Here is a 57,671-nt window from a genome sequence, read left to right as displayed (position 1 = left end):
TACACCGTTGGAAACGAACAGGATTACCATTTTAAAGTTTTGTTCCTTATTTTGAAAAAACTAGGCTTTGACTGGTCTGAAAATCTATTTCATTTGTCTTATGGAATGGTGGATTTGCCTTCTGGAAAAATGAAATCTCGTGAAGGAACTGTAGTTGATGCTGATGATTTGATGCAAGAAATGACGGATACTGCTCAGAAAATATCGGAAGAATTAGGGAAATTAGATGGTTATTCAGAAGAAGAAAAAGCTAAATTGTTTAAGACTATTGGTCTTGGTGCTTTGAAATATTATATTCTAAAAGTAGATCCTAAAAAGCGTATTTTGTTTAATCCTGAAGAATCAGTTGATTTTGCTGGAAATACAGGGCCGTTTATTCAATATACTTATGCCCGAATTCAATCGATTATAAGAAAAGCTGATTTTGATTTTTCGAATGTTTCTAAAATTGAAACTTTACACGAAAAAGAAAAAGAATTGCTAAAACAATTGGAGTTGTTTCCAGAAGTAATTCAAAATGCGGCTCATAATCACAGTCCGGCATTATTAGCTAATTATACTTATGATTTGGTAAAAGAATACAATTCATTCTATCAGGCGGTGCCAATTCTTGGTGAAGCCGATTTAGAAATAAAAATATTCAGAGTACAATTGTCTAAAAAAGTAGCCGATACTATTGCTGCTTCTTTTAGTTTGTTAGGAATTAATGTTCCTGAGAGAATGTAAAATAAATAGGATTACAGTAATGAAAAACGGCCTCTATCTGAGACCGTTTTTTTGTTTTTATCTTATTTAGAGAATAATTATTAAAAAACTAATCATTGATGTTTCAATATTCTAATGAACTAATTGCCTAATTATCTATTTAGTTTATCTTTGCACTTCAATAAAATAAAAAATCATGTTCGATAATTTAAGCGAAAAATTAGATAAAGCTTTTCATATACTAAAAGGTCACGGTAAAATTACCGAAGTAAACGTTGCTGATACCTTAAAAGAAGTTCGTAGAGCATTACTTGATGCCGATGTGAATTTTAAAATTGCCAAAGATTTTACCGCAAGAGTAAAAGATAAAGCAATAGGTCAGGACGTATTAACTACTTTACAGCCAGGACAATTATTGGTGAAGTTGGTTAAAGACGAGTTGACTGAATTAATGGGAGGTGACGTAGCAGGAATCAATTTGCAAGGAACACCTTCTGTGATTTTGATGTCAGGTTTACAAGGTTCTGGAAAGACTACTTTTTCTGGGAAATTGGCTAATTATCTTCAAACAAAAAAGAATAAAAAAGTACTTTTAGTAGCTTGTGATATTTACCGTCCTGCAGCAATCCAACAATTGTATGTTGTTGGAGATTCGATAGCTGTTGAAGTATATTCAGAGCCAGAGAATAAAAATCCGGTTGAAATTGCACAAAATGCGATCAAGCATGCTAAGGCAAACGGATTTAATGTTGTTATTGTCGATACCGCTGGTCGTTTGGCAGTAGACAAGGAAATGATGGACGAAATTGCTCGTGTTCACGCTGCGATTAAGCCACAGGAAACCTTATTCGTTGTGGATTCGATGACAGGACAAGATGCTGTAAATACAGCAAAAGCGTTCAACGATATCTTGAATTTTGACGGTGTTATCTTGACTAAATTAGATGGTGATACCCGTGGTGGAGCTGCATTGTCTATTAAATCGGTTGTCAATAAACCAATTAAATTTGTAGGTACTGGTGAAAAAATGGATGCAATTGATGTTTTCTATCCTGTTCGTATGGCAGAACGTATCCTTGGAATGGGAGACGTTGTTTCTTTGGTAGAAAGAGCACAAGAGCAATTTGACGAAGAAGAAGCCAGAAAGTTACAAAAGAAGATTGCGAAGAATGAATTCGGTTTTGATGATTTCTTAACTCAGATTCAACAAGTAAAGAAAATGGGTAATATGAAGGATTTGGTTGGAATGATACCAGGAGCTTCAAAAGCCATGAAAGATGTAGAAATTGAAGACGATGCTTTCAAACATATTGAAGCTATTATTCATTCGATGACTCCAATAGAAAGAAAAAAACCAGCTTTGATTGATGTAAAAAGAAAAGCAAGAATTGCTAAAGGTTCTGGAACCAAGATTGAGCAAGTGAATCAGTTGATGAAGCAATTTGACCAAATGAGCAAAATGATGAAAATGATGCAAGGTCCAGGTGGAAAAAACCTGATGAAAATGATGGGCGGTATGAAAGGGATGCCTGGTGGAATGCCGGGAATGAAATAAAAAAAAGTGTTCAGCCTGCCTGTCGGCAGACAGGTGTTCAGTTTTTTAGTATTCAGATTTTAGACATTATAAAAAATAAAAAAGTATTCAGTTTTAAGTTTTAGCCTTTAGAACTTAAACTTTAAAAAAAATAACGATGCAAATATTAGACGGAAAAAAAACTTCGGAAGACATTAAAAAAGAAATTGCAGCAGAAGTACAACAAATGAAATCCAATGGGGAAAAAGTACCTCATTTAGCAGCTGTCATAGTTGGTAATAATGGAGCAAGTTTAACTTATGTGGGAAGTAAAGTACGTTCTTGCGAGCAAATTGGTTTCGACTCTACTTTGGTAGCTTTGCCAGAAACCATTACTGAATCTGAGTTATTAGCTAAAATCAAAGATTTGAATGAAGATGATAATTTAGATGGTTATATCGTTCAATTGCCTTTGCCAAAACATATTGATGAGCAAAAAATCTTGATGGCTATTGATCCTGATAAAGATGTTGATGGTTTTCATCCGGCTAATTTTGGTAAAATGGCTTTGGATATGGAAACTTTTTTGCCGGCAACTCCATTTGGAATTATGGAATTGTTAGAGCGTTACAAAGTAGAAACTTCAGGAAAACATACTGTTGTAATTGGTCGTAGTCATATTGTAGGTCGTCCGATGAGTATTTTGATGAGTCGTAAAGGATATCCTGGTGATTCAACAGTAACTTTGACACACAGTCGTACCAAAAACTTGGAAGAATACACTAAAAATGCTGATATCATTATTACAGCTTTAGGAGTACCGGAATTTTTAAAAGCTGATATGGTAAAAGACGGTGTAGTGATTATTGATGTGGGTATTACTCGTGTGGATGATGCTACAAACTCAAAAGGATATGTAATTAAAGGAGATGTTGATTTTGACGGAGTAAGTAAAAAATCATCTTTTATTACTCCCGTTCCGGGAGGAGTAGGACCAATGACGATTGCGATGTTGTTGAAAAACACACTTTTAGCTAGAAAGATCAGAAGTAGAAAATAACTTTAGATACTTTTATACAATAAAACCCAAGGCAGAAGTCTTGGGTTTTGTGTTTTTATATGTAATGATGTTGTTCCATTTGTTTTGCAATTGTTTCTTCCAGATTTTTTAAAACAATAGGTTTGGTAACAAAATCATCCATACCACTAGCGATTGCTTTGGTTTTGTCTTCATCAAAAGCGCTAGCCGTTACTGCAATAATTGGAATGTTTCTCGATTTGTATTTTGCTAATGAATGGATTTCTTTTGTGGCTTCAAATCCATCCATTTCGGGCATGTGCAAGTCCATGAAAATAATGTCATAATCATTTTCATTATAAAGAGAAACGGCTTCTTTTCCATTGTTGGCAATGTCCGAAGGGATATTTAGTTTGTTTAGAAGTTTGTATAATACTTTTTGGTTGATTATATTGTCCTCAACAATTAATGCCTTAGTAATGATTGGGTCTTTTGTATTATTGATTATAGTCTGATTATTTTCTTCAATTAGAATGGCATTTGTATTGATTTTGAAAGGAATTTCAAAGCTAAAACAAGATCCGCCAGTTTCTAATGACATAATGTTCAGTTTGCTTCCTCCCATCAGTTCTACCAATTGGTTAGAAATAGTCAGACCTAATCCGGTGCCGCCATATTTTCTTGTGGTAGTTAAATCAGCCTGTTCAAAGGCTAAAAGAATTTGTTCAGTCTTATCAGCATCAATGCCTATGCCGGAATCTATAATTTTAAAATTAATGTACTGAACATCGTCTATTTGATGTAATAAATTCACTTCAAGTTTAACATCGCCTTGAGACGTGAATTTAATTGCATTGTCAATAAGATTGATCAATACTTGTTGTAATCGTAAATTATCAGCTAGGATGTTATTGATAATTTTAGGATCATAGGTAAAATGCAGTTTTATGTTTTCATCATTGATTCGGTATTCGAATAGTCGAATCAGTTTAGAGAGTTCTTTTTTAAGATGTATGGGATAGTGTTCTAATTTCATTTTGCCGGCTTCCATTTTAGAATGGTCCAGGATCATATTTACAATGCCTAAAAGATGATTAGCGCTATGTTCAGCAATTTCAATATGTTCTGTTTGTTCGCTATTTAAGCTGCTTGTTTTAAGCATGTTCAACATTCCAATAACGCCGTTAAGAGGAGAGCGAATCTCATGACTCATGTTGGCGAGAAATTGTGTTTTGAAAGTTGCTGTTTTATTAGCCTGTTCTGTTTTCTTTTCTAAGAAAATAATGTTTTCAGATAGCTTTTCTTTTAATATTCCGTAACTTTTTAACAGAAAATCAACTTCCCTGATGGAGGAGTCATGATTTAAATTGGATACAGGTTCTTTAAAATTAGATTTTATATAGTTTGAAATATCTAACGAAAGCAATTGGATGTCTTTTGTGAAATATTTAGAAATGTAAATACACAATAGTAAGGCGATTAATGCCATCAGTAAGGTTTGACATAATTGTGTATAAAACAAGGTCTCTTTTAATTCATTAATCCTTTTTTTATTATGGGCTATGATTTGAACAAAGGAACTTTCGATAAATTCATTGATCAGGTTTATATTTTTATACAAGCCCTGATTTTCTGAAACGCCTAGTTGTGAACTCAATTTTACCAAAGAATCAAAATTGTTTTTGTAATCGATAAGTACTTCTTGGGTGGCAGCATCAATATTTTTTTCTTTCAAAGTTTGATGGAAGAGGCTTTCAAATTTTTTGATGGAAGTTTTGTCCGAACGCAACAGATAGTCTTTCTCGTGCCTGCGAAACTGTAGTAAAGTGATTTTGTCTAAAGAAGACTTTTCTTCGAGGAAATGGGCTTTGTCTCTCATTTTACCTTCAATTCCGTAATCTTTAAAGCCTCGAATTAATGCTATTTCTTTGAATTGGTTTACGATAGTATAGAGGTGGTCTATTTCTTTTGAAACAGCAGTCATAGTTGGATTACTACCAATATTTAATTCTTTCGACTCTTCGAATAGTAGATCGATTTCCTTTTTTTGACTTTTTAAATGTTCTATGTATAGCTTTAGGTCTTTTTGGTTGTGATGGATATAAAAGTCTTTTCCTTTGTATCCGGACAATAAAAAAGTTTGGAAATTTTTTATGTTAGAGGTGAATTCCTGTGAAATTCGATACGATTTATAGGTGAAGTTATTCAAGACATCCACTTTGCGGTCGATATACTGATAAAGCATAAACCAAACCACAATCAATGCAATCATTGATGAAAAGGATAAAAATATTTGTGTTCTGAAGTAACGAAAATTGTTGAAGAAAAATTTCAAGGCAGTTGTATTTAATGCTCTGCAAATTTATTAGGTTCATCAGCAAAACAGATTAATAGACTTCAAACAAAAGGTTAAGTTATTGTTTACTGATTGGAATTTATGCTCAGTTGGATATTTATTTATCAATTTACAGGAACAATTTTTCCAGCTATATATGGCTTTACTAGTGTTTTAAGTTTAAATAAGTAAGATTTTTTATCAAAACGCTTGTTATTTGAATAATAATTTATTTCTTTGTGTGCTACAAAACTAGTACACTAATAAAATATATTTATGATAAGTATTCAACACCTAACGTTTCAGTACAAAAAGCAGGACGCTTTGTTTACTGATTTATCTTTTGAGCAGCACAATGGAAGCATTGTAGGTTTGCTGGGGAAAAATGGTGCCGGTAAATCAACTTTTCTCAAGTTGATTACAGGCTTGCTAAAACCACAAATTGGAGAATTGAATATTAATGGTTTTAAACCCTTTGATCGATTGCCTGATTTTTTGTCAGATATCTATATGGTTTCTGAGGAGTTTTCGTTTCCTTCGATAACTATTGTATTGTATATAAAGGCAACAGCTCCTTTGTATCCCAAATTCGATTATGAAAAAATGAATAAAATCCTTCAGGAATTCGAATTAGATGCTAAAAAAAATCTAAACGGACTTTCGCACGGACAACGTAAAAAATTCCTGATTGCTTTTGCCTTATCAACTAATTGCAGTTTGCTTATTCTGGACGAACCAACAAATGGTTTGGATATTCCGTCTAAGAGTTTGTTTCGAAAAATATTGGTCAGCTCCGTTTCTGATGAACAATTGGTTTTAATTTCAACTCATCAGGTAAAAGATATCGAAACGATAATTGATACCATCGTGGTGCTTGATGAAGGGAAAATGGTTTATAACGAATCGGTTTTTAATATTAGTCAGCAACTGCAATTTAAAACTGTAATGAGTTTAGCGGGAATAGAAAACCTAATTTATCAAGAGAAATGTCTTGGTGGATACCGAATCATAACAGCAGCGGATGAACTTGAAGAAACCGAAATTGACATTGAACTGCTTTTTAACGCTATTATCAATAAAGTAACCTTAAAATCTATAAGCCATGTCGTTTAATAACCATTTTAATTTCAACCGATTTGTTCGTTTATTTCAGCAGGATTTGTTAATTAATAGAACAAAATACCTTTTAGCTATTCTTGGATTAGGATTGATAACTTATTTATTGACCTATTGGTTTCTTAGTTCGAGTAAAAGTAGCATAATGAGTTATGCCGAAAGTATCAATAATCTTTATATGGTTTGTTTTATGTTTTTTATGATGGGAGTTGGTGTGATTGTAGGGACTGCATTTCCTGATTTGACTGATAAAATTAAAACGGCAAATTATTTACTTTCTCCAGGTTCAGCATTTGAGAAATTTCTGGTGCAGTTTTTATTGAGAATAGGAATTTTTATTCCTATAGCTTTGGGGATTTTTTGGATAGCCATTCGTTTGGCTAAAGCTTCCTTAATTCCTGAAATGCTTTATGAAACTCATTTTTTTGATCCGGCTGTAGTTCCTTATTTTGAATATCGCCTTTTAGTAACCAGAGTTGATAAAGTGTGGGATATTTGGCAGATACTGTTTATGATTTTTGGTTTTTTCTCTTATGGAACTTATCTTTTTGCAGGGACAACTTACTTTAAACGCTATGCTTTGGTTAAAACCGTAGTGATTTCGGCTATTTTATTCTTTAGCTGTATTTTGTTTTCTATGTTACTATCTAATATTTTTTATACTCAAACTAAATTTTTTGATATTCGATTACAAACATTTTATGTTACGGAAAATTTAGATAGTACTGAATTTTCTTTGTTATCGATATCGTTACTTTCATGGGTATTCTTTATAGGAATGGCTTATTTTAAATTAAAAGAAAAAGAGGCTTAATATGGATTTTAAATCAACCAAAGGGATTTATCTGCAAATAGTAGACAATCTCTGTCGGCAAATTTTGGAAGGACAATTGCAATCGGGTGATCGGGTGGCTTCGGTGCGGGATTTGGCTGCCGAATTTGAAGTGAATCACAACACGGTCATGCGTGCTTATGCTAATTTGCAAGAATCCGGAATTTTTGATAACAAACGGGGCATTGGATTTTTTGTTTCCGAAAATGCTTTCGAATTAATAAAGGCCAATGAAAAAGCCAATTTTTTCAGCCAGGATTTGCCTGATTTTCTTCTTAAAGTAAAATTACTCCAACTTAACAGTGCCGATTTAAACGAATTAGTAACGGCTATTAAAAATAACGACTATGAAAATATCTAACATCATATTTATTTCTTTTTTAATTTTCCTTTTTGGAGGAATCACTTTGCTATTTATCGGTTCAAAATATTATAAGGGGATTAATGATAAGTCTAATTTTGCAATTCAAGAAAAGAAAACACCTCCTTTTTCGGTTGTAGTTGCAGAACCGGGAGCCATTTTTTATTTAAAGAATGGAAAGCAAAACAAAATAAAGCAAAGCTATAGGAAAGATGCTGTTCCCAATTTTGCTCCTTTTGTTGTTCGAAACGATACTCTTTTTATGTATTCAGTTAAAAAAGAACAGTCTAAAGAACCTTATTTAATAATTGTTCCCGAAGTTTTTTGTGTAAATGTAAAAAGTATCGTAGCTAAAGAAAACTCGGATGTTCATTTGGAGAAGTTTGAAACGGATACTTTAAGTGTTACCATGAATAAGTCCAGACTGGATTGGAGATTTGATACGGTTACTCAAGTATCCATAAAAGCTAAAGAGTCCAACATTTATCTTGAGGGAGAAAAAATAGAAAATTTAGCGGTTAAATTAGACAAAACAAAACTAAGGGCAGCTGCAAAAATAAGAATTGATAAATTGTCAGGAAGTTTAAAAAATGATTCCGGTGGTGATTTTTCTTTAAGTAATAGTGTTCATCTTGACGCAGATAAAACAAGTAATTATGTTTTTTATAATTAAATCTAGATCAAATTTTAAAAAGATTTAGTTAAAATTTGAATCTGCCAGTTTGTTTGTAATGAATGATATGTTGGAGTAATCACTCCAATCGATTGGTTGTGTTCAAAAAAAAAGGATTCCTTATCACCTTTCTACTACAATACAATTTTTTAACAAACAGTTCAGAACAGTTTTTCGTTAATTAATTCATAGGTTTGAAATATAAAACAAATCTTACGCAATAGTTAACCATTAATTAACAGTTAAAAATCAATCATCCATCAATTATGAGAAACACATTTATCTTCATTTTTCTCTTGTTATGCTGCTGCTTTTCCTCTTTTGCACAAAAAAGTATTATAATTAACGGTAAAATCGTCAAAGACAAAACAGCATCTCCTATCGAATCGGCAACGGCGTATTTGATTCATCCCAAAGATTCTTCGGTAGTAGCCTATACCATTTCGGATAAAGATGGATTATTCAAATTAGAAACCAAAGCCAGTACAGAAAATCTAATTTTTAAAGTTTCAGCAGAAGGCTATAAAGAGTTTTCTAAAGCTATCGATAAATTGACCACAAATATCGATTTGGGTGTTTTTAAACTCTTGGAATACGAAAACAAACTCAATGAAGTGGTTGTAAAAAGTACTGCTCCGCCCATTCGCGTCAAGAAAGATACGTTGGAATTTAATGCTTCTTCGTTTAAGCTGCGTCCAGATGCTAATGTCGAAGCTTTACTGAAACAATTGCCCGGAGTTACCATTGATGCCGACAAGAAAATTATGGTAAACGGTAAAGAAGTCAATCAGATATTGGTCAACGGAAAACCTTTTTTTGGTGAAGATGGTAAAGTGGCGCTTCAAAACCTTCCTTCGGAAATTATTAAAAAAGTACAGGTTTCGGATACCAAAACCAAAGAAGAAGAATTCACCAAGCAAGCTTCGAGTTCGAATAATGCCTCCATTAATTTAACGATTGAAAAAGACAAAAATAAAGGCTTTTTTGGGAAAGTGTTGGGCGGTTACGGCAGCTCAGATCGCTATGAAAGCAGTGCTTTGTTGAGTTATTTCAAGGATAAAAGACGCATCAGTTTTTTGGCTTCTTCCAATAATATCAATGCGACCGGTTTTTCTATGGATGAGGTTTTTGACAATATGGGTGGTGGAAGAAATTGGAATTCACGTGCGCCATCGATAGGAGGAGGAACCGGAATTATCAAGTCGAATATGATTGGGTTGAATTATGCCGACGAATGGTTTAAAGGCGCTAAGTCTACTGGGAATTATTATTTCACGAATTCGGATTCTGAAAATAAAAATAGAACGACCGAACTCACTTTGTTGCCAACGGGTTCTTTAGTGGCCGAATCAACTTCAAACACAAATAAGGAATTTTCCAAGCATAATGCCGATTTTAATTTGGAGTATGACATTACGCCTGCAACGAAAATCATTGTTACACCCAAACTCGAAAAAGGAACAACTACATCGACTACTGATTTTGATAAAAAAACCGTGGATGAAAACAATCAATTGATCAATACGAGTGATTCCTATAATACGAATGAAACGGATAATACCAATTTCCAAAACAACATTTCTGTTTTTACAAAAGCGAAGAAAAAGGGAAGGTATTTTACAGCTAATTTCCAAAATGAAAATTCAAAGAACGATTCCAATTCCATTATAAATTCATCGACAGTTTTCACTCAAGGAACCAGTCCGGATGATTTTCGTAATCAAAATGTGAAAGCGGTCAATCAGAGGGATAAATATTCTAACTCTATTCGATATGCAGAACCCATTACCGATTCTTTAAGTATCAATTTCAAAATCTCCTCTTATCTGGATAAAACATCTAATGACAAAAAAACTTTCGATTTTAATTCGGGTTCTGATGCTTATAACGATCGTAATGAATTGATGACTAATTTTATTTCTTCATCAACATTACAAATTGCTTCTTCGGTAGGGTTTGCAATTCGTAAAAATAAATTTGATTTAAGCGTATCGATGAATGCTTTTTTTCTTAAAACAGACTTTCATTCTTTGTATTTGAATTCCACTACTGATTTGAATAAAAACTTTGTTATTCCAGATGCAGACATCGATTTTAATTATAAATTATCAAAATCAAAAACATTTTATGGGGGGTATCATAGTGGATTTTGGATTCCTAAAGGAGATTATTTTATGCCTGTTGCCAATTTAGAAAATCCTTTGAACACTTTTATAGGAAATCCGGATATTAGACTTCAAAAAATTCACAGGGTTAATTTTGGTTTTCAAAATTATGACTTTAAATCCCGTTCCGGTTATTATGTATATTCGAATCTAGCCTATTATGACATCAACTACGTTTCATCTTCTGTATATAACGAAAATGGAAAGCAAACCACCACTTATGCCAATGTTTTTGGGACTTATGAAAGTAGTTTAGGTGCAAATTGGAATAAAACCATAAAAAAGAATGCGCATACTTTCGGTTTGAATTTTGGTTTGAATACCAATTATAATTTAGATAAAGGTTTTACCAATGGGCAATTGTATTCGGCAAAAACGCTGCGTGTTTCACCAGCTATACGATTGTCGTATGATTATGGTACATTATTGAGCATCAAACCATCTTATAATTTTGCTTACAATGATACTCGATATAAAAATAGTTCAGTAAGTGCAAGGTCAAATAAATCGCATAATTTCAATGTTGAAATGACTAACTTTTGGCCTAAGAATTGGGTTTTCGGAAATGACTTTGGTTATTCTTATAATTCTAATATTTCCGGAGGTTACAAAAAAGATTTCTACCTGTGGAATACCAGTTTGTCTTACAAATTTGCAGAGGATAAAATGACTTTCAAAGTGAAGGTGTATGATTTGCTGAATCAAAATCAGAGTACTTCCAGAACCATTACACCAACGGCTGTTGTAGATGCCGAAAATACCGTTTTAAAACGCTATGTAATGTTCTCGTTATTGTATAAATTTCAAAATTTTGCCGTGAAGAAAAAGAACTAAAAAACTATAAACAACCATTATAAACCTTTTAACCAACCAAAAAAATATGAAAAAAATCTTTATTATTCTTGTTACGCTTCTTGTAAGCTGTGGCGTTTTTTCGCAGAAAACAATTGACAAACCAAATTATGGTTCAGGAAAGTTGACTAAAAAAGAAGCTGTATCAAATATCGCAACGGTTCATTGTAAATTAAAAGGAAATGTAATTGGAGGAAATTCAACGTACCTGATGTTAGTTACTGAAAAAGACGATCCGTTTCATAGCGGTACAAAAATCCCAATCAAAGAAGGGCAGTTTGAATATAATATTGTATCTCCTTTTTCAGAAAAATATACTTTGATTTTGGGTGAAGAATTGGAGAATGGTACTTTTATACCGATTGATTTCTTTGCAGAAAATGGTTCAGTTGAGTTTGTATTGCATACTTCCCAAGAATTTGATAAAAATACAATCTCAGGAGGGAAATTGACAGACAAAATGGTTTCATTTGAAAAAGAGCAAATAAGAATTTTTGATCCAATTGTAAAACCTATTAAAGATGAAAGTCACTCTCTAATGGATACCAATAATTATTTTAGCGAAGCGGTAACTACTATTCAGGAAAAAATTAAAAATCTTAAACAAGGAGAGGAGCTTAATAAAGCTTATAGAATAAAAGAGGAATTGTTAGAGACAGACAAGGGTTATACTATCAGGGCATGGTTTCTAAAAAATAAGATGGATTCTATCAAAAAATTAAAATACAATTGGGAAGCAAAGTATATAGCCTCTAATCAGAATATTTTTTCTTATTCACTTTTATTAAATGAGGTTAGATGGTATAAACAAAACAAGAAAAATATCGATATTAATGTGGTTAACAATTTATTTTCTAGTTATTCAAAAAAGTTTCCATTACATCCTTATACCAAACAAATCGAAGATATATTGGAAGCAATAAAAACAATAAAAGTGGGAGGTATGTTTGTTGATTTTTCTGCACCAAATTTTGAAGGACAAACTATAAGTGCTTCAGATGTAGTTACGGGCAAAGTAGCTTTAATTGATTTGTGGGCTTCTTGGTGTGGACCTTGCAGAATAACGAGTAAAAGCTATATTCCAATATATGAGAAATACAAAGAAAAAGGATTAGTCATCCTTGGAGTTGCTAATGAATTTAAAAACACTAATGCTTTTGTAAAGGCCATTGAAAAAGACAAATATCCTTGGTTAAATCTAATTGAATTGGATAATAAAAACCGAATTTGGGATAAATATAATGTTTCAAATTCAGGAGGTTCAACTTTTTTGATTGATTCTAACGGTGTAATTGTAGCCATTCATCCAGATGCGGAAGAATTGGATAAAATATTATCCAAATTATTGAATTAGTATCTTCCTCTCTAAAGTAATTTCTAAAAAAAATCCGTTTTTGATAGTGTCATTTCGGAAATTAAATTAACTTTGTATTTCAAAGTACTTTAATTATGAATCAGAAGCACCAAGAAGACTTATCACACATTCGCTCTATGATGGAGCGTTCTTCAAGATTTATATCTTTAAGCGGACTCTCAGGAGTTTTTGCTGGATTGTCTGCCTTGATTGGCGGTTTGTATGCGTATCAATTGTTTGAGAAAAACGGAATTAATTATTTCGAAGGAAAAGACAAGGAGTTTTCTATGAGTTTAATTTCAGAACTCATTTTTAGTGGTGCTGTTATTTTTGCTTTTGCATTAACGTTCGGAATTTTATTTACCGTTAGAAAAAGTAAAAAATACAATTTACCTATTTGGACTTCGACAACTAAAAATATGTTATTCAATCTTGCTATTCCATTAGCAGTAGGAGGAGTTTTTTGTTTGGCGCTCTTGTATCATCAAATGTATGTTTTAATTGCACCAGCCACTTTAATGTTTTATGGTTTAGCACTTGTAAATGCTGAAAAATATACTTTTTCAGATATTAAATATCTGGGCTATTGCCAACTAATTTTGGGATGTATTTCTGTTTTTTATCTGGGTTATGGTTTGGTTTTTTGGATACTGGGCTTTGGTATTTTGCATATCTTGTACGGATTAGTAATGTTCAAAAAGTATAAATAAAACCACCAATGGGAATCATTGATAAATTAAATAAAGATTTTGAAAGTCGTGTCAGATTAGGGATTATGTCTATTCTGATGGTCAACGATTGGATAGATTTTACCGAAATGAAAACACTTTTGAATATTACTGATGGTAATTTAGCGAGTCATTCTTCTGCCTTAGAGAAGGCTGAATATATTGAAATAAAGAAAGAATTTGTGGGTAAAAAACCTAAAACCTCCTATCGAGTAACCAATAGAGGACGCGCGGCCTTTAACGAACACTTGAATAGTCTTGAAAAATTAATGAAATCGAATAACTAAAATTTTTTTGTCTAAATACTTTGAAAAGCAAAGTACTTTTAATTTTAAAACTATGAAAAAACTACATTTTATTTTAGCCAGCAGTTTGATTTTTACGCTGCTTTTTTACAACGAGGATTTGGGGCTTAATTGGTCTATTTTCGGGATAGTACAAACTACCTTAATTTGTTATTTCTTCCAAGAGAAACTTAGCAGTAGGTTACATTTGGTTTTAGTGATAACATCGGTGTTGTCCTGTTTTGCTTTTGCCTGGTACGGCGATTTTGCTTCTTTTTTCGCTATGGCTTTTTCAATTATTTTTCTCCAATTCAAAACTCAAGAACCTAATCTTAAAGTACTACAAGTATTTCCACTTGTTTTGGTAAACGGAATTGCATCATTAGGTCGAATTTTGATGTTTAGCCAATATATTCCCAAACGGAAAGTCAATAATGGCTTTGCTAAAAAGTTGATAGCCTATTTTATTATTCCAGCTGTATTTCTGGGATTGTTTTTAATTGTGTATTCTTTTGGTAGTGATCATTTTTCGTCTTTGTTTACCGATTATTACTTAGATATTGATGCCTGGCAAGCATTTGTGCTTACCGCTTTAGGATTTTATATTTCATTTACTTTTTGGAATTATTGGATACCGGAAGTTTGCTATGAAAAGAATGAATTATTAGATAATGATTTTAAAGAAGAAGCGAAAACTGAAAATCAAAATTCATTTTCGTTTTTAGATATAAATTTCGAAAGAAGAAGTGGCGAGATTACTTTACTTCTTTTAAATGCGTTGCTTTTGGTTTTTATAGTCACTTATAATTACGAACAGTTTTTTGAAGTTGTCGAAAAATCAAAATTGAGTTCAGCTACACACGAAAGGGTAAATGCTGTCATTTTTTCTATCGTTATGGCTGTTGGTGTGATTTTATTCTACTTTAAAGGGGGATTTAATTTTGATAAAAAAGCAAAAACTTTGAAACGATTATCTAAAATCTGGATTCTGTTAAATGGTGTTTTAATAGTGAGTACGATTATCAAAAATTCAGAATATGTTTCTTTTTTTGGCTTGACTTATAAACGATTGGGTGTTTATGCTTTCTTGATTTTGGCTATAATTGGTTTAGTGATTTCTTTTATAAAAATCAGCAAACAAAAAACAAATGCTTTCCTTTTCAACCAGATGCTTTGGTATTTCTATGGAACGATCTTGATTTGCAGTTATGTCAATTGGGGTAATTTGATAACTAATTATAATATTGCAGTTGGCAAAGGTGTCGATGCCGAATATTTGAGAGAGTTGAATTTTAATGAAGAGATTTATCAGGATTATTTTGGTTCAAAACCTGGAGAAGCAGAGAAATTCGATTACATAAAGCAAAGAGTGGAAGAGAAGCAACACAAAAGTTTTTTATCTAAAGCTTTGTATTATGAGTTTGTAGATGTTAATAAGTAAAAGGAAAAATCTTCATAAAAAAAAACTTTTATTTTTATGAAGATTTTTTTTACTTATTACCTTGTTTATTAAATGTCAATGTAAGATATTTGGTGCGAAAAATGTTTAAGTAAATAAACTTTAACCCCAAAGAACTATGAAAAAAATTACTATGGTACTTTTTATGACTTTAGTTGGCTACACTGGATTTTCCCAGAGAGTTGCTGATGAAGTTTTAAAAATGAATTCGAAAATTGAAGACTTGACACAAAACTCAATTACTGGGATTATTGTGGTTAAAGAAGGGAATGTTGTTAAAGGTATCAGCCCGGAAACTAAAACTGAAATCTGGAGTTTTGATGCAGATAAAACAGTAGGAAGTGTTACGGCTCTTGAAACTTTGAGTAAAGTAGATACTGATAATTTATTTGCCAGTAAACGCATATTAAATCCAATAGAAGGAACTCCTTATATTGAGGCTTTAGTTAATTACAAAACGGTATTAATTAATTCTGATGATGGGAAAGTAGTTTACAATTCGGCTAATTATAAATACACTGTTTTTAACAGCCAATTTTTATATAAGGATAATGAATATTTAGTAAAAGGAGTTGAGGATGGGAAAGTTATAGCTTCTTTAATTGACTTGAATAATGGAGCTGTTAAATGGAAAACAGTTCAGGGAGAAGCAAAAAGTATGTTTTCTTCAATGTTTACATTTAAAGCAAATCAATCTAATGAAGCAGAAGTAAGTAATAACACGATTTATTCGCTTTATTACGGAAAATTATCTGCTATTGACAGAACAAATGGTAAACTAAAATGGGTTGGAGATATTGAGTATACAAAAGTTTTTCCAACTCAAAACAATAAAAATTTAGTAGTAATTAACAGCAAAGGATTGTTGTCTGCTAAGCAATACTTGAATGTTCTTGATGCTGAAACAGGAAAATCAATTTGGGAAGATGCTATTAAAACAAAATATATTGTTTACTTAGAAGATTGGGGAACTAAACTTTTAGTAGCACATAATAGCGGATTCAATTTTTATAATTTAAAGGATGGTTCTAAAGTTTGGAAAAAAGATGCTCGAGGTGACGGATTGAAAAAAGTAATTCCAATTGATGGAGATTATTTATATGTTGCAGAAAATGAAATGATGCTTATTGATAAAGATGGGCAGAAAAAATGGAAAAGCTTTATCGAAATATCTGATAATAAAGAAGATGCTATCAATTGTTTAGAAAAAGTAGACGATAAAGTTTTATATTTAACTGCAACTTATGGTAATATGGTTGACTATAAAAGTGGAAAAAAATTATGGAGAGGAAATTTAAAATTTAATGAAAATCGTCCATTATTAAATGTTTTTGACGAAGAGAAAAATCAGTTTTTAGTTTACAATGACGAAAAACTTTTTAAATTTGATACAAAAGTAACTGACAAACCAGATGCGTTTGCGAAAGTAAATGTTAAGAAAGAAAAAGAATTAAATTCTATCGAATTGTTTTCTTGGGGAGTTGCACTTTCAGGGCCAACAGAAGTTATGGGTGTAAGTAAAGAAGGTAAAGTTTTATACCAAAGAATTTACACACAGCCAGGTGATGGTGGTAGAGCATGGGGATCAGCTCTTGCTACTGCTGGATCAATTGGTTTGGGAGTTGCTTCAGCTGCAAATGCTATTGTCGGAAGCGAATGGACGATGACAACTATAGATCCTGCTACAGGAAAAGAATCTACAAGTGTTATAAAAGCAAGAAGTGAAAGTCAATTGAGAAAATCAGCAAATCAGGCAGTTGCGTCAGCGGCTTTAGCAGATGTTTCTAAAAGATTTGGACAGCGCTATCAAGCAATGAAACAAAATCGTGATTACTCTTATATTTTTGCTAAAGATGAAGCAACCAGCAAAAAAGTATTAGTGAAAGTGAAAAAGGAAGATGGTACAGAATTAGATAAAATTATCTTTGAAAACATGCGTCCAATTTATGAAATTAACCAGGCAACACAATCGATTTATTATATCTACGAAAATGAATTAAGAATTTTCAATAAGAAAGTATAATAGTTTAAAGTTGTAATTAGCAAAAGGCGTATTGATAAATATCAATTCGCCTTTTTTATTTTAGCGAAAAAACGGGAAAACTAATAATCTCCTCTTTTCTTAAATCTAGGATCGTCTTTTTTGATGAATTCGGTTCTGCGTTTTTGAACTTCGGCTTTAGGCAAACTCGCTTCTTCAGTTTTACTCGAAGGTTCGATAAGTTCATTTAATTCTTTGATTTCAGCATCAGTCAAATCGCGGTAGCGTCCCACAGGAACATCTAGTGAAATATTAATGATACGAATACGTTTCAGGGCAGTAACTTCGTAACCTAGATATTCGCACATTCTACGAATTTGACGATTCAAACCTTGAGTAAGAATAATTTTGAAAATGTTTTTGCTAATTTGTTCTACTTTACATTTTCGGGTTACGGTATCTAAAATTGGAACACCATTTCCCATACGTTGAATAAAACGGTCGGTAATCGGTTTGTTAACCGTTACAGTATATTCTTTTTCGTGATTGTTTCTGGCACGCAATATTTTATTGACAATGTCGCCATCATTAGTCATAAAAATCAAACCTTCAGAAGCTTTGTCTAATCGGCCTATTGGGAAAATACGTTTGGGATAATTGATGTAATCCACAATATTATTGCGAACTTCCAGATTAGTGGTACACTCGATTCCAACAGGTTTGTTAAAAGCAAGATAAACGTGTTTTTCGTTTTTCTCATGAATCAGTTTACCGTCAATACGCACTTCATCATTTGGACTAACTTTTGTGCCTAATTCAGGCACAATTCCATTGATGGTTACACGACCTTCTTCAATATATTTATCAGCTTCACGACGAGAGCAAAAGCCCGTTTCTCCTATGAATTTATTGAGACGTTTTAGATTTTCTTCCATAGTGCAAAAGTAAGGAATAATACAATAACAATTAACAATGGTAATTTCGAAATAGAATTGCTTTTGAAATTGCTTTTGAAATTGTCATTGTCATTGTCATTGTCATTGATTTTTGATATTGAATAATTATTCAAACAAGAATTGATATACTTTTTGATATAATTCTTCACCGTGGAGGCTATGACCAAGGCCTTTGGTTTCAATGAAAATTGAATCTTGCCAAGCACCGGCTATTTTTTTTCCTTCTTCAAATAATACTATGGTGTCCTCAGAATCATGAGCAATAAATCCTTTGGTTTTTATTTTGGAAGCAAATAATTTCCCCGAAAAATGTTCTAATTGAAGGTTAAAGTGATTGAGATAATGATTTTCCAGTCCTTTTGAGATTTTAGAATTTAAACTCAATAAGTTGATGTAATTATTAAGAATGATTTTGAAATCACTTGGCGAACCTAAAATGACCATTTTTTCAATACTGTTATTTTGGTATATCGATTGGTAATAAAGACAGGTTTTACCTCCTAAAGAATGCCCAATAAGGTGTTTAGGAGCAAATTTTTGAACAATAATATCGATAAAAGCAGCATATTGAGGAATATTAAACTCCTTGCCGCTTGATAATCCATGGGCTGGAGCATCGATTGCAATAATGGTGCTTCCTGAATTTTTTAAATAAACTAATAGTTTTTCCCAACGAGAAGCATTGCTTTCCCAACCATGGACTAAAAGAATAATATTGTCGTTTCCTTTCCAGGTATAGGTTTGAAAAAGAGAATCTTGATGTTGATAGGTTTCTTTTTCGGTTTCGCGGAGTATTTCCGGAAGATTGTCTTTTGCTAATTTTCCATCACGAGGTTCGCTAAACAAAGCATAAGCGAGTTGTGTAGCTTTTTCAGGAAAAATAAAACTTAAAGCATTGATGTAGAAACCAATGGATTTAGTAAGTAGAAAATAAAGTGCTTTTTTCATAATAAAAAAGTCCCGATGGTTAATCGGGACTTAAATATAATTAAATACTTGCAAATAAGTTTTTCATTTTTTCTTTTTCTTCCTCAGCTAAACTACTGTCTACTAAAATTCTTCCAGAATGCTCATCGATGATGATTTTCTTTCTTGAAGCAATTTCTACCTGTGTTTGTGGTGGAATAGTGAAGAATGAACCTGCAGATGCTCCTCTTTCGATAGAAACAACAGCTAATCCATTACGAACACTTGTACGAATTCTTGTGTAAGCAGCTAATAATCTGTCTTCAATTAGTTCTTGGAATTCAGCAGATTTTTGAGTTAAAAAATCTTCTTCCTTAGCAGTTTCAGCCATGATAGCGTCTAACTCTAATTTTTTATGTTTTAAGTGATTTGATTTTAGCTCTAATTTCTCTCTAGATTGAGCAATAATCTCTTTCTTGTGTTCGATAGAAGCTTTCATTTCTTTCATTTGCTTTTCAGCTAATTGAATTTCAAGCTCTTGGAATTCTACTTCTTTAGTTAAAGAGTTGAATTCTCTGTTGTTACGAACACTTTCTTGTTGTTTAGTATATTTTTTGATAGCCTCTTTATGGTCATCAATACTGTTCTTTTTAGCTTTTATTTGCTCTTCAATAACTTCAAGCTCGCTTTTCAATTTTTCAGAACGTGTGCTTAAACCAGCAACTTCATCTTCTAAATCTTCCACTTCAAGAGGAAGTTCCCCTCTTACATTTCTAATTTCGTCAATTCTAGAGTCAATCAATTGTAAATCGTAGATGGCTCTTAACTTGTCCTCAACACTTAATTCTTTCGTATTAGTCATATTCTATTTCTATAAGTACTTAACTGGATTTGTATTTTCTTCAGATAAAATGATTGCAAAATTAAGGATTTTTTTCCGAAGAAAATCAACAATATAATTTTTTGTATAGCGTTCACTCTCAAAATGTCCAATATCGGCTAAAAGTAATCGATTTTCGGCTTCATAAAACTGATGGTATTTCAAATCGGCCGTTAAAAAAGCATCAGCATCGGCCTGAATAGCATTTTTTATGGCAAAACTTCCTGAACCTCCCAAGACGGCTACTTTTTTTATGGATTTTCCTAAAAATGTAGAATGGCGAATTCCATCAGCTTGCATTTTATCTTTTACCAAGGCTAAAAAGTCTTTTTCACTCATCGGATTTTCAAATTCACCAATCATCCCCAAACCGATATTTTGATGTGGATTTTGTAATTCATAGATTTCATAAGCCACTTCTTCGTAAACATGGTTTTTAAAAAGTGCTTTTAGGATTTTGGATTCCAAATATTTCTCGAAAGTGACTTCGATTTTTATTTCTTCGCTTTCAACAAATTCAAAACGTTCGCCTATTTCGGGATTGCTGTGTTCATTACCCATATATGTCCCAATCCCTTTAGAATTGAAACTGCAATCTTCATAGTTTCCAATGTTTCCAGCGCCTGCATCAAATAAGGTATTACGCAGTTTCTCAGCGTTTTCAGGGATAGTGTAGGTAATTAATTTTCGAATAAAATTCGGTTTCGGAATCAATACTTTTGTTTTTTTCAATCCCAGCGCATCACAAAATATTTTATTTACCCCATCCTGATGATTGTCTAAGGCGGTGTGAACAGCATAAATAGCAATGTCATTTTTAATGGCTTTAATAATCGAGCGTTCGACATAGTTCTTACCCGTTATTTTCTTCAAACCTGAAAACAAAATAGGATGAAAACAAACTACCAAATTGCATTTCTTGGCAATTGCTTCGTCAATTACATTTTCTAAGGCATCGTGACAAACTAAAACTCCTGTAGCATCAGCATTTTGGTCACCAACTAATAGACCAACGTTGTCAAAATCTTCGGCAAAGGCTAAAGGTGCCATTTCTTCGAGAACAGAAAGAATTTCTTTTATTTTCATTTGAAAAGGGATTTTTTTTAATTATTTGGTTTTTCGAAAAGCTATAAAGCCAAATGAACTAAAACATTTTTATTTCAATTCAAAGATAAAATATTCTGCTCTTGAATTTTGAATTTACGGTAAAAAAAGCTTGACTGAAACTGTTCTGTTTCAAATAAAAAAAGCAGCATGAATTTTGTATCTTTGTAATTCAAAACCTAAAGTTATGACTACAATAAAAATTAACGAACGTACCAAAACAGGAAAAGCATTTATGGCTATGTTTGAAGCTTTTTTTAAAGGTGTTGACGGAATAGAAATTGTTGAAACTGATTCTGAAAAAAGAAAGAAAGAAGAAAGTCTTTATGATCCAGAATTTGTTAAAATGGTTTTAGAGTCTGCAAAAAGTAAGAAAAGAACAGTAATTGATCCAAATGATATATGGGGAAGTTTAGGATTGAAATAACAGATCTTGCTAAAAAGCAAATAAAAAAACATTTTAAATCTGGAAATCAAGCCAGTATTAAGAAAATTACAACAATATTAGAAGAACTTTCAGAAACACCATATACAGGAGTGGGAAAACCAGAAGCATTAAAGGAAAATTTAGCTGGTTTTTGGTCAAGACAAATTAACCCAAAAGACAGACTAATTTACACGGTAAATGATGATTTGGTTGTTGTTGATGTCATTTCAGCAATGGGGCACTATTCTGATAAATAATTATGAATTTACTTCGAAAAATACTCTTTCCATTTGCCATTTTATATGGTTTAATAACAGCCATTAGAAATTTTCTTTTCGATAAAGGCATTTTAAAATCCTATTCTTTTGATTTGCCCGTAATTGCTGTGGGGAATCTAAGCGTGGGTGGAACCGGAAAAACGCCTCAGATAGAATATTTGATTCGGTTGCTTTCAGATAATTACAAAGTAGCTACTTTAAGTCGCGGTTATAAAAGAAAATCAGAAGGATTTGTTTTGGCGGATGCCAATGTGAATGCTGAAATTCTTGGTGATGAACCTTTTCAGTTTTTTCAAAAATTCCCAAATATTCAAGTTGCCGTTGATGCCAATCGTAAGAATGGAATAGAGCAGTTGCTTTCAAAAACTCCAAAACCTGAGGTAATTTTGCTTGATGACGCCTATCAACATCGAAAAGTGAAAGCTGGCTTTTATATTTTGTTGACTGCTTATGGTGATATTTATGCAGCCGATTATATGCTTCCAACAGGGAATTTACGTGAAAGTAGTAGCGGAGCTCAAAGAGCAGATGTTGTAGTGGTAACTAAATGTCCGCCAAATCTTTCCTCTGCTGATCAACTTTCGATAAAAAACAAACTAAAACTTGCTAAAAATCAAGAATTGTATTTTAGTTGTATTGCTTATGATGATTGTATTTATTCAGAAAACAGCAAGATAGAAATAAGTGAAATTCGGGATGAAAATAAGCTGCTTTTGGCTGGAATTGCTAAACCCGAACCTTTCTTTTCTTATTTAAAAAATCCAAATGATGTTTGTTTGACTTATCCTGACCATCATCATTTTTCTGAAAATGATATCCAGGAAATTATTATTAAAGCTCAGGATTCCATTATTATTACTACTGAAAAAGATTATGTGAGATTAAAAGGAAGTTTACCAGACGAGCAACTTTTTTACTTACCAATACAGAGTTCATTTCTTTCAGAAGTAGATCAATTTGATAAAACAATAAAAAAATATGTGGGAGCTAGTACAAGAAACGGTTAGTTTTATAAAAGCGAAAACCAATTTCACTCCAGAATACGGCGTAATTTTAGGTTCAGGATTAGGGAATTTTACCGCTGATATTCAAATAGAATATACTTTGCCCTATACTGAAATTCCTAATTTCCCGGTTTCCACAGTTGAGGGACATAAAGGAGCTTTAGTTTTTGGAACTATTGGAGACAAAAAAGTAATGGCTATGCAAGGTCGTTTCCATTATTATGAAGGCTATTCGATGCAAGAAGTTACTTTTCCGGTGCGTGTAATGAAGTATTTAGGAATAAATAAATTGATTGTTTCGAATGCTTCGGGCGGAGTGAATCCGAATTACAAAGTAGGCGATATTGTTATTATCAAGGATCATATTAATTTGGTTCCGGAACATCCTTTACGAGGGAAAAACGATGAACGTTTTGGACCTCGATTTGTCAATATGAGCGAGCCTTATTCAAAAAAAATGATTGCTCAAGCAAAGGAATTAGCTCAAAAAAATAATATAGAAGTAAAAGACGGAATCTATTTGGGTTTGCAAGGGCCTACATTTGAAACCTTGGCTGAATATAAAATGGTCAAAATTATAGGAGCTGATTGCGTAGGAATGTCTACCGTTCCTGAAGTTATTGTGGCGCGTCACATGGATTTAGAAACTTTTGGTATTTCGGTAATTACGGATATGGGTGACGAAGAAAGTATAGAAACGATTTCTCACGATGAGGTTTTAGAAGCTGCTCGAAATGCCGAACCTAAAGTTCGAAAACTAATCAATGAATTGATATTGAAGTACTAATTTTCTAAGTGTTTAGAGAGGATATTGTAAAAATCTTTAGGAATAAAAGGTTTTGTGATTACATCATTCATTCCAAAAGAAAGTAGCATTTCTCTGTTTTCATTCAGCGAAATGGCTGTCATGGCTATAATAGGTGTTGCTGCGTCAAATTTTCTAATTTCCTGAGTAGCAATTGTTCCGTTTATTCCGGGCAAATGAACATCCATAAGAACTAAATCGTAACTGTTGTTTTTAAGAGCTTCAATTGCTTCTTCACCATTGTCAATTACTTCGCAAAGAATTTCCTTGTTTTCGAGCATTCTTTGAGTAATCATTTGGTTGATTTTGTTGTCTTCTACTACTAAGATATTTTTACCTTTTATTTTAGAGATGTCAAAAGTAGTTTTTACTTTTTTCTCTACTGGAACTTGATTGCCATTGATGCACAATTGCAATTCAAACGCAAAACAAGATCCTTCTCCCAGAGTACTTTTTAACTGAATATCACTTCCTAATAAGTTTAATAGTTTTTTTACAATAGTCAAACCTAAGCCTGTTCCTCCATATTTTCGGTTAATTTCGGTTGAACCTTGAGAAAAACTTTCAAAAACGGTTTCTAATTTTTCGGCAGGAATTCCTATTCCGGTATCGGTTATTTCGAAAATTATGTTGGCTTTTTCTCCTTCTATCGAATTTAGTTTGGCTACAATGCTCACTTTTCCATTTTTAGTGAATTTTAATGCATTGTTAATTAGGTTCATGAAAATTTGAGATAACTTAATAGGATCACCAATTAAATTATTTGGGATACTTGGGTCGATGTCTAACAGAAAAGCGTTTTTGTTTTTTGTGGCAACTTCGATTAAAGAGTTTTGTATGTCTTCTAATAATTTTTTTAAATCAAAATTGATATGTTCAAGTTCAATTTTACTCGAATCGATTTTGTTAATCTCTAAAATATCATTGATAAAAGCCGTCAAATAATTACCGGAATATTGTAGTGAATTAAGATAGTGTAATTGTGATTTTTTTGGTTTTTCTTCTAATAATAAATGGGTAATCCCATTAATTGCATTCAGTGGTGTTCTGAGTTCGTGACTAACAGTTGATAAGAAATCGGCTCTTGCATTAGACGCTTTTTCGGCTTTTTCTTTGGCTTTTATTAATTCGTTATTTTTTTCTTTTAATAGAAGGTTTGTCTTTTTTCGAATAATATTGTTCTTATATAAAGACAAACTCAATAAGGATAGAATAGCAATTAGGGCAGTAGACAAGTAGTTAATTAATCTGGAGAATTTCTCTGTTTTTTGTTGTTCTTTTTTCTCTTTGTCAAGACGGGCTAGATTTTGCTTTCTCTGGTTTTCTTTGAAAGCTTCGTAGTCGTTAATCCCTAATTTTTCATTATTCGAAATGGCGATACTTTCTTTTAAATTCAGATGTAATTTTAAAAAAGCATAGGCATTGCTTTTGTCCAGCATTTTTTCATAAACGGAACTGATAGCCAGTAAAATATTAGATTTTTGATCTAAATTTTGATTCTTAGCATTTAAGTCTAGGGCTTTGTTGAAATAGTTTAAGGCTAGATTATTTCGATTATTATGTGCTTCAATAAGCCCCATTTGGTACAGAGCTTCCGCTTTTGTGTCTAAAATACCAGAGTCATCCGCTTTTGAAATAATAGCATTGAAAATGGTAGCAGCTGCATTGTATCTTTGAGTAGATCTATAGATAATTGCTTTTTGAAGACTTATTAATTCATTGTCATCTTCTAATTTTAGTGCTTTTGAAATAGCGGTTGTTTTGTTTATGTATTTCTCTGCAGCATTAAAGTTGTTGTTGCCAATGTAAGCTAATCCCAGAAAATAATAGGCTTTAGCGTATTCAGCCGAAGAGCTAAGGGTTTTGTATAAATTGATGCTTTCAGTGAGTTTTTCGATAGCATCATCGTATTTTTTTAGCTTATAAAAGAGTTTTCCTAATTTAGCTATTTGATTGGCTTGCTTATTTATTTTTGAATGTTCTTCGGCGTAATTAATTGCTTTTTGGGTATATAAAAAAGCATTTTTATAGTTGTTTTCTTTAATGTTAGCATTGGCTGAGCTATTGTAATAGGAAATGCTATCTGTTTCTTCTTTTTGAGAATACAGAACTGAATTAAATAAAATAACGAAAATCAGGTAGAATTTGATTTGTAATTTCATTCAGTTAATTTAATTAGTTTTTGGTTAAAAGTATTAAATCTATTAAGCGTGATGAATATCCTATTTCATTGTCATACCAACCTACAACCTTTACCATTTTGTCAATTACTGAGGTAAGTTGAGCGTCAAATAAACAGGAATTTCTATTTCCTATAATATCAACCGATACAATAGGATCTTCAGTATAATCCAGAATTCCTTTTAGTTCATTTTGAGAAGCCAATTTAAAAGCTTCGTTGATTTCTTCTATTGATACAGCTTTTTTTACATTAAAGGTAATATCAGTCAATGAGCCATCAGGAACAGGAACACGAATGCCACATCCGCCAATTTTGCCCTCTAAGATAGGAAAAATTTTTGTTAATGCTTTAGCTGCACCTGTAGTTGTAGGAACAATAGATTGACTGGCGCCTCTGGCTCTGCGTAAATCCTTATGTGGCTGGTCGTGTAGACTTTGGTCTGTAGTATAAGAGTGAATTGTAGTGATGTACGCTTGCTCAATTCCGCAAAGTTTATCGATTATTTTAATCATCGGAGCTGCATTGTTAGTCGTGCAACTCGCATTAGAAATAATTTTTTCAGTTCCGTCAAGAATGTGTTCGTTGACTCCTAAAACGACTGTTTTGATAGTATCAACTTCTGAAGGAGCTGAAAGAATTACTTTTTTAGCACCGGCAATGATATGCTCGTTTAAGTCTTCGTAAGTTTTGAATTTCCCAGTGGATTCAATTACAAAATCAATGTTTAAAGGACTCCAATTAAGCTTAGCAATATTTTTTTCGTGGAAAAATAAAAAATGCTTTCCATCAATTGTAAAACCTTTTTCATCGGCAATTACAGCGTGAGGCAAAACACCGTGAATACTATCGTATTTGATTAGATGCGCCATAGTCTTAGTGTCGGCAATATCATTGATAGCGACAACTTCTATTTCAGGATGATTTAAAAGTAGACGAAAAAGGTTTCGACCAATTCGACCAAAACCATTGATGGCAATTCTTGTTTTCAATTTTTATGTAAACGTTTGGGAATTAAAGAATGTGTTTTTGTGCTTTGTATGAAGAACGAACTAATGGGCCGCTTTCTACATGACGGAAACCTAATTCCAAACCAAATTGCTCGTATTTAGCAAATTGTTCCGGCGTGATGAATTCCTTAACTGGTAAATGTTTTTTGCTTGGTTGTAAGTATTGACCAATAGTTACTACATCTACATTAGCAGCACGCAAATCTCTCATGGTTTGGTAAACTTCTTCTTCTTCTTCACCAAGGCCTAACATAATCCCTGATTTGGTTCTGTTGATTCCTTTTTCTTTTAAGTAACGCAATACTTCTAAGCTACGGTCGTATTTGGCTTGAATACGTACTTCACGAGTCAATCGGCGAACGGTTTCCATGTTGTGTGAAACCACTTCTGGATTGGCTTCCACAATTCGGTCTATATTTCTTTCGATACCTTGAAAATCTGGAATTAAAGTTTCAAGAGTCGTGTTTGGGTTCATTCTGCGAATTGCTTTTACAGTTTCTATCCAAATAATAGAACCACCGTCTTTCAAATCGTCTCTATCAACACTAGTAATTACAGCATGTTTGATGTTCATGATTTTTATAGAACGGGCTACTTTTTCAGGTTCGTCCCAATCCACGGTTTCCGGACGCCCTGTTTTTACACCACAAAAACCACAAGAACGCGTACAGGTATTTCCCAAAATCATAAAAGTAGCCGTTCCTTCGCCCCAGCATTCTCCCATATTAGGACAGCTTCCCGATGTACAGATGGTATTTAAGCTATATTTATCGACTAAGCCACGAAGTTCTGTATATTTTTGCCCGATAGGTAATTTTACTTTTAACCATTTTGGTTTGGCTACTACGGGTTTGGTATTGTCTATAACAGTTTCCATAAATCAATTTTAAGGTTGCAAATATACGTAATGTTGATTTAAAATGCGGTGTTTTAAGTAATGAAGCTTTTTGGGGGATTTGTTAAAAAATGAAACACTATCTTTTTATTGGTCACAGAAATAGTTAAAAATAGTCCTTTAGTATATTTTGCTCCATTCCCAGAAAATATTTTGCCACAGGTTTCTAGAATGAGGTTTTGTGACTTTGATGATGAGTTTTTAATCAGTAAAATAAACAGATTATGAAAAATGGAACGCTGATAATTTTTTTTCAACAGTATTAATCTGCTGAATCAGCGTGCTAAAAAAAATTCTCGCAGATTTAGAGCCTGTTTAAAAAAGTAAAAAAAAAGTATTTATGAGTTAAAGAAACCGATTGGAATTATTCTTTTGTGCGACCAAACTACAATAAGATGTATCCAACCGATTTAACAGAAACTCAGTGACAATTTATTTAAAAAACATTAGAATTGGGCGATAGAAAACGTAAACATAGTTTGAGTTTGATATGGAATGCCATCAACTACCTGATTAAGATTGGTTGTCAGTGGCGAATGTTGCCTTGTAATTTTCCAAAATGGCAGCTTGTCTATCATTACTATTCAAAATGGTCTGATTTAGAATATTTTGATTTATTATTTTCTAAGTTAAGAGAGCCAGTCCGTAGTAAAAAAGGGCAAAATGCAGAACCAACTCTAGGGATAATGGATAGTCAAAGCGTTCGTTGGGGAAATAATCGCTCCTTGAAAAGCTTTGATGGAAATAAAAAGATAAAAAGTATAAAGCGGCATGTGGTTGTTGATAAAAACGGTTTTTTATTAGCAGTTATGGTAACGGTAGCCAGTATTCACGATAGCAAAGTAGTACTCTTGTTGATGAGAACTCTAAAGTATTTTCTTTGTCCTGTAAAAGTTATCCTTGCCGATGGTGGTTATAGAGGAGAAATTATAGAACAAGTTAAAAGCAAATTTTGCTATATAATTCAAGTAGTTATGAGATCAGATGATAAAAAATTAGTTTTTAAACCAACACATAAAAGATGGGCGGTAGAAAGAACATTTGCTTGGTTTGACAACGACAGAAGATTATGTAGAAATTATGAGCTATTAATTGATTCTGCTGAAAACATGGTCAAATTGGCTGCTATAAAACATTTATTGAATAAAATTTAAACAGACTCTTAAATAATGACATTTTAAAAGAATAAAATTGAATTCAAAAGAAATGAGCCCGATAGAATATCGGGCTCATTATTATCAAATTTAATTATAAATTCGTCTAAATTTTTGGGTGCAGTCTAGTATACACAAGAGACGGCTTGGGTTTTTAGAAAAATAACTTATTTTTTGATAATATTCTTTACGGTAATTATATTTCCATTTTTGATGTTCAGGATATACATTCCGGAAGGCAATTGATCCAAAGACATTACTTCTGAAGTACTTTTCAAAGTTTGAGATAGTACTTTCATCCCAGATTCAATAGATTTAAGGCATTTTGAACAATCTATCCCATTGAAATTAGAAAATAAGATACATTGCACTTTTCCTATAATATTGGTTTCTGGGAGAAATCCCCAACGTCGGGAATCTATCGTTCCTTTTCGATTGTCACCCATCATAAAATAATAATTCAGTTTAAATTTATAGGCTGTAGCTCTTTTACCATTGATAAAGTAAGTGCCATTTTTCTCTGTAATTATACTTTTTTCAAATAGGCGTATTATTTTCTCATACAACATGAAATTATCTGGATTCAGTTGTATTTCCATTCCTTTTTTAGGTATTACAATAGGTCCCATATTGTCTAAAGTCCATTGACTTGTTGTGGTTTTTAATAATTTCTCTTGTGAAACAGCGTATACATCTATATTTTTCTTTATCGAATCAATACACTTTCTTTTTTGGAGAAATTCAAACTCTTGTTTTGAAAATATTGCACTAGCCCAATTTGGAGACTTATAATCATAGTTTATGTGTCCTTCAATTTTTAACGAATCAAGAAGTTTGTAGAACATTTTTTTATTTTTTAATCTAAAAATACAATTGTTTTTGACCGCTTCAGGGGAGCTAAAGAGTCTGGAATTAGTATAGACTTCTCCTTTTTTTATACAAAGTGTATCCCCGGAAACTCCTAAGCATCTCTTAACCAGAATAAAATCCTTATTCCATAAAGAGTTAAATACAAAAATATCTCCTTGTTTGATGGTTGTAGTACCTCTCCATCTGGAATAATCCCACCAAGTTTCTTTTATCCTGGCTCGAGCATTTTTATTCATGTAAAAAGCCAGGTTTATCCATGGGATTTCAAAAGGGGAACGAGGCAGTTTTGGTCCGTATTTAAGTTTATTGACTACAATTACATCTCCAGGATACAACATGTTTTCCATAGAGGAACTCGGTATTTTATATACATCAAAAGCTAATAGTTTTGTACAAATAGTTGCCGATAAGAAAAATAGAAACAGAAATATTCCCTTGGCCGTTTTTCTTAAAAATCCATATCGTATTAAGGGAATAAAACGTAAGGCTACGGCGTAAATAAATGCAAATAGTATTATAGTTATAGCTAACCAAACTAAACCTAGCACTACTAAAAATAGTGCCAGGGAAATAGTCCGTAATATTCTTTTTTTAAGCATTAAAAATTTCTAAATATTTTTTATTGAATAAACTTTCGATTATTTTATGTTTAAAGAATTCAGATTTTTCAAGAACTGTTAGTTTAATTCTTTTTCTTCACGGCAAAATTTTGAAATTTATATAATAACGAGAACATCACATAGCGTTTCAAAACAGTATTTTCGGCATCTACAACCGCAGTAGGGGTAATGGTTCTGGAAGTACTCTGATTTTGATTCAGCAAATCATACACCTTCACTTTGAAGGTCATTTTATCTTCAGCAAATTTGTAGGACAAACTAGTATTCCACAGGTAAAAATATTTTTTGTAACCTCCGGAAATATTAGAATTATAAGAATAACCAAAATCATTTCCGAAAACCCAATTCTTTGGCCAAAAGTTTGTCATTTCGATATTAAAATTATGTGTTGTATTCAGCCTGGAACTTATGGAACTATTGGTGTACTTAGTATCATTATAAGCAAAATTATACGAAGGTTTGATACTCAATAATTTTCCATAATCATAGGATAATCGTATATTAGGTGAAATACGCAATGTTTTTGCCGTATATAATTGACCATTGGTAAATCCTTTGTCTAAATTGTAATTGGTATTGAAACCAAAATTCAACCCAAAAGTATGTGTATTCTTTTTTATGGTTTTATTCCATTCTGTACCCAAAGTCGAATTATAGGTTCCATAAACATTATCATAAGTCGTAATTTGTTTCCCTACGGTATTATAATCTGAGCGCGTTACTATTTGATTATCAAAATAGGTTGCGTTAGCATAAATATAATAGCCTGAACGCGATTGATAATCATAATCTGAAAAAGCCAAATTAGTTACATGAGAAGTGGATACTTTTAAATCAGGATTTCCAGTTCTTGTAGCTAATGGATTATCCAGATTATCAACTGCTAAAACTTGGTAGTCTTTTGGAATAGAAAACCTGCGATCATAAAACATAAAAAGACCTTTTGATTTTGTAAATCGGTAACTTCCTTGTATTGTCCCTTCTGGAATTACATAGTTTTTATTCAAAACAGTCGCTGCATTTTTGTACAATGCATAATTTTCGGTAGTCACAAAATAGGTTCCTGTAGAAACATTCAAATTGAATTTCTTTTTATTGATGCTAAAACCTGCTTTAGGACTAATTTGCAATCGTTTCGAAAAACTGTAATTGCTAAGCGCATCAATTAAATCAGAATTTGAAGTATTTCGGTCGAATGTTTTTTTATCATCTATATTTTTCTCCCAATCTGTAATGACCGTAAAGTTCAAACTCAAAGAATCATTTACTGGCTCGGTATAGCGAATGGTATTTGAATATTTATCTTTTTTATTTACTGTTTGAACATTTTGATTACGAATATCATCGGGATTGTTAGCCTGATTAAAAACAGTTGATGAATTTATAATGGAATTCGAATCGTTTTTTGAATTTTCATTTTGAATATTAGCCGTAAAATACCTTCCTTTTTTCTTAGATTTTACAAACAAGTTAATGTTGTTTTGGAAATTTGTATTATCAGTATCATTCGTGTTTAAGGAGTTAGTTACATTGACTGTATGATTGTTATTATCTCTAGTTTCTTTGTAATAATCTGTTGTCGATGTTGTATTACCTTTTTCAAGTTTAGGTGCAATTATAATTTTTGTTGAAGGAGAAATTTCATATTCCAAATTAAAATCGGCATTGTGTTTATTAAATCCTCTATTGGTATTAGAATGCGATTCTGAAAACAAAGAGCCTGTAGGCAATAAAGTAAGTTCAGTGGTTTTATTTTTATTTTCAGCATCGGAATTTGTAAAATAATAGTTTCCGTTGGACTTTGCTCCTTTAAACCATTCGTCGGTGTAATTCACCCCAATCATATTCGACTTGATAATTCCAGGACCTCTTCCTACCGTTGATACACGGGTACCAGTATTTCTGCCGCCTCCCATATTGTCAAAAACCTCATCCATAGAAAAGCCCGTCGCATTAATATTATTGGAAGAAGCTAAAAAACTAATACGTCTTTTATCTTTAAAATAGCTCAACAATGCACTGCTTTCATAGCGATCGGAGCTGCCGTAACCGCCCATGACTTTACCAAAAAAACCTTTGTTTTTGTCTTTTTCAATGGTTAAATTAATAGAAGAAGTATTGGTAGTCGAGGCTTGTTTTGTAAATTCCTGCTCTTTGGTTTTAGTATCTGAGACCTGTACTTTTTTAATGATTTCCGAAGGAAGATTTTGAAGTGCTATCTTACCGTCTTCACCAAAAAAAGGTTTTCCATTAACTAATATCTGAGAGACTTCTTTTCCATTTACAGTAATTTTTTTATCGGCATCTATGGTAACTCCCGGTAATTGTCTCAGCAAAGCTTCTACATTGGCATCGGGACGCAGTTTAAAAGAAGAAGCATTAAATTCCAAGGTATCTTTCTTGATGCGAATAGGCGGAGCCGTACTTTTTATAACTACTTCGTTGAGTTTGTTTTCATATTCCAATAGTTTAAAAATACCCAAATCAATATTTTTAGTTAGCTTTTCAATATTTTTAGAAAACTCTTGGTAGCCTTCTGCTGAAATTTTAAAGATGAGATTTTCTATACTGGCTTTGGTTTCTAATTTGAATAATCCATTCTTATCTGAAATAGTATAGGCTACCACCGAAGAATCTTTGGGATGAATCAAATATACAGTCACCGATTCGGTGGGAGATGCTGTTTTGTTGTTAACAATTTTACCGTTTAGTATAATACTCTTTTGTGCAAAAGTGGAAAAAAAACAAAAGAAGATTATAATGTAACTGAGAGTTATTTTCATTCGTGAGTAAGTTTGAGTGTTTTTAATTGATTATATTTAGTTTTAGTCTGCTTTTTTTCTAACTTTAAATTCAAAATTCCCGGTTCCTAATAAGCCATCGCCACTTAGGCCTTCAATGTTTCCTAAAAACAAGCTATTAATATCCGAACAGAAAAAATCTACAGTCGCTTCCCCTTGTTTATTAGTGATGATATCGGGTTTCCAAAACAAGGTATTGCGGTAATCCGGAGTGGAGTCAGTTATGGTTACTCCATCATATACTGCTTCATAAAACACTTTCTTTCCATAATAACTCTCTAGCATAGCTATATTAAACAATGCTAAAAGCTGGGCTTCGGTTAAATTAGGGTAATGGTAAGTAATTTCATTGCAATTACCCGGTGTAAATGGACCACCACATGGCCCGCCTCCTTTAAGCCATTTAAAACCATGACATGTATTATATTTCTCTCCCTCGATTGGTTTTTTTTGGATACCTAGACAATCCCGATGAATTTCACAGTTTAAAATATTTTCTCTACATACAAAATCACCAGTAGGATTCTGTGCTCTATACAAACTATCCAATTTTCCAATGTATTTGTCTCTAAATACCAATCCCGTCTTTTTTGAGGTGATTACAACTTCATTTAATTTGTTTATGGATTCACGTCCTATAAAAGGGGAAATTTCTTTAGGATTTATTTTTTCTATCCCGGCTAAAGGATACATTGCGGCTTTAGTTCTACGTTCGTTATTAATGGCATTAAACGAGAAATCCTTGATATCCATAGTGTATTTTGGCTTTTCTGGAGTCATTAATTTTAAGTAAGTATAACCTCCCTCTCCTTTTTTTAAATCATTTGGACCAATAGTAAAAATGCCTGCTGAATCGGTCATTTTAAAATCAATTCCTTTGCTTTTATCAGCTGAAAACACCGTGATTCCTTTTTGTCCAATCGTAGCTATTGCTTTTTTATCTGGTTTTTCTAAGTGGACTTTTCCTGTAATTTCGTCAAAAACAATCGGTTTTAGCGTATTGCCTAATTCTTTTAGATTAGCTTCATTCCACACATAATTTCTCCATCCCTGAGTAAGCATTACTAAATCTAATGCCTGCTTACGGTCTTGGTTTTGCTCGTTAAAATAATAGGCTGGATTGTAGATATTTCCTTTTAATTGGGTAGATAGCAAATAATGACTTTGAATGTTTTTAGCATCTGGTTTGTTTTGATAGATTCCATCATAGACACTTAATCCCAAATGTGCCACTATAGGTTGACCGTTTTGGTCGGTTACTTTTATTTTTAAGTTTGCTTTTTCTCGTGTTGTAAATTCGATTTTGTTGAGTTCGGTGGTAATCGTTAATTTTTGGTCTTGGTTTACATACACCAATCGCTCGGCAAGGGGTAATGCGTTTTCATTAAAAAGAGTCACTTCGGCAATGCCTTGTGGAACCTCTTTTAACGGAATTTTGATTGTTAATTCTTTTCTCAAAAGTCCTGTAGCAATACTGTAAACGATTCCTCTCAATTGCAATCGCAGGTACACCATTTCTGCTTTTAAGGCCTCACTTTGTGTGATTTTAAAAACCAATGCGTCTTTGGTGTTGTTTATTAAGCGTAATGCTTTTCCACTGGCTGATATGGGTGCTATTTCATAATTTTTATCCGATGCCGGTTCCGTGAGTTGAATATGGTATTTTTTGTTGCTGTCAGGCGTAAAAGCAAGCACTCCAATTCCCGCATAACTGCTCTTGAAATGAAGTAAAGGAGCCTCATTTTCAAATAAAGTACCCGAAACTTCCACAGGCAGTCCCTTCGAATTGATGGCTTTAAAAGCCAAATTACTATTGATTCCTGAAACGAGTTGACCCCCTTCGGCAAAAGTAGAAAAATGCACGATACTGTCTTTTGGAACTGGAGTTAGAGCGGTTTTCGGGCTGATTGTTTTTACAATACTTATTCTTTTTAGCGCATAAAATTCCTTGGGTTCTTTAGTAAACGAATAGGAACTATAGGCTGCCAAAGTATAGCTTCCTTCTGCCAATTTATTTTCTATAAAAAGATGCCCATTGACAAAACCATTTTCTATTTCGTATTTTTTCTCCCAAACCACTTTGTCGGTTTTGTCTTCGATCAATTGTACAAACAAGGTTTTACTGCGAACCGAAGGGGTGAAGTATTGTCCATCCAATACATAACCCTTAAACCAAAGATCTTCCTCGGTTTCATAAATGCCTTTGCTGGTTTGTAAATACACCACATCCAAAACATTATTTTTAGAAACATTTTGTATCTGCGCTGCTAATTGGTTTGTAATTACAGTATTGCGTTGGGAAAACGAGAGTAATGTGCTCAATATAAAAAAGAGAAGAAGTGTTTTTTTCATGTTCAATTATTACTATTTTTTTTAGGATAGGGTACTTCACCTTTGATAGTTAAATTTATGGGTGAATCTTTACCATTGTAAAACACAGTTATAGTTTTATTAAAACGCCCTGGATATTTTGCATCATAGACAATCTTAATTTCTCCATTTTTATTAGGTTTTATTATTCCTTTATACCATTCTGGAACAGTACAGCCGCAGCTTGTATTTACGTCTTTAATTAGTAATGGAATTTTCCAGTATTTGAAAATTCAAATACTGTATTTGCGTTTTTTCCTTTATTTATTTTACCAAAATCATAAGTTAAATGTTTAAAACTCATTTTAGAAAATTCTTCATCGGAAACACCATTGTTATTTTTAGTTTTTGATATACAGGATGTAAAAGCTGTAAAAAGAATTAAAAAACAAAAATGTTTTGAATGGATATTGATTTTATAAATCATTTTTATTGATTGTTATTAACTAAACGATGTAAACTATTTTCTTTCAACAAGAAGTTCTTTAATCTCTGATTCTACAACCGAATTTAAAGGAGTAAAAGTGTCTAGATTCTTCCAGAATTCTTTTGAATAATGGGATATAGAAGTATCGTTATTCTTCAATTTCATTATTTTTTTATATTCATCTTTTGACAAATATTCTACATTTTGTATAAAAAGTTCTCCTTTAGTAACGAACTTTGTTTTTTTTCCATCAATAATATTCTCGTGTTTAAATTCATACATTTTATATTTTAAATCTTTGATAGTAGCCTTTAATAAATCTTCATTATGATATTCTTCTACTTGAATGCCTTTATAATATTTCGACCTTTTTGAAATGTCTATTCGTATATTACTGTTTGTATCATGGTTCGAAATTTTCTTTATACTGCCATAAAGTTTTTTATCTTCTTTACCGATAATATTGATAACATTATTTTCATTGTTTTTTATAAGATTGAATTTTAATTTTAGAATTTCTAATAATGATTTATCATCTAAATCTTTAATGTAGAAAGGGTTTTTGCTTGATATCTTGTAGTCTTCTTTTGGAGCGGTATCAAAAATTCTATGGCTAATATTTTTTATGTAGATTGAATTGTTTTTAATAATAAATTTAATTTCGGTATCAATAAAAGACCATGGTTTATTGTTTTTTAAATTTAAAATTCTGTAATAGGCCGTTAACACTACATATTTACCGGAACTAACGACAACCTCATCTAATAAATTTATTTTGGGATCGAGTAGAATAATTTCACCCTCTTTTAGTGTGTTTAGTTCTAACTTTTTTTCTTCAAAAAACAGACTCTTAGCATAAATTGTATTTGTTAATGCAGCTAGGTCTTTTATAACAATTTCGCCTTCTTCATTAGAAGTAGCTATTTCTTGATTTCGTTCATTAAAAATTGTTATAAACGAAATTGGCTCTTTGCTTTTAGAGTCTTTAAAAGTTAGTTTAACTTGTGAAAAAACACTTGTTAAGCTGCTTAAAAATAAAAATAGGATTAATTTTTTCATAAAGTATGTGTTATTTGTTTATTTTGTTCAAATACAAATTTTTAATTTCTGTTGACATCATTGGGTTACCTATTAATACGATTGTATTGTCATTTGTAGTCAATACAGTTTCAAAATTTTTATTTACGTTCATAAAATTATTTTTCTTTAGAAACTGATTGTTATGATCTAAAAACAATGGATGGGGAAAATTTTTGATTTCTTTTGTTTCAAAAAAATATTTTAATAATTCAAATTTGTCATCAGTTGTGCATACTAAAATTACCTGAACATTCTTTTTATTGAATTCGGGAATTAATTTTTTCCAGGATTTAAGATTTAATAAACAAGTGCCACAGGAAGCGTCAATATGTGAATATATTTTATAGCTGTAATTTACAACTCCTTTTTTGTTGGCAGGATTAGCTAATGGTTGGTAGAGTTCTAAACTTTTTGGGATTATTAATTTTTTACCCAGATTATTTTCTACGACTAGTTTCAAAGCGTTAAATTTTGTAGTATTTGGATCTTTTTTACAGGATATTATACTACATAATAGAATCACTGTAATACTGTATTTTAAAATTTTATCAATCATAAGTAAAATCAATTAATAGTTGCATATACAATGTATCCTGTTTCTTTATCATAAGTGTAAAGCCTTTTCCCGTCTTTAGCTATAGTAATATGAGAGACTTCTTTATCTAATGTTATCTTCTTTACAGGATTCAAGTCCCAATCATAGACATAAATATATTTCCCGCTATAAGCTTTTTTCTCACTAAATTTTTTTCCTGAATACAATAAATAAATATATTTATTGGTTGTAGCTCCACTAATGAAAGTCACTCTTGTTTTTTCATTTTCAAACCATTGGTTTTCTTTGGCTGTAAATTCAGAGTCAAACATTTCAGGACCTTGTATAGAAAAACTTTTTTTAGTTTTTAAGTCAAATATTTCTACAACGTCAGTATGTATATAAGCCAAAACCAGTTTGTCTTTTGTTGGTTTCAACAAGGGATGAGTTAAGCTTGCTTTGGTAATGACACGCAAAGGATAATTTTCGGGATAACTCTTAAATTGACCAAATTCTTCAGTAATTTTACCGGTGGGCAAATCGATTATTTGTATCTTAAATTTTGAAGTTTCACTTCCTGTTGCAATACATTTGAGGTTGTCTATCAAATTAATTTCATAAAATCTATGACTAAGAGGATATTCTATATATTCAGAGGCAGAAGCTTCTGCTATTGCTTTATCCTTTTTTAATATCATTATTTTTTGTCCTGAAAAATCATTAATCCATAAATGATTATTGTTAATACCTATATTTGACATACCCAGTACTTCTCCTGATTCTCTCCCTTTTGCTAAATAGGGTTTAGAAAATTGATGTGTCATTAATGAATAATTAAATAAATGATATTCTTGTCCGCTTACTCTATTTGCAAAAATTAAAGTAGAGTCAGAAACGATGATTTTTTTTGGATTACCAAATTTAAATTCAACTAAATTTTTAAGTTCAATTTTTTCTTCTTTTGGGAATTCTGAAAATGTTTTAATAGTATCACTTATTACTATTTGGGTTTCTTTTCCACAAGCCCCCAGGAAAAGAGCTGCTATTAGCACTAAAAATGTTTTCATGTTTTTTATTATGTTTTTTTTAGATGTATGGTCTTTTATAAAAGACCATACATCCTATTTTAATTAGTTTAATAAAGACATCTCTCACTACTGACAATTACAAACCGACAATTTGGAGTTTGTCCACAATAATCACCGTCCATACCACAGCCAAACCATACCCATTCTGCATTGGCAGAATTCATCGCAATAACATCCGATAAATTATTATCTGGACTTGAGCTATTTATCTTATCAGTCCCAAGAAACATTGTTACAGCAATTACTACAACACCTAAAATTCCTAATATTTTTTTCATTTTATAAAATTTTAATTTTTTAGAAAGGGTATTTGAATCCTTTCTTATATATTATTTTGCAAAGTGGAGTATAGGAGTGTTATTTTTGCGAAACACTACAGTTGCTTAGCTGTAAGCAGCTGTACAAAATTATAAAGTTGTTTCGTTTATAAAATCTTCCTCTGGGTAGTGATCTATTTCATAGGCTGCATTTTTAGAATTAATTAATGTGAGAGTTTTTTAGTTTTTAAAACCCCGGAGGATTTTTATATTTTATCAGGATTTTTTTCATTTCTCGCCGTATTTCTTTAATGGCGGTTGAGGGAATTTTTACTTCTTTATCCATTATTTTCTTCACCATGATTATGGCTTTATCCTCTTGTCCTGAAGTATCGTATAGCTTTGCCAATAAATAGTTGGCGTAAAACTTAGCGGGTGTCATATTTACGGCCTGCTGGTAGCTGGCTTCTGCTTTTTTATATTGCTTTATTTCTTTGTAACTATCGCCCAAGGCGGTGGCGATAACTGTATTGTTTTGATAATGCTGGGCTTGTTCTAATATAGTAATGGCTTTATCAGGTTCTCTTGCTATTGAAAGCGTTTTGCCGTAATTCATCAGGAAATCCCCATCTTTTTTAAAAATTGGATACGCTGTTTCAAATGCAAGAATTGCTTTTTTATAATCTCCATATTGATAACTTATTAAAGCATTGTTCCATGTTATAAAACCTTCGTTAAGTTTATTTGTAAAAGAAAAAGTCGAGTATATAATTCCATAGGTCAGCAGAACAAATTGTATTTTATAAATACCTATTTTTATTGGGTTGTCTTTAGTTTTAAACCGAAAACAATCTGCGGCACTATTTGATAATAGGGCGAGCAAAAGCACCAGTACTAATTTTATAGGCAGTATTTGCATCGGGTAGGAAAAGCAGGCAAAGATACCAATGGTCAACAGTCCCGTTTTGGCTATAGCAGCATTAAGTTGATACTCTTGTTTTACTTTTGTTAGAAACAAAACATAGACTACTATCAGAAGTAAAGCAAATCCTAACAAGCCGTTTTCTGTCACAAACTGTAAACCTTCATTAAAAGCATAATAGCTGTTGTCGGCTACTTGTGCTTCGGTAGTTTCTCCATTTTTAGCAAAATAATTAGCTTGATAGTCCATGTATTTTGCTTTGAATTGGTCAAAGCCTACGCCAAAGACAGGAGCGTCTGCAATCATTTCAGCTGTCACTTTCCAGATAAAAGCACGCCCATCTGAAGAAACTTTTTTATAGTGATAGATGCTAAAAAATCCAGTGATTAAAATCCCGATAGCGAGTACAATTAGAGCTGTTTTTTGGAGTTTAAGAGTTACTTTTTTAAACAAATTGCTTAGAAAACGGTATTTTAATTCTATTAAAACTGCACTACCCAATATTGCAGCTATCCAGGAAGCCCGGGATTGCGTAGCAGGAAGTACTATGGCTATACTAATGAGTCCCAGCAACGGAATGTACTCAAAAATGGATTTTATTACTTTGTTTAAAAATAAATAGTTGTTTTTTTTCTTTGATTGTATTTGAGTTGTTATGTAATCTTTAAACAAATATATTCCCAAAGCTATAGTCCATACACTGACCAAAAAACCGGCATAAGGTCCCGGGTTAAAAAAACTGCCTGTCATTTTAAAACCGGAATGGTTGGAGGCAAAATATCCCAGTAACTGGAGATTTCCATACACTGCCTGGATAATTCCAGAAACAATTATTGACAACAATAACCAAGGATAATTTTTTATTGAAATACTACGTAAAACCATATACAGGAGACTGAGTCCCAATAATTCTATGAAACGAATAGAGAATCCATAATGTGATTGAAAAAAATACCGATTTATAGTGATATAAGATATAAGTGCAAAAAGAGTGAGATCTAATTTAGAAAAGGAGTACGTTTTTTTTGGGTCACTAACTACATGAATAACATATAAACCTAATAGAACCATGCAACCATAAAGAAAGTAAATCAACTTGCTTGTGATGGTAGATAGCACATACTCTTGGATGTTAATCTGGGGTAAAACCAAAAAAAGGGAAAAAACCAAAAGTGTTAGAAAAACCCTTGATAAATTAGATAATAGGAGGGGTGTTTTTAACATTGGTTTGGATTTACGGATTAAGATTAAATAACTCTGTTTTTATAAGAATTTTACAACATTTCAAACCTACAAATTAATTAATTAATAACTGTTCTGAACTGTTTGTTAAAAATAATACTTGTCTTTAGGTTTTAGTATAACTTGCTTGTAGTCAGTATTTTGTATGTTTGTTTTTTTATAAGAAATTTCAATTGTTTAACAGGAGGATTGTCGCTTATTAGGAAAATAATCTCTTTATATAGGAAAATGAATAATTATCAGAAATAATTTACTTTGTAATAATTCTATTTTGTACTTTGGCGCACTTAATTCGGGTTATAAATGGTCGGATTTTATGAATTTAAAATATAATAAAATGAAAAAAGTAGTATGTTTTTGTATTCTAATACTTGTATTAATTTCGTGTAATAAGTATTCTAACGGTACAAAAAAAGCATTGGCAGAAGCAGGAGATAACAAGCAAGAGTTAGAAAAAGTTTTGAATTTTTATAAGGAAGATTCAGCGGACAACATAATTAAAATTTTAAGGTAATTCAAGCTCATGTTTAAATATTCGCTGTGAGTAGGATTTTACCATTTTGGAATAAAAGCCTTTATATTTAGGATGTTTTATTTGATGGTATTTTTCAAAAGCTTTGAAAATTGGTAATGCTTGTGGATCAGGGGATGTGTAATACAGTAAGTTGTTAGGAATAATAGAATTGCCTGAAACTGGAATGTTTGAAAAAAAGTAATTTTTGGAATAATTGGAACTCTTTATAGCACTATAAGATAGCAATGACATTCTAAAAAATTGAAGCCCTTTTTTTTCATTGTCTTGTGCCATATAATAATTCCCATAATAGGTATTCAAAAGAAAATCATTGGGATTTAAAAAAAGTGATTTTTGATAGCTTTTTTCTATTTTAAGAGTATCATTTGTTTCTAGGCTATTTATGTATGCCAAATACAACCAAGGTCTGCTTAAATTAGGTAAAGTAGTTGTAACCTCCTGTAAAAGTTGCTTTGCTTTCTTAGGATTTTCTTCTAATAATAATCTCGCCAAACGAGCTTTTAAAATAGTATTATTATTGATTTTAATTGCTGCATATAAATCTGAAATTGCAATTTGTTTAGATTCTTTTGCTAGTTTTGGATGTTTTTTTGATAATTCTTTAAAAAATATAGACTCCAATACCTCTGGACTGTATCGAAGTGCCTTGACAAGGTGGATTTTTACCTCGGAATTATTTTCTTGTTTCAAATCAAATAACACTTTGCTAATATGATAAGTGCTATTGTAAGTATCCAATTTTATAGCACTTGTTAGTAAATCTTGTGCTGTTTTTTGTTGTCCTAATGCAAAATAAACCCAAGCTAGATTGTGTAAGTTCTCATCATCGTACGGATTTAATTTTAAGATGGTTTTTAAATCTTTGGAAGCCAATTGAAGCGTATCTTTATTTATAAACGTAATCGAAAGCAAACGGGGATGCTTTTCTGAAATTTCAATTTCTAAACTATTCTTCAACAAAAACAAACTATGATTTTTAAGGATGCTACTATTATAGGGAGCCAATTCAACGGCTTTATTAATTGAAACTTGGCTAGATTTAAAATCATCTTTATAAAAAGATTTCAAAAAATTGTCATTTTGCTCTAAAATTAAGACTTTGCTTATATTTATATACAGCAAAGTAGCAATAGCAATCAAAAATAATGACGGAATACTATAATTCAATTTTGCCAAATGTATTGTTCTAAAAGGAATATCATAACGAATAAGAAAAAACAGTAAACTGTAAAACATAAAAAACACACTATTAAACTCAAAAATAGACGCATAAGTAAACTCCCGTAATAGTATGGCAAGAATTCCAGATGCAATAAGGCTCATTATAATTTTATCTTCACTAGAAATTGTTCTTGATTTAAAATTCCGGAGTAAAACAAGAAAAACAATTCCAAGAAAAACCAAATAACAGCTAAAACCAAATACACCTCTTTCAACAAGTAAATTTATATAGGTGTTTTGAGTTCGGGGGCAAAACACCGAGTCTTCTTTTTGAAATGCTACTTTGTCTTGAGCTAAAATAAAGTTACCTTGTCCCCAGCCCAATATAGGTTTGTCCTTAATAAGCTCTTTTGTGTTTTGCCAATCACTCATTCTTGACGAAGTACTTCGTTGTTGCGACTCGGTTGCATTGAATGAAACAGTAGTCAACACATCCTTGTTTATTGGGATTGCAGCAATGCAAATGAAGAATACTACAATTGCATTGTATAAAAGGATTCTTTTTAAAGAAAATTGATCCCACACTAGCAAATTAAAAATGAATATAAATGCGAAAAGGCTAATATAAGCTCCTCTCGAAAAAGAAGATAAAATACAAAAACAAATCAAAAACAAATTCAAATAGACTAGAAATACCCATTTTTTGTTGCGTAGTTTCCATAAAAAGAGACAATTCAAAGGGATAAATAACAAAAGTACGCTGCTCCAGGCATTAATCAAATTACCAAAAGGCGTATAAAGGTGTTTGAAATTGATACTACTTGAAAAACCTGCCAATTCAAGTTTGGTTTGAAAACTGATAAAATCGTTTATTGTAAAAACAACAAGTACGGCACTAAAAATAACCAATACTCCCAGGAGAAGCAATTGTTTTTTTGAATCCTTAAAAAATAATTTACAACCAACGTATAAAAAGAGCATAAAACTCAACCGTATGTAGGAACTAATACTGTTGAAAGGGTATGAAGAATTAAAAGCCGTTATAATTTCACTGATGAACAGAATGGCAAAGCCAATATCCAAATAGGAAATAGTAATTGACGAAATTTTACTTTTAAACAATTTGAAAAGAATTATAAAACTCACTGGAAACAACATTTGGAGATTCCAAAAGAAAATAACGAACAGTGTATATCCTAGCAACAGTGCTGTTAGAATACCATAATGTTTAAAGAAATTAAAAAATGCAGTCATTGGGTTATAATTGTGAATTGTAAATTATGAATTGTTAATGTATTGTTTCTGAAAAGTTTTTTTAAAACAATTGCAATTATTTAATGGGTAGAATTCTGTATATCAGTTAATTTAGGGTAGTTGTTTTTGTCGTAATCTCTCCAAAACACTCTTTTTTAACAAGGGAATAAAACTTTTTGCCAATCCAAAAATTAAATAGAAAAAAAGTAATGGAATGAATAATTTTCCTAGTTCAGCCAATGAAAATGGTGCGTTTTCATAAAATAGATTTTGAATAAAATACGTACAGTTTTGAGGAAAATAAAGTATAGAGTCAGGATTTTTTATAAGGACAAAATAAAGGAAAAATAAAATAAAACTATAACATACCAAGCCATAACTCAATAAAAAGTAATCCATTTTTTTCCACGTTGCTTTTGATTTATAAAATTGTTTAATTTTAAGAAAACCGTGCGTCATTAAATTTGGTTTTTCTATAGCATCAGACAAAACCCAATAGCCATCACTTCTTAGAAATGGATTAAGATTACGCAAGGATGACATTAAAATAATACAACCAAAAATGATGAATATTGGAAAATTAAAAACCAAGCCAATCAAAATTAGAAATACCACATAAATGATTTCAAAATACATTCCTGCAAGATTAACTACTATACGTTGTTGTTTGGGTAACTTCCAAATATCCGTAACATCGGCAAAGTAAACAGGCATAAACAGATAAAAACCACCACCAATTCCACCGTGTTTGGCGCCATAATGATGTGCCGCTGATGCGTGACCCAACTCGTGAAAAGTAGCACTAATGAAACTTAATATAAAAAAGAATAACCACTGCGATTTTGGCAAACTGGTATGGAATATTTGAGAATTGTAGTAGTGAAAACTGAAAGCAAACAGTAGAAAAGCGACTATTATAATTACTTTTGAAATTTTAGATTCAAATAAAAAATGTAATTGTTGCGTAAATTTAGACACTATTTTTTCGCTAATTAAAATAAAATTTAATTTTATGTAATTGGGTTTTTGGTTGGGTTTAATTGCTATTTCATCACTTTGTATTATTCCGTAAGTGGCCAATTTATGGTACAGAAAATCGTAAGCAAATTCAATAGTTATATTAGATTTGTATTTTAAATTGTAATTACAAACAATATTTTTTAATTCTGTTTGATTATCAATCAATTGAATGAAATGATATAATTCCGACGAAATTTTTATGCGATGGTCATATACCGTTTGATGTATAAAATATTCATTTTTATTTATTGAATGAAAGGTAATTTCTTTAGAAAGTAACGGAACTATAGCTGTCTTCATAAACTGATAATGATTGTAAAACTGAGGTTGTTGTAAATAGTCTGTTAAATTCTTTAGCTCTCACATTCATTCCAAAAGGGGCTATTGGAAAAGGAATTTTGTTGGGCACTGTATCTTGAGCATTTGGCACTTGTAAGGCATTTGAATTTTGCCAAGAACCATCGCTAAATTGATTTTGGAGTAAATAAGAGATTGTTTTTTCTATTTGTTGTTTATTTTTAATTGGGCTCAAAAGCAATATTTCCAAAGCTAATCCTGTGTAAAACACATTTTCTCCATAAACGTCTGAAAAACTGCCATTTTCATTTTGAATAGCATTTATTTTGGAAACTATATAATCGACTTTATCAGTTTCATCCAAAAACTGATAGGTTTTAGCCAAATAATAATAGGTATAAATACTGCTAGTCCACCAATAAGAATTTAACTCGTTTTTAAGATTTTTATCAAAGTAATTTTTGATTCTTAAAAATGAATTGCCATTTTGATTTTGTTGTGCTAAAAAATAAAAACTCACTGCACTCACGCAATTATGAATTGATAACCAGCCGTTTACATTTGAAATATTTTTATCATCAAGAGCAGTCAATAAATATTTTTTATCAGAATAGGTTGAAAAACTACCATTTTGGGTCTGATAAAACAACCAATTTTCTAAAATTTCATTTTCAATTTGGATGTTATTATGCAAAAATGATAAAAGCACAAAGTTGGTTGAATCGGCATCTTCAATCCAAGTGGTATTGTAACTCCACAATGTTTCTGTTGTATTTTGATTTAGAAAATCTAATGCTTTTAGTATTTCGTTTTCAAAAAATATTTTTAAATTTTCAGATTCTGAAATTTTAGAAGTAATAAATGCGGTTGCCCACGTATTACTTATACCACCTTGATTTACATATTCTCTCCAACTTCCGTTATTTTGTTGCTTGGATTTTATAAATTGTATTCCCGACAAAATACTATACTGTAAGTTGTTTTCAATAAAAAAATCATTAGATACACTTACTTCGGATGTTAGCACTTCTATATAATTTTCAATTTCAATAATAGCAGTTGTGAACGATTTTTTTGTATCAACCAACACTTTTTTCCATTTTGGAACAGCTATATTTTCAATGGAATCCAGTGCTTTATTGCAATAATCAATACCCAACAAGTACATTTGTTTTGACACACCTCTGATATAAAGATATTTTACTAAAATATCGGGGTCTTTATTTATAATATTTTGTTGTTTTAAAAGATACACTGCCCAATTGAATTGTCCCTTTTTGAGGTCTTCTTTAAAATCCTGAATATCGTCGTTGAGTTGAAAAGCCACCGAAAAATACTTGTGCGAAAGCAACAACTTTTCATACACAGCTACATTGGTGTTGTCAATACTATACAAACAATCAATGGCTACTTTGCCAAATGCCGATTTGGTATCCGCTAAAGTTTCATATTCTTCAATAGTAACAACTTCCTTTTTACTAAGTACTTTTTCAAAAACAATTGCTTCTAAATATTCATTTCGCCTTTTATTCCAGAGTATCCAAAAATTACTCTCTAATCCATAAATACTGGTTAGGATTTTGATGCTTTCTTCTTGGCAAATGGTTATTAATGGAAATTTTGTAATGTCTTTTTCATCAATTAATCTATCTGTGAATATTGTAGCTTGATAATATAAATAACCTGATATATCTAATAAATCCAATTGCTCTTTGGTTATCAAAAAAGAATTTGAAAATAATGAGGGGTATTTTTGGTAGTAGGTGGGATTGCTATTTATGAAATTGGAATTCAAAATTATTTTTTTTAAATTCTGATGCAAAGGTAAATTTTGGATGTAACTATGAAATGTCATTTTATTTTTTATTGTTGATAAACTCTAACTCTTTTTCGGTTAACATAATAGTATTAGTATTCATTATTGTTTCTTTAGGTAAATTTTTATAAATTGGTTTGTTTAAATCTATCGATTCTTTTTCACTACTCTTTTTTACTTTTGTTTCTTTTAATATAAACAGACTGTTAGATAGAATTACTGGATGTAATACATTATCATAATCCAAAAATCCATTTAAACTTATATTGAAATATTTAATACCCCATTTACCCTCTTTGTTTTTGAGAAAAATATATTCTGAAAGCTCGCTATTGCTATAAGTTGTGGCTATTTTATTAGCTTTTGTAGTTTTTTTATTTTGCTCTTTTCTATCCTTATAAATCAAACTATCCAATAGTTTGACAATTGCATTTGTTGTATTGTCGAAAGTAATTTTTCCGATATGTTGGTACACAACCCCATTTTTATCGGTAATCCAATTTGTATTATATGATATTGTTGTGTATGTATTCTCTTTGCTTTCAATAAAAGAATTGGTCTCATCTGTGTGTTTGAGTAAAATAGAAAGTATAGAATTCAAGTAAAACAAAGGAATCATCTTATTTGTTACAATAGAAGCAAAACCTTGCTCTCCAAACTCTAGATTGACAGTAGTAATTTTGTTGTAGTCAATTTTCCCTAAACTTAATTTAGTAAAATCATTCTGATTTTTTTTTAAATCATAATAGAAACCTTTACTCCACCATTTTAATTCTGCTGAAAAAAGCCTTTTATAGGTATTGTCAAACAAAAAAGTTTCTTTAATAGAACATTCCTTTTCCGTTGGATAATCTACGTACAAGTCATTATATTTGTCTAAAACATACTCCATCCTTTTTTTTAGATTACTATTTTGTACAACAACTTCTTCCAATATTATGGGCTTTGGAGTTAACCACAGAGTATCCTTTAAGAATGCTATTTTTTCTTTTGAGATGATTGTATCCCTATAATTGAAATGTAAGAATGATAAATCATACTTTTTTAATCGTATTTTTGCCATTCCATCATCATTGGTCAAAACACCTTCGTTCAAGTCTTTGTAGAATATATTTACTTGAGAAATAGGCAATCCATTGTCCTTGTCAAGTATAGTTATTTCTTTTTCTTGCCCAAAAAGTACAGTTCCAATAATAAAAAAAACTATGCTTAATATTTTTCTCATAAAATGTATTTAAATGTGAATAAAAACAGAAGTGAAATACTTCCGTTTCATAATAATTAAACTCATTGAACTATCCACCCCATTCGATTGTCCATCCTACTCCCCCAGCTTCGCCGGTATTAGGGTTTACATCGGTTGGTCCAGGAGTCCAAATACTCATCTCAAAACGTTTTTCAAGTTCTTCAATCTGAAATTTTTCTAATAATTCATTTTCCAAATTCATTATTTTGATTTTTTGTGTTAAACATTATACTTTTCTTTTTATTTCGGCATTTAGTCTCGTCCTTATGTTTTGCTTTTTTCTTTGGGTTGCTAATTATCTGAATCATTCCTTAATTCGTGATATAGAAGTTTTTTGTGTTTTACTTAAAAATTACCTATTACTTCATACTCCTTGGTTTTATCTTTTTTATCGGCTATCGATTTCAAAAACAACTCTAATTCTGTCGTTAATGGCAATTGATTTTGGTTTTTCCAAAAATCTTTAGAATAAGGGAATTTGGCTTTAAAAAGATCTTTATCAGGAGAAAAATTAGAGTTGACCTTTTCGTTTGTTGGGTTGTTTGTTACAAAATAATCTATATTATTATCATAAAAAAATGTTTTTTTATCGGTTACTATCTCTACCCTACATTCCATTTTTAAATTAATCGGATAATATTTATTTGTAGCTATATCTTTGCTAAATTTCATACATTTATTCCACTTTATTGTTCTGAATTGTACATTCGAAATCAATCCTTTTTGGTAAGGCGTTTTATTCAAATCATTATTCGGTATGATATAGTATTCAACTACTGCATAATCGTTTCTATTAATAATAAAATAGCCACTCCAAATTTGCCCTGTATGATCTTTTTCTTTTGTTTCAAATGTTATTTTCTTGTAATCAGCATCATTAAATGCTATTTCCGTGTAGTTGCATTTACTTGGTTCAGGGACTATCATACTTATAAAAGAATTAAAATCTGGAAATTTAAAATTAATATGGTCTTTTTTTTCAAAAAGTTTAATTTTTCTCATATTCAAAATTTCAATACTGATCATTTTTTTATTGGTCGTATTTTGATTTTTTTTGGCGTAAATATCCTGTAAAACAATGTTTTCATTCTCTTTTTTAAGTGTGTTTCTCAAGAAAAAATCAACTGTGTAATTAAGTAAAACATTATCTTTTATTTTACTATATACTTTTTGCATGTAAGAACCCGCATTGTTCACGACAACCTCTTGTAATTCAATTGTTTTTATTTGCATAAAAATGGTGTCATTTGCATTTTTTAGTTCATCAAACGTAGTTTTTACTTCCTCATAACCTAATAGATTCAAATTGATTTCATTTTTTTGTGAAACAAAAACAAATTTTCCATCGGCATTTGTAGTAGAATTGTCTGTTTCGTTAAAAACAAGTACATTTTCTAATGGTAATTTGGTAGTTGCATCAACAACTATTTTCTTAATTTGATAATTTTGAGAATAAGAAAATACACAGAATAAAAATAAATATAGATATAGTGATAGTATATGCTTCATGATTTTTGCTTAAGATTCTTTACTAAAATCTTTTTAAAATGATAACTTCCATTTTTCAAATATTCTTCGACACTACATGAGTAAAACACAATATCTATTTTCAAAAATTCATTAGTTTCATATTTTTTTTCGATTTTTCTCCATTCATAATTTTCCCAAATTTCAACAACCTCTTTCGTTATTGAATCTTTATTTTTGTAATGATTACTAGCATATATGGACCTTATAGTTAGCATTACTTTATTTACCACATTGTTGGTTGTAGTTTTATAATGATTTTTAAATGGATCTAATTGAGAAAGATTTACAGTTTTACCATCTTTTTTAATGCCTTCAATTGTAACAAAACCAATTTCGTGAGGAGGATTTGGTGAAAACATACCCCAAAATTGTGATATTAAAGGGAAGCACCTAGAAATATCATTAATTGGCTTAAAATATGAATAGATCTCTTGAAATTTTTTTGTTTTAGATAAAATAGTCATATTTAAAAAATTAAAAACATTTCGTTGAGTAATTAAAAGTAATAATATAATTAGCGTTAATTTAACATGCTTTTTAAGTTGATTTGTAGTTATAACTTTCTCATTATTTTTTGAAAAATAATTCCAAAAATGATTAGGTAATAAAAGAACTGAAATACTACTACATATAATATTGAAATAACCCACATCAAGCAAAATATAGATTCCCCAATGAATTGCTAAAATTGTTAGAGATAAAAACAATCTTATTTTTGAATTTTTGAAAGGAAAAAATATTAAAAACAGAAACAGTAGTTGAAAAAAATGAGTGATATAGGTTAAAAAACATATAATTTTAAAATTAAAAAGAACATGTGAATATCTTCTTGAAATGATTGTATCAATGAGAGTGTATTTAATAGCAGTGCCGTTTATCCAATCATCTCCGTTTTTACTTAATGAATTAAAAAAAAAGATGAAACTTATTTGAATTAAAATAGCCGTTATAGCTAAACCTTTTACTTCAATATTTTTATCAATACTTTTTAAAAATCCTTTGTCCACACTAAAAGTTTCATTTAAAGGTAAAAATAATGCAAAAGTAAATATTGCTACTACTATTTGATCTGCTCCAATCATAGTATAGAAATAGGTATGGGTAATTAGAATAAATAAAATATAGGAAATTACCGAAGTTATTTTTGTAAAATAACCAATAGTAAATAATAGAAACATTATTAATGCAAAAATGTGCAAAAACAATAATTCATAGTAAGATAGATTAATGAACCCCAATAATGAGTTGGTGTGCAAAGAATTTTTCAAGAAGTTATACCCTATCAAACCATCAATATCATATAATTCATTGAAAAGTAAAAGTTTATTGAAAATTAAATCGTATAAAATTGAAATTCCTAATAAAATTCGGAATAATCCCAATGACCTGATATCTAATCCATAAATTTTCATTTTGTTATACTATTTTTATTGTAAAAAGAGATTTCTTTTTCTGTTTTTGGAATTATGTTTTTAATCTCTTTTATATCTAAATTTTCAAGATTATTTTTTTGATTAAAAATATCTTTTGACAAATCAAAATTATGATTACATTTAATAATTTCATCACGAAATTTTGTAGTATATAACTTTAATATGTTTTTATTATAAATATTTGGAATATCCTTTTTTATGTATTCGACCTCAACACCAATCTCTAAATCATCAATAATCCATTTATCATTGAACTGTTTAAAATTTATAAAACCATTACTATTTATTGCAATTCTAGAATAATCTGCATTTACTTTATATATCTTATCAATACCACTTCCTCTATCTCCTTTAATATCTAAATTTATAATAGCAAAATTTTTATTTTCAATAAGTAATGTGATTATGTTCTTTTTATCTTTGGTTATATTTTGAGTGAAAATTAATTTGTAAATGTTTAAACCGTTATAAGTTGTATATTTTGTTTCAATTTCAAATAAGTTTTCATTTTTACTCAAAATACTTACCATGTTTTTTACATTTAATTGTGAAAAAGCCATTTTTAAATTGATAAGGTTTTCATTTAAATTAGCAAGCAGATAGTCTTTATCAATAGCTTTGTTAATTTTAATCGGTTTTAATTTTACCTCTTCACCTATATTAGTGGTTAATAAACCATTACCGTCATAATATCTTTTGATTTCATCATCAAAACTTGAAATTTGTTTGAAATAAACTTCATATTGTGAGTTTAAAAAATAATTCTGTTCGTAATTTTGTAATACTTTGTTTAAAATACTTTTTACGGGCATTATAACGACTTCGTCTAATAAAATAGCTTTCTCATTTAAGGTTATGTTTAATGGTATAGATTCAATTTCATTTATCATAATTAACTTACTTTCATATCCTATATAAGAAACAATAATTTCTATTTTTTTTGATTTGTTTTCTGTATTAAGTTCAAAATTCCCGCTACTATTTGTGCTTGTTGCATATGGTTGATTCTTTATTGTTATATTTGCATTTTCTATAGGTAAATTAGTTATATAGTTTTTGACTACTCCTATTATTTTCGTTTGTGAATTGGCTATTCCTATCTTTAAAACGAAAATTAAAACTAATATTTTTTTCATTTCATTTCTTTTAGTCTAATTGAAAATTAGCATTTGCCTTAAGGCAAATGCTAAAAAAAATATTGGCACAATTCAAAATCAACCTTTGTACCAGTAGTTTGGTTGGCTTTACCCTCCTGAACCTGTAATAACTGTTATAATCCCGCCCACTTCATTTGGGTCATGAGGTACTATCCAATCAAGAGGTCCGCTAAATTCAAGTCTTTTTTCCAGTTCTTCAACTTGAAATTTTTCTAATAATTGGTTTTCCAATAATTTATTTTCTAAATTCATGATTTATTTATTTGAGTTAAACAATTCTACTTTTCTTTTTGTCTCGGCATCTAGTCTCGTCCTTATGTGTCAATTTTTTCTTTGGGTGTATTTTACACTTCTTCCCTCAATTCGTAGCTACTGAATGTTTTTATTTTATGCTTTATGTTTTTTGAATTTTCAATATTAATTTCCTGCCCTAACGATTTAGAAATATTAATCAGAGGCAGAATCAAAAGAATAAAACACCAAAAGCATAAGGAAAATCCTTGATGTTTTTGACAATAGGAGGGGTGTTTTTAACATTGGTTTGGATTTGTTGATTAAGAGTGAAAAACTCTATTTTTATAAGAATTTTACAATATTTCAAACCTACGAATTAATTAATTAATAACTGTTCTGAACTGTTTGTTAAAATAATATTTTTCTCTAGTTTTTAAAGCAACTACCTGTTAATTAACGTGTTGTGTTTGTGTTTTTTTGTAAGGATTTTCAATTTTTTAATAGCTGTATTGTCACTTATTAGGAAATTAATCTCTTTATAGAGGAAAATGAATAATTATCAGAAATAATTTACTTTGTAATAATTCTATTTTGTATTTTGGCGCACTTAATTTGGGTTATAAATAGTCGGATATTATGAATTTAAAATGTAATTAAATGAAAAAAGTAGTATGTTTTTGTATTCTAACACTTGTATTAATTTCGTGTAATAAGTATTCAAACGGTACAAAAAGAGCATTGGAAGAAGCAGAGGATAACAAGCAAGAGTTGGAAAAAGTTTTGAATTTTTATAAGGAAGATTCAGCGGACAGTCTTAAATATAAAGCTGCGGTATTCCTTATCGAAAATATGCCCAATCATTATTCACATAAGTCCGTTACTGGATTTGAGGATGCTTTTGACAGCATAAGCAACTATCCCATGGATGGATTGCGTCGTGGTGTTTTTGAAAAAATGTTAGACTCGGTATCACAAAAAATAAGTTTAAGAAAAGCAGAATTAATTCCGGATGTCAAGTCGGTTACTTCTGAATATTTAATTAATACTATTGAATTATCATTCGAGGCCTGGAATAAAATTCCAAAGAATAAAAGAGCTTCCTTTGAGGAATTTTGCAATTATATTTTACCATATAAAGATAGCGATGAACCTATTGAGGCAGATGCCCGTGAAAAATTGGCTAAAAAGTATTCATGGGTTTATAAATATCTTGAAAATGGGGCTTCTTTACGTTCGGTAGTGGATTCTGTTGAATCCGAATTTAAATTTACAGTTATGGGACAAATGAGAGAACTTTATCCTATACCATTAAGTATTAGCCAAATTGAAAAATCCAGAATGGGGGTATGCAGTGATGGGGTAAATTATTTAGTGAATGTATTTAGATCTTTGGGGATAATTAGTGCTCAGGAGATGATATCCCATTGGGGAAATCATTATTCTATGGGACATTCCTGGGTATATGTTAAATATGGAGGCGAGGAATATTCTACAGATGTATCCAGAAAAGTTGATGTAAGAGAGGAATATTTAGGAGAAAGTATCCCAAAAATAAATAGGGTAACTTATGGTTCTCAAAAAGACTTCACATTTTCACCATTTGCAAAAGATGTGACAACACATTATGTTCCAACGGTAAATATTATTATCAATAATATTCTGAATGCTCCTCATTCTCAACCAGTATTATATGTTTTTGATAGGAATAACCAATGGGCAGCTGTTTCATATGGTGAAAGCAAAGATGAAAACAATACATTTAAAAACATAGGGGTGAACGTATTATACTTAGCGGGCATTCAGGAAGAAAACACAATTATTCCGATTAATTATCCCTTTTTTATAGATAATACTAAAAAGATTCATTTTTTTAAGCCTTCTAAATCTGTTTTGAATTCAGTTCCCTTAGTTAGAAAATATGGATTAACTACAGCGAGAACTAAAACAAAATTGGATTGGATGACAAGTCTGAATGATAACCTGATTCAGGGAGCCGATAATAAAAATTTTAACAATGCAAAAACATTATATCATATATCAAATTTTAACAGCACCCATTTAAAAAAGATATTAGTAAAACAGCAAGAAAAATTTAAGTATGTTCGTTTTTATTCCAATAAAAAAGAATCTTTTTTGGTTAAGTTGGCTTTTTATGATGCTAATGGAAAAGAATTGAAAGGAGAAGTTGTTAAACAAAACAATGCTATTTTGAAATGGGAAGAAGGCGCTTTTGATGAAGATCCCGGATCATATTCAGGAGGTCGGGATTTTACTTTAGGATTAAAGTTTAAGAAACCTACGCTTGTTCGTTCTGTTGGTTTTCAGGCAAGAAATGACAGTAACCATATAAATATAGGGGATGAATATGAGTTGTTTTATTGGGACAAGGAATGGAAAACTTTAGGCAGGCAAGTGGCTAAGGACACAGTTCTTTATTATAACACACCGGTTAATTCTCTGTTGTGGTTAAAAGATAATACAAATGGTAAAGAAGAACATGTGTTTACTATTGATAAAAACAAAAAACAAAAATGGTTAGGGTTTGATAATTATTAATTTATGCAAATAATTTTTTGTTATGAATAATCTTAAAACTGGTCGACACCGATTTAATATTAATTTCCCGATTGCACTATGTAGTCGGGATTTTCATTTATATGGCTGTTCTGGTGTTCTCTTTTTTGAAGATTAATGAGGTCTTTTATGTTGTACGAATATATACTTTCCCTAACTACATCTGGGTTTGAATTCTCAGTAACACCAAATCATAATATTATTCTTTGTTGTAAGTTTTATATATTTCTTGTTGTAATATTGTAAACCTCTATCTGTATGATGCATCTCTTAGCATCTTTGTTTTTCATATAAGTCAACTTTTGTGTCAATTTATTTCAGAACGTGACATTAAAAACAAAAAAAACCGCCTCAAGTTCATACACAAGAGACGGCTTGGGTTTTTGGAAAAATAATTTATTTTTTGATAATATTCTTCACGGTAATTATATTTCCATTTTTGATGTTCAGAATATACATTCCGGAAGGCAATTGATCTAAAGACATTATTTCTGTAGTACTTTTCAAAGTTTGAGACAGTACTTTCATTCCTATTGAATTATAAAGTTCGAGCGTAGCACCAGTTTGTACTTCATTCACTTTTACATTCAATAAGCTGGTAACAGGATTAGGATAAACGCTTACATTTTCAGTAGCATTTTCCTCACTCAAGGTTTTACTAATGTCTTTGCTTGAGATGTAACTGCAAGAGCCCAGTTTATCACCATGATTCAAATGCGCTTGTACCGAATTAGAACTCACACAAATTGCCTGACCATTATGACAAACCATAACTTTATCATTTGAGTTACCACACTGTACATTTAAGGTGTTAATCACAATAGAAGCTGTTGTCTGACAACCTTTGAAATCAGTTACTACTACAGTATAGGTGCCTGCAGCTGATACGGCAATGGTTTTTGCTGTTTGATTTGTATTCCATTTATAAGTATAAGGAGCTGTTCCTCCTGCCGGAGTTGCAGTAATATTTAATGAAGTTGGGCCATATCCAATATAGATGGTGTTTTTGTCATCCACCGCAGCATTAAGGGCATACACATTCGGAATCGTTGCGGTCAATTGAACCGCATTGGTGTCATCACAATCGTTGTTGTTAGTAGCATATCCCTGAGGAGCCACTGATGTACACAACATTGCTGTTACATTCGATCCAAATCCGTCTTTATCTGCATCCACATAATATTGAATTGGCTGATGAACAGCGGCATCGTTATCATTACAATCGCTGTTGTTGGTAGCATAACCTTGAGGAGCAGTAGGCGCACACAACATTGCTGTTGCAGTCGATCCGAATCCATCTTTATCTGCATCCACATAATATTGAATTGGCTGATGAACAGCGGCATCGCTATCATTACAATCGCTATTGTTGGTAGCATATCCTTGAGGAGCAATAGATGAACATAACATTGCTGTTGTAGTCGATCCAAATCCATCCTTGTCGGCATCTACATAATATTGAATTAGCTGATGAACAGTCGCATCACTATCATTACAATCGCTATTGTTGATAGCATAACCTTCAGGAGCTACTGATGAGCATAACATTGCTGTTGTAGTCGATCCAAATCCGTCTTTATCGGCATCTACATAATATTGAATTGGCTGATGAACAGCGGCATCGTTATCATTACAATCAGTATTGTTGATAGCATAACCTTCAGTGGCAACTGATGAACACAACATTGCTGTTGCAGTCGATCCAAAACCATCCTTGTCGGCATCTATATAATATTGAATTGGCTGATGAACAGTCGCATCGCTATCATTACAATCGGTATTGTTGGTAGCATAACCTTCAGTGGCAACTGATGAACACAACATTGCTGTTGCAGTCGATCCAAATCCATCCTTGTCGGCATCTACATAATATTGAATTGGCTGATGAACAGTCGCATCGCTATCATTACAATCGCTATTGTTGGTAGCATATCCTTGAGGAGCAATAGATGAACATAACATTGCTGTTGCAGTTGATCCAAATCCATCCTTGTCGGCATCTACATAATATTGAATTGGCTGATGAACAGCGGCATCGTTATCATTACAATCGCTATTGTTGATAGCATAACCTTCAGGAGCTACTGATGAGCATAACATGGCTGTTGTAGTCGATCCAAATCCGTCTTTATCGGCATCTACATAATATTGAATTGGCTGATGAACAGCGGCATCGTTATCATTACAATCAGTATTGTTGATAGCATAACCTTCAGTGGCAACTGATG

At 31.2% G+C, this 57,671-nt stretch carries 47 protein-coding genes (1 of these 47 running past the window's edge); 20 read left to right on the top strand and 27 right to left on the bottom strand.

Going from position 1 to position 57,671, the window contains the following annotated elements:
• The 3 genes from argS to GTZ96_RS14030 all read left to right on the top strand — a co-directional run.
• On the top strand, positions 1 to 726 hold the 3' portion of the coding sequence (gene argS, locus GTZ96_RS14040; protein WP_161644544.1) for an arginine--tRNA ligase. It extends 1,053 nt beyond the left edge of the window; only the last 726 of its 1,779 coding nucleotides appear in the window; its start codon lies off the left edge, out of view; its stop codon occupies positions 724 to 726.
• A gap of 175 nt (positions 727 to 901) precedes the next feature.
• Positions 902 to 2,260 (top strand): signal recognition particle protein, encoded by a 1,359-nt coding sequence (ffh, locus tag GTZ96_RS14035; protein ID WP_161644543.1) that lies wholly within the window; start codon positions 902 to 904, stop codon positions 2,258 to 2,260.
• Between the two features lie 136 nt (positions 2,261 to 2,396).
• Positions 2,397 to 3,278 (top strand): bifunctional 5,10-methylenetetrahydrofolate dehydrogenase/5,10-methenyltetrahydrofolate cyclohydrolase, encoded by an 882-nt coding sequence (locus tag GTZ96_RS14030; RefSeq protein WP_161644542.1) that lies wholly within the window; start codon positions 2,397 to 2,399, stop codon positions 3,276 to 3,278.
• A 55-nt stretch (positions 3,279 to 3,333) separates the two neighbouring features.
• Here the strand turns inward: GTZ96_RS14030 and GTZ96_RS14025 are convergent, their stop codons facing one another.
• Complete coding sequence (locus GTZ96_RS14025; RefSeq protein ID WP_181033200.1) at positions 3,334 to 5,508, bottom strand: response regulator; 2,175 nt, start codon at positions 5,506 to 5,508, stop codon at positions 3,334 to 3,336.
• A gap of 339 nt (positions 5,509 to 5,847) precedes the next feature.
• Between GTZ96_RS14025 and GTZ96_RS14020 the strand changes: the two genes are divergently transcribed.
• The 10 genes from GTZ96_RS14020 to GTZ96_RS13975 all read left to right on the top strand — a co-directional run bounded on the left by GTZ96_RS14020 (position 5,848) and on the right by GTZ96_RS13975 (position 17,418).
• Positions 5,848 to 6,684, top strand: coding sequence for an ABC transporter ATP-binding protein (locus GTZ96_RS14020; protein ID WP_161644540.1), 837 nt, complete (start codon positions 5,848 to 5,850; stop codon positions 6,682 to 6,684).
• Positions 6,674 to 7,501, top strand: a complete 828-nt coding sequence (locus GTZ96_RS14015; RefSeq protein ID WP_181033199.1) for a hypothetical protein — start codon at positions 6,674 to 6,676, stop codon at positions 7,499 to 7,501. The genes GTZ96_RS14020 and GTZ96_RS14015 overlap by 11 nt, the downstream gene beginning before the upstream one ends.
• A gap of 1 nt (position 7,502) precedes the next feature.
• The gene (locus tag GTZ96_RS14010; RefSeq protein ID WP_161644538.1) at positions 7,503 to 7,880 is read left to right on the top strand and encodes a GntR family transcriptional regulator; all 378 of its coding nucleotides are present in this window, start codon (positions 7,503 to 7,505) and stop codon (positions 7,878 to 7,880) included.
• On the top strand, positions 7,867 to 8,553 hold the full coding sequence (locus tag GTZ96_RS14005) for a hypothetical protein (RefSeq protein ID WP_161644537.1): 687 nt from the start codon (positions 7,867 to 7,869) through the stop codon (positions 8,551 to 8,553). Before GTZ96_RS14010 ends, GTZ96_RS14005 begins: the two co-directional genes overlap by 14 nt.
• Before the next feature lie 266 nt (positions 8,554 to 8,819).
• Positions 8,820 to 11,552 carry a TonB-dependent receptor gene (locus GTZ96_RS14000; protein ID WP_161644536.1) on the top strand — a complete coding sequence of 911 codons (2,733 nt, stop codon included), beginning with the start codon at positions 8,820 to 8,822 and terminating at the stop codon, positions 11,550 to 11,552.
• Between the two features lie 46 nt (positions 11,553 to 11,598).
• Positions 11,599 to 12,924, top strand: a complete 1,326-nt coding sequence (locus GTZ96_RS13995; protein WP_161644535.1) for a TlpA disulfide reductase family protein — start codon at positions 11,599 to 11,601, stop codon at positions 12,922 to 12,924.
• A gap of 95 nt (positions 12,925 to 13,019) precedes the next feature.
• Positions 13,020 to 13,634 (top strand): hypothetical protein, encoded by a 615-nt coding sequence (locus tag GTZ96_RS13990; RefSeq protein ID WP_161644534.1) that lies wholly within the window; start codon positions 13,020 to 13,022, stop codon positions 13,632 to 13,634.
• Positions 13,635 to 13,642: 8 nt separating this feature from the next.
• Positions 13,643 to 13,939, top strand: coding sequence for a winged helix-turn-helix domain-containing protein (locus GTZ96_RS13985; RefSeq protein ID WP_128194176.1), 297 nt, complete (start codon positions 13,643 to 13,645; stop codon positions 13,937 to 13,939).
• 52 nt (positions 13,940 to 13,991) lie between these two features.
• The gene (locus GTZ96_RS13980; protein WP_161644533.1) at positions 13,992 to 15,377 is read left to right on the top strand and encodes a DUF4153 domain-containing protein; all 1,386 of its coding nucleotides are present in this window, start codon (positions 13,992 to 13,994) and stop codon (positions 15,375 to 15,377) included.
• Positions 15,378 to 15,513: 136 nt separating this feature from the next.
• Positions 15,514 to 17,418: an outer membrane protein assembly factor BamB family protein gene (locus GTZ96_RS13975; protein WP_161644532.1), complete on the top strand. Its 1,905-nt coding sequence runs from the start codon at positions 15,514 to 15,516 to the stop codon at positions 17,416 to 17,418.
• Between the two features lie 80 nt (positions 17,419 to 17,498).
• On the opposite strand, the gene rluF is transcribed toward GTZ96_RS13975, so the two are convergent.
• From rluF to GTZ96_RS13955, 4 genes are all read right to left on the bottom strand, one after another.
• The gene (rluF, locus tag GTZ96_RS13970; RefSeq protein ID WP_161644531.1) at positions 17,499 to 18,311 is read right to left on the bottom strand and encodes a 23S rRNA pseudouridine(2604) synthase RluF; all 813 of its coding nucleotides are present in this window, start codon (positions 18,309 to 18,311) and stop codon (positions 17,499 to 17,501) included.
• A 126-nt stretch (positions 18,312 to 18,437) separates the two neighbouring features.
• Positions 18,438 to 19,280 carry an alpha/beta hydrolase gene (locus GTZ96_RS13965; RefSeq protein ID WP_161644530.1) on the bottom strand — a complete coding sequence of 281 codons (843 nt, stop codon included), beginning with the start codon at positions 19,278 to 19,280 and terminating at the stop codon, positions 18,438 to 18,440.
• 40 nt (positions 19,281 to 19,320) lie between these two features.
• On the bottom strand, positions 19,321 to 20,100 hold the full coding sequence (locus tag GTZ96_RS13960; RefSeq protein ID WP_161644529.1) for a zinc ribbon domain-containing protein: 780 nt from the start codon (positions 20,098 to 20,100) through the stop codon (positions 19,321 to 19,323).
• A 9-nt stretch (positions 20,101 to 20,109) separates the two neighbouring features.
• Positions 20,110 to 21,204: a Nif3-like dinuclear metal center hexameric protein gene (locus GTZ96_RS13955; RefSeq protein WP_161644528.1), complete on the bottom strand. Its 1,095-nt coding sequence runs from the start codon at positions 21,202 to 21,204 to the stop codon at positions 20,110 to 20,112.
• A 205-nt stretch (positions 21,205 to 21,409) separates the two neighbouring features.
• Here GTZ96_RS13955 and GTZ96_RS13950 point away from each other — a divergent pair, with 205 nt between their 5' ends.
• The 4 genes from GTZ96_RS13950 to GTZ96_RS13935 are packed head-to-tail and all read left to right on the top strand — an operon-like array spanning position 21,410 to position 23,718.
• Positions 21,410 to 21,649 carry a DUF2683 family protein gene (locus GTZ96_RS13950; protein ID WP_161644527.1) on the top strand — a complete coding sequence of 80 codons (240 nt, stop codon included), beginning with the start codon at positions 21,410 to 21,412 and terminating at the stop codon, positions 21,647 to 21,649.
• Complete coding sequence (locus tag GTZ96_RS13945) at positions 21,625 to 21,906, top strand: Txe/YoeB family addiction module toxin (RefSeq protein WP_161644526.1); 282 nt, start codon at positions 21,625 to 21,627, stop codon at positions 21,904 to 21,906. Before GTZ96_RS13950 ends, GTZ96_RS13945 begins: the two co-directional genes overlap by 25 nt.
• Before the next feature lie 2 nt (positions 21,907 to 21,908).
• A complete protein-coding gene (gene lpxK, locus GTZ96_RS13940) occupies positions 21,909 to 22,934 on the top strand; it encodes a tetraacyldisaccharide 4'-kinase (RefSeq protein WP_161644525.1) in 1,026 nt (341 codons plus the stop codon).
• Complete coding sequence (locus GTZ96_RS13935) at positions 22,906 to 23,718, top strand: purine-nucleoside phosphorylase (RefSeq protein WP_161644524.1); 813 nt, start codon at positions 22,906 to 22,908, stop codon at positions 23,716 to 23,718. Before lpxK ends, GTZ96_RS13935 begins: the two co-directional genes overlap by 29 nt.
• On the opposite strand, the gene GTZ96_RS13930 is transcribed toward GTZ96_RS13935, so the two are convergent.
• The 3 genes from GTZ96_RS13930 to lipA are packed head-to-tail and all read right to left on the bottom strand — an operon-like array spanning position 23,715 to position 27,802.
• A complete protein-coding gene (locus tag GTZ96_RS13930) occupies positions 23,715 to 25,898 on the bottom strand; it encodes a tetratricopeptide repeat-containing hybrid sensor histidine kinase/response regulator (protein ID WP_207720189.1) in 2,184 nt (727 codons plus the stop codon). The genes GTZ96_RS13935 and GTZ96_RS13930 overlap by 4 nt on opposite strands.
• A 13-nt stretch (positions 25,899 to 25,911) precedes the next feature.
• Positions 25,912 to 26,907, bottom strand: coding sequence for a type I glyceraldehyde-3-phosphate dehydrogenase (gene gap, locus GTZ96_RS13925; RefSeq protein ID WP_161644523.1), 996 nt, complete (start codon positions 26,905 to 26,907; stop codon positions 25,912 to 25,914).
• Positions 26,908 to 26,929: 22 nt separating this feature from the next.
• The gene (gene lipA, locus GTZ96_RS13920; protein ID WP_161644522.1) at positions 26,930 to 27,802 is read right to left on the bottom strand and encodes a lipoyl synthase; all 873 of its coding nucleotides are present in this window, start codon (positions 27,800 to 27,802) and stop codon (positions 26,930 to 26,932) included.
• 470 nt (positions 27,803 to 28,272) lie between these two features.
• Here lipA and GTZ96_RS13915 point away from each other — a divergent pair, with 470 nt between their 5' ends.
• Positions 28,273 to 28,974, top strand: coding sequence for an IS5 family transposase (locus tag GTZ96_RS13915; protein ID WP_235972993.1), 702 nt, complete (start codon positions 28,273 to 28,275; stop codon positions 28,972 to 28,974).
• Between the two features lie 167 nt (positions 28,975 to 29,141).
• On the opposite strand, the gene lepB is transcribed toward GTZ96_RS13915, so the two are convergent.
• The 9 genes from lepB to GTZ96_RS13870 all read right to left on the bottom strand — a co-directional run bounded on the left by lepB (position 29,142) and on the right by GTZ96_RS13870 (position 40,829).
• Positions 29,142 to 30,443 (bottom strand): signal peptidase I, encoded by a 1,302-nt coding sequence (gene lepB / locus GTZ96_RS13910; protein WP_161644521.1) that lies wholly within the window; start codon positions 30,441 to 30,443, stop codon positions 29,142 to 29,144.
• An 83-nt stretch (positions 30,444 to 30,526) separates the two neighbouring features.
• Positions 30,527 to 33,247, bottom strand: a complete 2,721-nt coding sequence (locus GTZ96_RS13905; protein WP_161644520.1) for a TonB-dependent receptor — start codon at positions 33,245 to 33,247, stop codon at positions 30,527 to 30,529.
• 42 nt (positions 33,248 to 33,289) lie between these two features.
• A complete protein-coding gene (locus tag GTZ96_RS13900; protein WP_161644519.1) occupies positions 33,290 to 35,617 on the bottom strand; it encodes a hypothetical protein in 2,328 nt (775 codons plus the stop codon).
• A 2-nt stretch (positions 35,618 to 35,619) separates the two neighbouring features.
• Complete coding sequence (locus tag GTZ96_RS18480; RefSeq protein WP_394368018.1) at positions 35,620 to 35,850, bottom strand: DUF1573 domain-containing protein; 231 nt, start codon at positions 35,848 to 35,850, stop codon at positions 35,620 to 35,622.
• A 245-nt stretch (positions 35,851 to 36,095) separates the two neighbouring features.
• Positions 36,096 to 37,121 (bottom strand): carboxypeptidase-like regulatory domain-containing protein, encoded by a 1,026-nt coding sequence (locus GTZ96_RS13890; RefSeq protein ID WP_161644517.1) that lies wholly within the window; start codon positions 37,119 to 37,121, stop codon positions 36,096 to 36,098.
• A gap of 10 nt (positions 37,122 to 37,131) precedes the next feature.
• Positions 37,132 to 37,698 (bottom strand): redoxin family protein, encoded by a 567-nt coding sequence (locus tag GTZ96_RS13885; RefSeq protein WP_161644516.1) that lies wholly within the window; start codon positions 37,696 to 37,698, stop codon positions 37,132 to 37,134.
• A gap of 8 nt (positions 37,699 to 37,706) precedes the next feature.
• Positions 37,707 to 38,744, bottom strand: coding sequence for a BF3164 family lipoprotein (locus GTZ96_RS13880; RefSeq protein WP_161644515.1), 1,038 nt, complete (start codon positions 38,742 to 38,744; stop codon positions 37,707 to 37,709).
• A 68-nt stretch (positions 38,745 to 38,812) separates the two neighbouring features.
• Positions 38,813 to 39,043, bottom strand: coding sequence for a hypothetical protein (locus tag GTZ96_RS13875; protein WP_161644514.1), 231 nt, complete (start codon positions 39,041 to 39,043; stop codon positions 38,813 to 38,815).
• A gap of 226 nt (positions 39,044 to 39,269) precedes the next feature.
• Positions 39,270 to 40,829 (bottom strand): O-antigen ligase family protein, encoded by a 1,560-nt coding sequence (locus GTZ96_RS13870; RefSeq protein ID WP_161644513.1) that lies wholly within the window; start codon positions 40,827 to 40,829, stop codon positions 39,270 to 39,272.
• 694 nt (positions 40,830 to 41,523) lie between these two features.
• Between GTZ96_RS13870 and GTZ96_RS13865 the strand changes: the two genes are divergently transcribed.
• Positions 41,524 to 41,700 (top strand): hypothetical protein, encoded by a 177-nt coding sequence (locus GTZ96_RS13865; protein ID WP_161644512.1) that lies wholly within the window; start codon positions 41,524 to 41,526, stop codon positions 41,698 to 41,700.
• Here GTZ96_RS13865 and GTZ96_RS13860 read toward each other — a convergent pair.
• The 9 genes from GTZ96_RS13860 to GTZ96_RS13820 form a co-directional block, all read right to left on the bottom strand.
• A complete protein-coding gene (locus GTZ96_RS13860; protein ID WP_181033198.1) occupies positions 41,692 to 44,004 on the bottom strand; it encodes an O-antigen ligase family protein in 2,313 nt (770 codons plus the stop codon). The genes GTZ96_RS13865 and GTZ96_RS13860 overlap by 9 nt on opposite strands.
• A 243-nt stretch (positions 44,005 to 44,247) precedes the next feature.
• The gene (locus tag GTZ96_RS13855; protein WP_161644510.1) at positions 44,248 to 45,456 is read right to left on the bottom strand and encodes a peptidase, M50 family protein; all 1,209 of its coding nucleotides are present in this window, start codon (positions 45,454 to 45,456) and stop codon (positions 44,248 to 44,250) included.
• On the bottom strand, positions 45,425 to 47,248 hold the full coding sequence (locus GTZ96_RS13850; RefSeq protein WP_181033197.1) for a hypothetical protein: 1,824 nt from the start codon (positions 47,246 to 47,248) through the stop codon (positions 45,425 to 45,427). Before GTZ96_RS13850 ends, GTZ96_RS13855 begins: the two co-directional genes overlap by 32 nt.
• Positions 47,249 to 47,309: 61 nt before the next feature.
• Positions 47,310 to 48,494 (bottom strand): carboxypeptidase-like regulatory domain-containing protein, encoded by a 1,185-nt coding sequence (locus GTZ96_RS13845; protein ID WP_161644508.1) that lies wholly within the window; start codon positions 48,492 to 48,494, stop codon positions 47,310 to 47,312.
• Between the two features lie 70 nt (positions 48,495 to 48,564).
• A complete protein-coding gene (locus tag GTZ96_RS13840; protein ID WP_181033196.1) occupies positions 48,565 to 48,717 on the bottom strand; it encodes a hypothetical protein in 153 nt (50 codons plus the stop codon).
• 143 nt (positions 48,718 to 48,860) lie between these two features.
• On the bottom strand, positions 48,861 to 50,024 hold the full coding sequence (locus GTZ96_RS13835) for a carboxypeptidase-like regulatory domain-containing protein (protein ID WP_161644506.1): 1,164 nt from the start codon (positions 50,022 to 50,024) through the stop codon (positions 48,861 to 48,863).
• Positions 50,021 to 51,457, bottom strand: coding sequence for an HTTM domain-containing protein (locus GTZ96_RS13830; protein ID WP_161644505.1), 1,437 nt, complete (start codon positions 51,455 to 51,457; stop codon positions 50,021 to 50,023). The genes GTZ96_RS13835 and GTZ96_RS13830 overlap by 4 nt, the downstream gene beginning before the upstream one ends.
• Positions 51,454 to 52,614, bottom strand: coding sequence for a carboxypeptidase-like regulatory domain-containing protein (locus GTZ96_RS13825; protein ID WP_161644504.1), 1,161 nt, complete (start codon positions 52,612 to 52,614; stop codon positions 51,454 to 51,456). The genes GTZ96_RS13830 and GTZ96_RS13825 overlap by 4 nt, the downstream gene beginning before the upstream one ends.
• Before the next feature lie 108 nt (positions 52,615 to 52,722).
• Complete coding sequence (locus GTZ96_RS13820) at positions 52,723 to 52,887, bottom strand: hypothetical protein (RefSeq protein WP_161644503.1); 165 nt, start codon at positions 52,885 to 52,887, stop codon at positions 52,723 to 52,725.
• Positions 52,888 to 53,526: 639 nt separating this feature from the next.
• Between GTZ96_RS13820 and GTZ96_RS13815 the strand changes: the two genes are divergently transcribed.
• Positions 53,527 to 55,425: a hypothetical protein gene (locus GTZ96_RS13815; RefSeq protein ID WP_161644502.1), complete on the top strand. Its 1,899-nt coding sequence runs from the start codon at positions 53,527 to 53,529 to the stop codon at positions 55,423 to 55,425.
• Positions 55,426 to 55,839: 414 nt separating this feature from the next.
• Here GTZ96_RS13815 and GTZ96_RS13810 read toward each other — a convergent pair.
• Positions 55,840 to 57,671: T9SS type A sorting domain-containing protein (locus tag GTZ96_RS13810; protein WP_161644501.1), on the bottom strand; the 1,832-nt coding region annotated here is incomplete at its 5' end.

It is taken from the genome of Flavobacterium undicola (assembly GCF_009909155.2).
Classification (GTDB): Bacteria; Bacteroidota; Bacteroidia; order Flavobacteriales; family Flavobacteriaceae; genus Flavobacterium; species Flavobacterium undicola.
The sequence above is the reverse complement of the archived record's forward strand: the minus strand, read 5'-3'. Positions and strand labels throughout refer to the sequence as shown.

What these genes read in the sequence shown, in the direction of transcription:
- GTZ96_RS14000 (WP_161644536.1), top strand. Translation starts at nt 8,820, where the DNA reads ATGAGAAACACATTTATCTTCATTTTTCTCTTGTTATGCTGCTGCTTT.
- GTZ96_RS13840 (WP_181033196.1), bottom strand. Translation starts at nt 48,717, where the DNA reads ATGAATTTGGAAAATGAATTATTAGAAAAATTTCAGATTGAAGAACTT.
- GTZ96_RS13945 (WP_161644526.1), top strand. Translation starts at nt 21,625, where the DNA reads ATGGGGAAGTTTAGGATTGAAATAACAGATCTTGCTAAAAAGCAAATA.
- GTZ96_RS13980 (WP_161644533.1), top strand. Translation starts at nt 13,992, where the DNA reads ATGAAAAAACTACATTTTATTTTAGCCAGCAGTTTGATTTTTACGCTG.
- GTZ96_RS14005 (WP_161644537.1), top strand. Translation starts at nt 7,867, where the DNA reads ATGAAAATATCTAACATCATATTTATTTCTTTTTTAATTTTCCTTTTT.
- GTZ96_RS13985 (WP_128194176.1), top strand. Translation starts at nt 13,643, where the DNA reads ATGGGAATCATTGATAAATTAAATAAAGATTTTGAAAGTCGTGTCAGA.
- rluF (WP_161644531.1), bottom strand. Translation starts at nt 18,311, where the DNA reads ATGGAAGAAAATCTAAAACGTCTCAATAAATTCATAGGAGAAACGGGC.
- GTZ96_RS13835 (WP_161644506.1), bottom strand. Translation starts at nt 50,024, where the DNA reads ATGAAGCATATACTATCACTATATCTATATTTATTTTTATTCTGTGTA.
- GTZ96_RS14030 (WP_161644542.1), top strand. Translation starts at nt 2,397, where the DNA reads ATGCAAATATTAGACGGAAAAAAAACTTCGGAAGACATTAAAAAAGAA.
- GTZ96_RS13960 (WP_161644529.1), bottom strand. Translation starts at nt 20,100, where the DNA reads ATGACTAATACGAAAGAATTAAGTGTTGAGGACAAGTTAAGAGCCATC.
- GTZ96_RS13900 (WP_161644519.1), bottom strand. Translation starts at nt 35,617, where the DNA reads ATGAAAAAAACACTTCTTCTCTTTTTTATATTGAGCACATTACTCTCG.
- GTZ96_RS13935 (WP_161644524.1), top strand. Translation starts at nt 22,906, where the DNA reads ATGTGGGAGCTAGTACAAGAAACGGTTAGTTTTATAAAAGCGAAAACC.
- GTZ96_RS13875 (WP_161644514.1), bottom strand. Translation starts at nt 39,043, where the DNA reads ATGAAAAAAATATTAGGAATTTTAGGTGTTGTAGTAATTGCTGTAACA.
- GTZ96_RS13955 (WP_161644528.1), bottom strand. Translation starts at nt 21,204, where the DNA reads ATGAAAATAAAAGAAATTCTTTCTGTTCTCGAAGAAATGGCACCTTTA.
- GTZ96_RS13990 (WP_161644534.1), top strand. Translation starts at nt 13,020, where the DNA reads ATGAATCAGAAGCACCAAGAAGACTTATCACACATTCGCTCTATGATG.
- GTZ96_RS13880 (WP_161644515.1), bottom strand. Translation starts at nt 38,744, where the DNA reads ATGAAAACATTTTTAGTGCTAATAGCAGCTCTTTTCCTGGGGGCTTGT.
- lpxK (WP_161644525.1), top strand. Translation starts at nt 21,909, where the DNA reads ATGAATTTACTTCGAAAAATACTCTTTCCATTTGCCATTTTATATGGT.
- GTZ96_RS14015 (WP_181033199.1), top strand. Translation starts at nt 6,674, where the DNA reads ATGTCGTTTAATAACCATTTTAATTTCAACCGATTTGTTCGTTTATTT.
- GTZ96_RS13830 (WP_161644505.1), bottom strand. Translation starts at nt 51,457, where the DNA reads ATGAAAATTTATGGATTAGATATCAGGTCATTGGGATTATTCCGAATT.
- GTZ96_RS13905 (WP_161644520.1), bottom strand. Translation starts at nt 33,247, where the DNA reads ATGAAAATAACTCTCAGTTACATTATAATCTTCTTTTGTTTTTTTTCC.
- lepB (WP_161644521.1), bottom strand. Translation starts at nt 30,443, where the DNA reads ATGCTTAAAAAAAGAATATTACGGACTATTTCCCTGGCACTATTTTTA.
- GTZ96_RS13865 (WP_161644512.1), top strand. Translation starts at nt 41,524, where the DNA reads ATGAAAAAAGTAGTATGTTTTTGTATTCTAATACTTGTATTAATTTCG.
- GTZ96_RS13820 (WP_161644503.1), bottom strand. Translation starts at nt 52,887, where the DNA reads ATGAATTTAGAAAATAAATTATTGGAAAACCAATTATTAGAAAAATTT.
- GTZ96_RS13950 (WP_161644527.1), top strand. Translation starts at nt 21,410, where the DNA reads ATGACTACAATAAAAATTAACGAACGTACCAAAACAGGAAAAGCATTT.
- GTZ96_RS13975 (WP_161644532.1), top strand. Translation starts at nt 15,514, where the DNA reads ATGAAAAAAATTACTATGGTACTTTTTATGACTTTAGTTGGCTACACT.
- GTZ96_RS14010 (WP_161644538.1), top strand. Translation starts at nt 7,503, where the DNA reads ATGGATTTTAAATCAACCAAAGGGATTTATCTGCAAATAGTAGACAAT.
- GTZ96_RS13845 (WP_161644508.1), bottom strand. Translation starts at nt 48,494, where the DNA reads ATGAGAAAAATATTAAGCATAGTTTTTTTTATTATTGGAACTGTACTT.
- GTZ96_RS13885 (WP_161644516.1), bottom strand. Translation starts at nt 37,698, where the DNA reads ATGATTGATAAAATTTTAAAATACAGTATTACAGTGATTCTATTATGT.
- GTZ96_RS13815 (WP_161644502.1), top strand. Translation starts at nt 53,527, where the DNA reads ATGAAAAAAGTAGTATGTTTTTGTATTCTAACACTTGTATTAATTTCG.
- GTZ96_RS13870 (WP_161644513.1), bottom strand. Translation starts at nt 40,829, where the DNA reads ATGGTTTTACGTAGTATTTCAATAAAAAATTATCCTTGGTTATTGTTG.
- lipA (WP_161644522.1), bottom strand. Translation starts at nt 27,802, where the DNA reads ATGGAAACTGTTATAGACAATACCAAACCCGTAGTAGCCAAACCAAAA.
- GTZ96_RS13965 (WP_161644530.1), bottom strand. Translation starts at nt 19,280, where the DNA reads ATGAAAAAAGCACTTTATTTTCTACTTACTAAATCCATTGGTTTCTAC.
- ffh (WP_161644543.1), top strand. Translation starts at nt 902, where the DNA reads ATGTTCGATAATTTAAGCGAAAAATTAGATAAAGCTTTTCATATACTA.
- GTZ96_RS14020 (WP_161644540.1), top strand. Translation starts at nt 5,848, where the DNA reads ATGATAAGTATTCAACACCTAACGTTTCAGTACAAAAAGCAGGACGCT.
- GTZ96_RS13890 (WP_161644517.1), bottom strand. Translation starts at nt 37,121, where the DNA reads ATGAAAAAATTAATCCTATTTTTATTTTTAAGCAGCTTAACAAGTGTT.
- GTZ96_RS13825 (WP_161644504.1), bottom strand. Translation starts at nt 52,614, where the DNA reads ATGAAAAAAATATTAGTTTTAATTTTCGTTTTAAAGATAGGAATAGCC.
- GTZ96_RS13930 (WP_207720189.1), bottom strand. Translation starts at nt 25,898, where the DNA reads ATGAAATTACAAATCAAATTCTACCTGATTTTCGTTATTTTATTTAAT.
- GTZ96_RS13995 (WP_161644535.1), top strand. Translation starts at nt 11,599, where the DNA reads ATGAAAAAAATCTTTATTATTCTTGTTACGCTTCTTGTAAGCTGTGGC.
- GTZ96_RS13855 (WP_161644510.1), bottom strand. Translation starts at nt 45,456, where the DNA reads ATGAAGACAGCTATAGTTCCGTTACTTTCTAAAGAAATTACCTTTCAT.
- GTZ96_RS14025 (WP_181033200.1), bottom strand. Translation starts at nt 5,508, where the DNA reads ATGATTGCATTGATTGTGGTTTGGTTTATGCTTTATCAGTATATCGAC.